The 57,671-nt window shown below is 65.0% G+C and carries 35 protein-coding genes and 1 pseudogene (2 of these 36 running past the window's edge); 14 read left to right on the forward strand and 22 right to left on the reverse strand.

All coding sequences use genetic code 11. From position 1 onward, the window contains the following. The 3 genes in view from ASE90_RS05925 to ASE90_RS05935 are tightly spaced (each overlapping or abutting the next) and all read right to left on the reverse strand, a layout consistent with a single transcriptional unit that may run on beyond the window. Window positions 1-2,244: the 5' portion of an error-prone DNA polymerase gene (locus ASE90_RS05925; protein WP_055997600.1), read on the reverse strand. The gene continues 1,020 nt to the left of window position 1, outside the view; only the first 2,244 of its 3,264 coding nucleotides appear in the window; it begins with the start codon at window positions 2,242-2,244; its stop codon lies off the left edge, out of view. Next, entirely contained in the window at window positions 2,241-4,025 is a 1,785-nt protein-coding gene (locus ASE90_RS05930) for a DNA polymerase Y family protein (protein ID WP_235531684.1), read from the reverse strand. Before ASE90_RS05930 ends, ASE90_RS05925 begins: the two co-directional genes overlap by 4 nt. Next, entirely contained in the window at window positions 3,940-4,701 is a 762-nt protein-coding gene (locus ASE90_RS05935) for an ImuA family protein (protein ID WP_235531685.1), read from the reverse strand. Before ASE90_RS05935 ends, ASE90_RS05930 begins: the two co-directional genes overlap by 86 nt. Window positions 4,702-4,901: 200 nt before the next feature. Here ASE90_RS05935 and ASE90_RS05940 point away from each other — a divergent pair, with 200 nt between their 5' ends. From ASE90_RS05940 to ASE90_RS05975, 8 genes are all read left to right on the forward strand, one after another. Then, window positions 4,902-5,171 carry an HU family DNA-binding protein gene (locus ASE90_RS05940; RefSeq protein WP_055997603.1) on the forward strand — a complete coding sequence of 90 codons (270 nt, stop codon included), beginning with the start codon at window positions 4,902-4,904 and terminating at the stop codon, window positions 5,169-5,171. A gap of 48 nt (window positions 5,172-5,219) precedes the next feature. Beyond that, complete coding sequence (locus tag ASE90_RS05945; RefSeq protein WP_082449595.1) at window positions 5,220-5,831, forward strand: SOS response-associated peptidase; 612 nt, start codon at window positions 5,220-5,222, stop codon at window positions 5,829-5,831. Between the two features lie 321 nt (window positions 5,832-6,152). After that, window positions 6,153-6,632: a hypothetical protein gene (locus tag ASE90_RS05950; protein WP_156361461.1), complete on the forward strand. Its 480-nt coding sequence runs from the start codon at window positions 6,153-6,155 to the stop codon at window positions 6,630-6,632. Window positions 6,633-7,080: 448 nt separating this feature from the next. Continuing rightward, window positions 7,081-9,165 carry a TonB-dependent siderophore receptor gene (locus ASE90_RS05955; protein ID WP_235531686.1) on the forward strand — a complete coding sequence of 695 codons (2,085 nt, stop codon included), beginning with the start codon at window positions 7,081-7,083 and terminating at the stop codon, window positions 9,163-9,165. Further along, entirely contained in the window at window positions 9,162-9,470 is a 309-nt protein-coding gene (locus ASE90_RS05960) for an iron transporter (protein ID WP_156361462.1), read from the forward strand. The genes ASE90_RS05955 and ASE90_RS05960 overlap by 4 nt, the downstream gene beginning before the upstream one ends. Beyond that, window positions 9,467-11,002: a PepSY-associated TM helix domain-containing protein gene (locus tag ASE90_RS05965; RefSeq protein WP_055997615.1), complete on the forward strand. Its 1,536-nt coding sequence runs from the start codon at window positions 9,467-9,469 to the stop codon at window positions 11,000-11,002. Before ASE90_RS05960 ends, ASE90_RS05965 begins: the two co-directional genes overlap by 4 nt. After that, window positions 11,002-11,301: a DUF3325 family protein gene (locus ASE90_RS05970; protein WP_055997619.1), complete on the forward strand. Its 300-nt coding sequence runs from the start codon at window positions 11,002-11,004 to the stop codon at window positions 11,299-11,301. Before ASE90_RS05965 ends, ASE90_RS05970 begins: the two co-directional genes overlap by 1 nt. Before the next feature lie 342 nt (window positions 11,302-11,643). Further along, entirely contained in the window at window positions 11,644-14,703 is a 3,060-nt protein-coding gene (locus ASE90_RS05975; RefSeq protein ID WP_055997622.1) for a type ISP restriction/modification enzyme, read from the forward strand. Between the two features lie 355 nt (window positions 14,704-15,058). On the opposite strand, the gene ASE90_RS05980 is transcribed toward ASE90_RS05975, so the two are convergent. The 3 genes from ASE90_RS05980 to ASE90_RS05990 form a co-directional block, all read right to left on the reverse strand. After that, window positions 15,059-17,164 (reverse strand): family 16 glycosylhydrolase, encoded by a 2,106-nt coding sequence (locus ASE90_RS05980; protein WP_055997625.1) that lies wholly within the window; start codon window positions 17,162-17,164, stop codon window positions 15,059-15,061. Window positions 17,165-17,191: 27 nt separating this feature from the next. Further along, a complete protein-coding gene (locus ASE90_RS05985) occupies window positions 17,192-18,025 on the reverse strand; it encodes a glycosyltransferase family 32 protein (RefSeq protein WP_055997628.1) in 834 nt (277 codons plus the stop codon). 73 nt (window positions 18,026-18,098) lie between these two features. Further along, window positions 18,099-19,706, reverse strand: a complete 1,608-nt coding sequence (locus ASE90_RS05990) for a carbamoyltransferase C-terminal domain-containing protein (RefSeq protein ID WP_055997774.1) — start codon at window positions 19,704-19,706, stop codon at window positions 18,099-18,101. Window positions 19,707-19,955: 249 nt separating this feature from the next. Between ASE90_RS05990 and ASE90_RS05995 the strand changes: the two genes are divergently transcribed. Further along, on the forward strand, window positions 19,956-20,717 hold the full coding sequence (locus ASE90_RS05995) for a hypothetical protein (protein ID WP_055997631.1): 762 nt from the start codon (window positions 19,956-19,958) through the stop codon (window positions 20,715-20,717). Window positions 20,718-20,797: 80 nt separating this feature from the next. Then, a protein-coding gene (locus ASE90_RS06005; protein WP_156361469.1) for an IS3 family transposase occupies window positions 20,798-21,900 on the forward strand; the annotation gives its coding sequence in 2 pieces (ribosomal slippage) (window positions 20,798-21,059 and window positions 21,059-21,900; 1,104 coding nt in all). 358 nt (window positions 21,901-22,258) lie between these two features. On the opposite strand, the gene ASE90_RS06010 is transcribed toward ASE90_RS06005, so the two are convergent. Beyond that, window positions 22,259-25,429 (reverse strand): metallophosphoesterase family protein, encoded by a 3,171-nt coding sequence (locus tag ASE90_RS06010; RefSeq protein ID WP_055997638.1) that lies wholly within the window; start codon window positions 25,427-25,429, stop codon window positions 22,259-22,261. Window positions 25,430-26,321: 892 nt separating this feature from the next. On the opposite strand from ASE90_RS06010, the gene ASE90_RS18995 reads away from it, so the two are divergent. Continuing rightward, the gene (locus tag ASE90_RS18995; protein WP_082449599.1) at window positions 26,322-27,197 is read left to right on the forward strand and encodes a retroviral-like aspartic protease family protein; all 876 of its coding nucleotides are present in this window, start codon (window positions 26,322-26,324) and stop codon (window positions 27,195-27,197) included. Here the strand turns inward: ASE90_RS18995 and ASE90_RS20110 are convergent. Genes ASE90_RS20110 through ASE90_RS06045 form a run of 6 tightly spaced genes read right to left on the reverse strand, consistent with a single transcriptional unit; the run spans window position 27,163 to window position 40,722 of the window. Continuing rightward, window positions 27,163-28,566: a sensor histidine kinase gene (locus ASE90_RS20110; RefSeq protein ID WP_162235056.1), complete on the reverse strand. Its 1,404-nt coding sequence runs from the start codon at window positions 28,564-28,566 to the stop codon at window positions 27,163-27,165. The genes ASE90_RS18995 and ASE90_RS20110 overlap by 35 nt on opposite strands. A 13-nt stretch (window positions 28,567-28,579) precedes the next feature. Beyond that, window positions 28,580-34,096: a hypothetical protein gene (locus ASE90_RS06025; RefSeq protein WP_055997647.1), complete on the reverse strand. Its 5,517-nt coding sequence runs from the start codon at window positions 34,094-34,096 to the stop codon at window positions 28,580-28,582. After that, window positions 34,093-36,552 carry a VWA domain-containing protein gene (locus ASE90_RS06030; RefSeq protein WP_055997650.1) on the reverse strand — a complete coding sequence of 820 codons (2,460 nt, stop codon included), beginning with the start codon at window positions 36,550-36,552 and terminating at the stop codon, window positions 34,093-34,095. The genes ASE90_RS06025 and ASE90_RS06030 overlap by 4 nt, the downstream gene beginning before the upstream one ends. After that, a complete protein-coding gene (locus ASE90_RS06035; protein WP_055997653.1) occupies window positions 36,549-38,219 on the reverse strand; it encodes a hypothetical protein in 1,671 nt (556 codons plus the stop codon). Before ASE90_RS06035 ends, ASE90_RS06030 begins: the two co-directional genes overlap by 4 nt. Further along, window positions 38,213-39,166 (reverse strand): DUF58 domain-containing protein, encoded by a 954-nt coding sequence (locus ASE90_RS06040; protein ID WP_055997657.1) that lies wholly within the window; start codon window positions 39,164-39,166, stop codon window positions 38,213-38,215. Before ASE90_RS06040 ends, ASE90_RS06035 begins: the two co-directional genes overlap by 7 nt. Continuing rightward, window positions 39,163-40,722: a hypothetical protein gene (locus ASE90_RS06045; protein ID WP_162235057.1), complete on the reverse strand. Its 1,560-nt coding sequence runs from the start codon at window positions 40,720-40,722 to the stop codon at window positions 39,163-39,165. Before ASE90_RS06045 ends, ASE90_RS06040 begins: the two co-directional genes overlap by 4 nt. Before the next feature lie 136 nt (window positions 40,723-40,858). Here ASE90_RS06045 and ASE90_RS06050 point away from each other — a divergent pair, with 136 nt between their 5' ends. Both ASE90_RS06050 and ASE90_RS06060 read left to right on the forward strand, forming a co-directional pair. Then, window positions 40,859-43,645, forward strand: coding sequence for a M16 family metallopeptidase (locus tag ASE90_RS06050; protein ID WP_162235058.1), 2,787 nt, complete (start codon window positions 40,859-40,861; stop codon window positions 43,643-43,645). A 226-nt stretch (window positions 43,646-43,871) separates the two neighbouring features. Then, window positions 43,872-45,079, forward strand: a pseudogene (locus ASE90_RS06060) (IS3 family transposase). A gap of 250 nt (window positions 45,080-45,329) precedes the next feature. Here ASE90_RS06060 and ASE90_RS06065 read toward each other — a convergent pair. The 3 genes from ASE90_RS06065 to ASE90_RS06075 all read right to left on the reverse strand — a co-directional run bounded on the left by ASE90_RS06065 (window position 45,330) and on the right by ASE90_RS06075 (window position 50,186). Next, window positions 45,330-46,343, reverse strand: coding sequence for an AAA family ATPase (locus ASE90_RS06065; protein WP_055997669.1), 1,014 nt, complete (start codon window positions 46,341-46,343; stop codon window positions 45,330-45,332). Between the two features lie 71 nt (window positions 46,344-46,414). Beyond that, window positions 46,415-47,086, reverse strand: a complete 672-nt coding sequence (locus ASE90_RS06070; protein ID WP_055997672.1) for a response regulator transcription factor — start codon at window positions 47,084-47,086, stop codon at window positions 46,415-46,417. A gap of 91 nt (window positions 47,087-47,177) precedes the next feature. Next, entirely contained in the window at window positions 47,178-50,186 is a 3,009-nt protein-coding gene (locus ASE90_RS06075; protein WP_082449603.1) for a TonB-dependent receptor domain-containing protein, read from the reverse strand. A gap of 479 nt (window positions 50,187-50,665) precedes the next feature. Between ASE90_RS06075 and ASE90_RS06080 the strand changes: the two genes are divergently transcribed. Continuing rightward, on the forward strand, window positions 50,666-52,882 hold the full coding sequence (locus ASE90_RS06080; protein WP_055997674.1) for a TonB-dependent receptor: 2,217 nt from the start codon (window positions 50,666-50,668) through the stop codon (window positions 52,880-52,882). A gap of 47 nt (window positions 52,883-52,929) precedes the next feature. Here the strand turns inward: ASE90_RS06080 and ASE90_RS06085 are convergent, their stop codons facing one another. From ASE90_RS06085 to ASE90_RS06110, 6 genes are all read right to left on the reverse strand, one after another. Continuing rightward, window positions 52,930-53,307, reverse strand: coding sequence for a hypothetical protein (locus tag ASE90_RS06085; RefSeq protein ID WP_055997677.1), 378 nt, complete (start codon window positions 53,305-53,307; stop codon window positions 52,930-52,932). Between the two features lie 399 nt (window positions 53,308-53,706). Next, window positions 53,707-54,309: a plasmid pRiA4b ORF-3 family protein gene (locus ASE90_RS06090; RefSeq protein WP_055997680.1), complete on the reverse strand. Its 603-nt coding sequence runs from the start codon at window positions 54,307-54,309 to the stop codon at window positions 53,707-53,709. Then, entirely contained in the window at window positions 54,306-55,850 is a 1,545-nt protein-coding gene (gene tnpC / locus ASE90_RS06095; protein ID WP_055997779.1) for an IS66 family transposase, read from the reverse strand. The genes ASE90_RS06090 and tnpC overlap by 4 nt, the downstream gene beginning before the upstream one ends. Window positions 55,851-55,911: 61 nt before the next feature. Next, window positions 55,912-56,259, reverse strand: a complete 348-nt coding sequence (gene tnpB / locus ASE90_RS06100; RefSeq protein ID WP_055997683.1) for an IS66 family insertion sequence element accessory protein TnpB — start codon at window positions 56,257-56,259, stop codon at window positions 55,912-55,914. Continuing rightward, window positions 56,256-56,630: an IS66-like element accessory protein TnpA gene (tnpA, locus tag ASE90_RS06105; RefSeq protein WP_055997686.1), complete on the reverse strand. Its 375-nt coding sequence runs from the start codon at window positions 56,628-56,630 to the stop codon at window positions 56,256-56,258. Before tnpA ends, tnpB begins: the two co-directional genes overlap by 4 nt. Before the next feature lie 255 nt (window positions 56,631-56,885). Continuing rightward, window positions 56,886-57,671: the 3' portion of an AraC family transcriptional regulator gene (locus ASE90_RS06110; RefSeq protein WP_055997689.1), read on the reverse strand. It continues 114 nt past the right edge of the window; 786 of the gene's 900 nt are visible here — the last part of the coding sequence; its start codon lies off the right edge, out of view; the stop codon is at window positions 56,886-56,888.

Here is a 57,671-nt window from a genome sequence, read left to right on the forward strand (position 1 = left end):
CATGAGGGCCGCGCAAAACACGTCGGGATGATGGTGTTTCATCCACGACGAAGCATAGGAGATTTTCGCGAAACTCGCCGCGTGGCTCTCGGGGAAGCCGTAGGAGCCGAAGCCTTCGAGCTGGCGGAAGGTGCGCTCGGCGAACTCGCGCGGATAGCCGCGCTCGACCATGCCCTCGATCAGCTTTCCGCTGAAATGGCTGACCCCGCCGGTAAACTTGAAGGTCGCCATGGCCCGGCGAAGCTGGTCCGCCTCGGCAGGCGTGAACCCGGCACCGACGATGGCGACCTTCATCGCCTGCTCTTGAAAGAGCGGTACGCCGAGTGTCTTTTCCAGCACCGCGCGTAGCTCGGGCCGGGGATATTCCGGCTTCTCCAAGCCTTCGCGCCGGCGAAGGTAGGGATGAACCATGTCGCCTTGGATCGGCCCGGGCCTGACGATCGCGACCTGGATGACGAGATCGTAGAAGCGCCGCGGCTTCATGCGCGGCAGCATGCTCATCTGAGCACGGCTCTCGATCTGGAAGGTGCCGAGCGTGTCCGCCTTCTGGATCATGGCGTACACATCAGGATCGTCGTCCTGCAGGTCCTTCAGCTCGACATGCAGCCCCTTGTCCGCCTCCAGCATGTTGAAGGCGCGGTTCATGCAGCCGAGCATTCCCAGGCCAAGGACGTCGACCTTCATGAACTTCAGGCTGTCGATATCGTCCTTGTCCCATTCGATGATCTGGCGATCTTCCATCGCGGCCGGTTCGATCGGAACGAGGTCATCAAGGCGGTCGTGGGTCAGCACGAACCCGCCAGGGTGTTGTGACATATGCCGTGGCACCCCGATCAGCTTGCGAGCGAGATCGAGCGTGAGGCGCAGTCGGCGATCAGCGATGTCGAGGTTGAGCTCGTCGACCTGCTTCTCGCCGACACCCTCGGCCGACCATCCCCAGACCAAGCCAGCCAGCGACGAGGTCAGGTCTTCCGGCAGGCCCAGTGCCTTGCCTACGTCGCGCACCGCGCCGCGCGCGCGGTACCGGGTCACGACCGCGGTTAGCGCAGAATGGTTGCGTCCGTAGGTCTCGTATATCCACTGGATGATCTCCTCGCGGCGCTCATGCTCGAAGTCGACATCGATGTCGGGCGGCTCGCGCCGCTCGCCCGAGACGAAACGCTCGAAGAGCAACTCGTGCTTGATCGGATCGATGGAGGTGACGCCCAGCACGAAACAGACGCACGAATTGGCCGCCGAGCCGCGCCCTTGGCAGAGGATTCCCCGCCTCCGTGCCTCGCGGACGATCGCGTACACGGTCAGGAAATAGGGTGCGTAGCCGAGCTCGCCGATCAGCCGCATCTCATGTGCGATCTGGTTGGTGTAGGCCTCCGGCACCGTGCCGTCGAACATCCGTTCGACGGCCTCGGTCGCCAGTGTCTCCAACGCCTCCTGCGCGCTCAGTCCTTCGATAAGGCGTTCGTGCGGATACTGGTAAGCCAGTTCGCCGAGATCGAAGGTGCACAGCTTGGCGATGTCGACGCTCGCCTGCAGCGCGTCGGGATAGGCGCGGAAGCGCCGCACCATCTCGTCGGGTGATTTCAGCGCGCGGTCAGCGTTCACTTCGCGCCGGTAGCCTAGCTCGTCGACGGTGCACTTCTCGCGAACGGCGGTGACGACATCCTGCAGCAGCCGCGCCTCAGGTGCGTGATACAGCACGTCGCCGGTCACGACCGCACGCACGCCAGCCCCGCCGGCTTGTCGCGCCAGCGCATCGATGCGTACCGCATCGCCGGGTCGCCGGCGCTGGAACAACGCCATGTAGCCGCGGCGCCCGTACACCGCCTTCAGGTCCTTCAGCGCAGCTGAGTTATCGTCATCCGCCTCGTGTGGCAGCAGGATAGCGATGACGTCCTCGGACCAAGGCCCAAGGTCATGCCAATGGAGAAGGCACCCGCCCTTCCCCGCCCGCTTCTTGCCGACGGTGAGGAGCCGCGTGATCCGCGACCAGGCAGCCCGGTCTGTTGGGTAGAGCAACAGGCGCCTGCCGCAGGACAGATCGACCCGCGTGCCCGCAATCGACCGGATACCGGTCGCCTTCTGCGCCTCCCAGGCGCGGACGACACCACCGACCGTGCCGATGTCGCTCACACCGATCGCAGGATAGCCGAGCAAGGCGGCCGCCGCGAAGAGCTCTTCCGGCGATGATGCGCCGCGCAGCAGCGAGAAATGCGTCAGCACCTGCAGTTCGACATAATGGGTCATCCGAAGACCCCGTGCATCCACCATGACAGATCGCCGGTATCGTCCTCGAAGCCGTCGCCGCGCCTGAAGACCCAGTATCGGCCACCGGCCTCGTCCTCGACGCGGTAATAGTCGCGGACCGCCCAAACCTCGGCGTCGCGCCGCCACCATTCGCCGTGCACACGCTCAGGACCGTCGCCGGCAACGACCTTGTAGGTCTTGCCCCGCCACTCAAAACGTCGGGGTGGCTGGTCCGGCATGAGGGCAATGACGCGCGCCAGCGGCTCAGGCCGTGGGAAGAGACGTATCGGGCGCTTCCACGCCGGCCATGATCCTGGCATTTCCACCGGGTCGGAGCGGGTGACGGCTCGCTCCGGCACATGGCTTTCAACCGGTGCGAGCCGGTAGACAGCATAGGATCCGATCCTTCCCGCAATGACGTCGACCAGGCGGGCAGGGTCTCGCACCAGTGTCTCACCGGCAAGAACTGCGCCCAGATCGATCGCATCCAGCGGCTCGGTGTGCGGAGCGACGAGCCAGAATTGCTCCAGCCCCATGCGGGGATCGATCCTCTCGATCCTCAGCTTTAGCAACCTCAGGAGGTGCGACAGCTCCCGCGTCGGACGTGACGTGCCGACGCCTACCACTTGCTCGGTACCATCGACGCGAAGGGCCGTCAGACGGAGCGTGCGCGCGCCTAGGCCACGTGCTTGCAAAATCCCGGCAAGATCGTTCAGCAAGTCGCCCATGACCTGCTCGATCGCCTCGGCCGTGCCGATCGGCTCCAGCAGCCGGCGCTCGACGATCGGCACCTCCGCGTCTTCTCGCGGAGTGATCGGCTCGGCGACCGCGCCAAGTGCCTGATCCAGCCGCGTAATCGCCGGCAGGCCTAGCCGGCGCGCCAATGGTCCGCGCGCGACCGGGAGGAGATCAGCGACAGTCTCGAACCCGAAGCGCTTTGCCGCACTGATTGTCGATGGTGCTAGGCGTAGTGCGGCGATCGGCAGCGCAGCAATCGCTCTGGTGGTTGCTCCTGGCTCGACGCGGATCAGCTCGCCCCGGCCAAAGCGCGCGAGTGCGTGCGCAGCACCTGCGGTATCCGCAACCGCGACCCTGGCGGTGAAGCCTGCACGCCGGCAGAAGGCCAGCAGCCGTCTGCAGAACTTCTCCTCGCCGCCATGCAGATGAGCGCACCCGGCAAGGTCGATCCACAGGCCGTCGCTAGGGCTCACGGCCGCGATAGGCGACCAGCGCCGCACCGCGAATAGTGCGAGGCGATCCAGCAGCGCTGCATCGGCTTCCGGCTCTGCGGGGCGGAAGTCGAGATTCGAGACCATGGCACGCGCATGGGTCGCAGCCATGCCCGGATGAACGCCAAGCGCGCGTGCACCGTCACAAGCGGCGACCACCTCTTCGCGTCGGCCGACCTTGCCGATCAGCGCCAGCGGCGCGTGATCGAGCGGCGCGCTAGTCGGCGCGTTGACGCGCGGTGCCGGCGTCGACGCCTTGTACGGGTGGCTGGCCGCCTCCGACCGCCGGCCCAGCTCACGCATGTGCGGCTGCGCATGTGTCGGAAGGGTGGCGATCTGCGCCGCGACCTCGCGACGCGAAGGCATACCCTCACGCGCCGAGCGCGCGCCTGGTCGCCACCCGCCGCCCCGCGGCACCGAACAGGCGCCGGGGCCGTCGTCTACCGGCAGCTCGAGAACAGGCCGTTCAGGCTGCCGCGAAGCGGACCGTTCCAACCGTCTCAACCGCTCCACGGCCAAGCTCGGCAGGAACAGCGAGACGACCCGTCTCATCGCTGCCCTCCACAATCAGGGAGAAGCCCTCACCGCCACGCTGGCGAGCGCATTCGACCATCCAACGCTCCCTGCCTACGCCTGCGACATCGAGACGCTCGGAGGGCGCTGCGCCGATCCGCCAGCGTGTCCACGCAGCCGACGGCTCGGCTAGGACGTCCTGGTTAAGGCCGCGAAGGCGGCGCAGCAGGAGAACGGGAATATCGGCGTCGGCGGCAACGAGCTGGAGACGCCGCGTTGCCACCATCGAAACCTTGCTCGCCTCCGCGACGATTGCTGAGGGCGTGCCATCGCGCACTGCGTCCTCGACCACCGCGAGCAGGGCAGCGTCGTCGCGGGGTTGCGCATAGATCACGCTGGCCGACGGTAGTCCGGCTTGCTCGAGTGCGGGCGCGTACAGGTTCGTCCGGCAGCTCGCCCAGAGCACCAGGCCGCCAGTGGCGAGCGCTTCGCGCGCAGCGATGCCTGCCAGGAAAAGCGTGGCGGCGGCATCGTCGACTAGCGATACACTGGAAGAGGCCGCTTCGTGCAGCGCTCCAGCGCGCAAACCCCCTGCCCCAAGCCGGCGATCGATCGCATCGATGCCAAACGGCATCACCCGGTAGTCGGTCGCCGGAGTGGCGATCGTTCGCAGGTGCGCTAAGCCGGGCGCAAAGGTATCGAGGGCGGCGGACATACAGGTTAGACTCTAAATGTTCCCTTTATGTTCCGTAAGCGGGTGCTGATGGTCAAGCTCTGATCGGTTCGGTTCATCGATTCCGGCGTGCCGAAAGCGCACAGCGTCCGCATCGCGCGGCGTTCGCTTCCCCCCAAAGTGTTGCGCCGTCGAGGGTCATCGGTCAGGGTTCCGCCGGTTTCCAACGGAGCACGTATAGTATGAACATCGGCGAATTGGCCAAAGGCGTAGCAACGGCAACTGGCTCGACCGAGGCCGACGCGAAGAAGGCGATCACCGCCGTCTTCGACCAGATCGCAGACGCAGCCGCGAAGGGCGAAGAGGTCTCGATCCCCGGGTTCGGCAAGTTTGCGGTGAAGGATCGGCCGGAGCGTCAGGGTCGCAATCCTGCAACGGGTGAGAGCATGACGATCGCCGCTTCAAAGAAGATCGCGTTCACGGCCGCCAAGGGCCTGAAGGACAAGCTCTAACGAAAGCGCACCAGCGGGCTACATCGCTGGCGTGAACGGGAGGCGCGGATGTGCAGTCGCTATCGATTGACGGCAAAGCAGGCCGAGGTTGCGGCGACGTTCGGCATCCGCGCGCCCTATGAGGTCGATGAGACGTTCCCTGTCGGCGACATCTTCCCAACTGGCAAGAAGACGCCCTTCTACGGTGCAGTCATCGTCCAGGACGGTGGCGATCGTCGCCTTGAGCGCATGGAATGGGGCGTTCCGACGCAGGTGCCTAGCAAGCGCGATCCGGCGGTGAAGCTGACGAATGTCCGCAATCTTAGCTCCAGCTTCTGGCGGTCAATGCTGACCACCCCAACCCGTTGCTGCCTGGTGCCGGTCACGTCGTTCTCGGAATACGCGCTCGCGCCGGGCGAGGATGGCAAAAAGCCGCTCCATTGGTTCGATGTGCTGAGCAGACCCGTGTTTGCCTTCGCGGGCATTTGGCGGCCCACCGAGAGGGGCAACGCCTACGGCTTTTTGACCACAGAGCCCAACGCAGTCGTCGCGCCAATTCATCCGAAAGCCATGCCCGTAATTCTGCATGACGAAGATTATGAGCGTTGGCTGACCCTACCTTGGGACGAGGTGGCGAACCTCGCTAGTCCATATCCTTCGCAGCTGATGGCGGTTTACTGACGGAAGCATCTGAAGCTTAATCAGCAAAACCATTACTATGACATCCGGCACTGTTCAGCAGGTGAAGATCAACGGTTCACTGACAAGCAGGTCCCGCATTCTTCCGCTGACAGCCGCAAAATTCAGGGTGAGAACGAGACCCATTGGCGGTCATTCAAAGCCCCCTGCCCTCTTCCCAGCTCCTGCCATTCGTTCATCAAGTTCTGGCTGGCAGCCTTTTCGTTTAGGGAGAAGCGAGCGGGGGATGTCCTCAATCTGATCGAGCGCCTCCGCAGGGTGTAACCGTTCACCCCGAGAACGATTCAGGTCGACTCATCTCGATTGATCGAGTGGATTGCCAACGGCACGTTATCCGACATGGAACAGCGGATCGTACATGCCTGCGGCCACGAGCAGGTTCACGTCATCTACGGCTTCGATGCGCAGATTGCGCACAAAGCGCGCTGGTTGCGCACCACCCAATGTCGCACCTGCTTCATCGCCGACAAACAGGCTGAACAGGCGAAAGAGGCTACACGGAATGAAGCAGCCATTGCCCATCTCGACTTGCCCGAACTAGCCGGTAGCGAGCGGCAAATCGAATGGGCGACTTCCATCCGCGCCAGTCGGCTTGCCGCGCTGACATTCGATCCGATCAAAACGGCCGACGCCGACTGCGCACTATGCTTGCAGATCAGTGATGCCAAATGGTGGATCGACCACCGCGCCCTGCCCGCTGGCGAGTTCATCGACAAAGCACGTGCAGTCTGCGCCACTGCACACGCGATGCCGATCATGTCTGATCGGGTACAATCCGCATGACGACGGAGGATCGACTGCTACGCCGGTGCGCCACAATCTGGCGTAGGAACACAAGACTGAGGCGGACACCGATTAGCTGACCAGCACTATGCCGCCGATCACTGCGGCCGATATCTCCAGAACGGTCGGCCGGCGCAACCAAGGCTGCGATCGCATCTGCGCCTAGCCGACCCCCCTAACTTTTTGAACACACGGTGCCGTATAGCTTAATGCAAACCTTTCGCAAATACGGAGTTGATAATGCGACTCTATCGCATTACTCGAGCCGGAAAGGGGAATGATGATGATTAACTGCGCAACCGGCACAGCCTCGATAATGGCCATAGCGATCGCTACCGGCGCGTCTGCTCAAACGCGTAACGAACCTGATCGGACAAATGACGAGATTGTCGTTGTTGCTACTGCACAATCGCGAGCCAGTTCGTCGACCAAGACCGACACGCCAGTGGTGGAATCGCCGCAGTCGATCTCGATCGTGAGCCGCGAGGAACTCGACCTGCGCGCTTCGCCTACGATCGCCGACGCGCTGAGCTACACGGCGGGCGTCTATATTGAACCCTATGGCGCTGACAATCGCACCGACGAAGTGGTCGTGCGGGGCTTTGGCGCGGGTGGTTTCTCGTCGAACAACAATTTCGTCGATGGCCTGCGCCTCCCTTCAGGAGGCCAATGGACCCGTCCCGGTTTCGACCCGTTCGCACTCCAACAAATCGAGGTGCTGAAAGGACCATCGGGCGCGTTGTACGGGCAGACTGCGCCAGGCGGCGTCGTCAACATCGTGTCGAAGCGGCCAAGCTTCACGCCGCATGGCGAAGTGCTGCTTCAAGGTGTCGGCTACAACGATCTCGGCAGGTGGAGCTATCAGGGTGCCGGCGACGTCGGTGGTCCGCTGACCAATACGATTGCTGCGCGGGTCGTGGGGCTCGCCCGCTATGGAGAGACGTCAGTCAGGGATACCGCCAACGCCCGCCAATATCTGTCTGCGGCGGTGACATGGCAGGCGACGCCGCAAACGAGTTGGACGCTGCTCGGCCAATATCAGCGCGACGAAGGTAATTCGACCTTCCAGTTCCTGCCGAGCATCGGCGCTTTAACATCCATCAATGGCCGCTACATCGCGAACGACGACAATTTGGGAGAGCGCGACTGGAACCGGTTCGATCGCAACCAGTATCTCGTTGCCAGCTTCTTCGAACATCGCTTCGGCGATCGGCTCGCGATCCGCAACAACAGTCGCTATACCCGCCTAGAGACGTTGTATCGCGGTGTGCTGTTGTCGGGGGGCACGCTGGCGAGCTGCCCTACGACCGTGGTAGGCTGCATCCCCGGACGGACCGTTCAACGTCGTGCGGTTCAGGGGATTGGCGACAGTGACGGCTTCGCCACCGACACGCAGGTCGAGGCGAAGCTGACTACAGGCCCGATCGAACATGTGCTGCTCGCCGGGTTCGATTATTTCCATACCGAATGGCAGCATGATCGCGACGGTGTGGCGGCGGCGCGGGTGCTGCCAATCCTCGACGTGTTGAACCCGGTGTCGCGCGGTGCCATCGGCTACGCTACCAGCCTCACTCCCGTCGGCTACCTACAAAGCGTGACCAAACAGCGCGGCTTCTATGCGCAGGACCAGATCGAGGCCGGACGACTGCGCGTCACTGCTGGCGTGCGGCACGACAAGGCAGAAGACGTTAGCATCAACCGCACGAACCCGGCGGCGATCGGCAGCTACCTCATCGATTCCGATGCTTTCACCTGGCGCGCTGGCGCGGTCTATCTGTTCGACAATGGTTTGGTCCCCTATGCCAGCTATGCGGAAAGCTTTCAGCCGCAGGTCAGTGACCCCGCTTCCGCACTGAACGCGGTACCCTTTGTGCCGACGACCGGTCAGCAGATCGAAGCCGGGCTACGCTTCCAGCGCGGCCGCAGCATCTATGTGACGCTGGGCGGCTATCAGATCACGCAGCAGAACATCACCACACCTGATCCGGGCGGCGCTCTGTGCGGACTGGCGGTGTGTCTGGTCCAGACCGGCGAGGGGCGCGTCCGCGGTGTCGAGCTGGAAGGCAAGGCCAGCCTGCCGTGGGGCACCGCCATCATCCTGACCGGTACGCGATCGGATGCGGAAATCACCAAGTCGAACGCGACGCTGCCGCCGCTTGTGACCGGCGGGCCACGCCGTTCGCAGGTAGGGTTGACGCTGCCGCAGGTTCCCGAATGCCTCGCGTCGGCGTTCGTCGATCATCGATTTCAGAACGGTGCGCTTGCAGGGCTCGGACTGGGCGGTGGTGTACGCTATACCGGGAAGAGTTGGGGCGACACCAACAACACGCTGCGCATCCCCGACTACACCCTGTTCGATCTGTTCGTCCGCTACGACCTTGGCAAGGCGAACCCGGCGCTGCGAGGGATGCTGGTGTCACTCAACGCGCGCAATCTGTCAGACGAACGCTTCGTCGCGACCTGCAATAGTGTCGCCGCCTGCTATTACGGACAAGGCCGCAGCCTGACCGCGCGCGTGCAGTTCCGGTGGTGACGGTCGCCGGCGCTTCGCCCTTCCGCACGACGGCGACGATCGTCCTGCGGGTTGGCGCGGCACTGCCCGGCAACTATGCCGCTATCGATGCGACGGGTTCGCTGCTGGCGATCCTGCTCGCGGCGGCAGGCATGGCGCGGTCGGACGCGGTCGTGCTGGCGTCGATCGTCGCAATCCTTGCCTTTCTAGTCGTGCTGCTCTGGGCGTTCCACACGCCGCGCCTGCTGCGCTTCTGGGTCGGGCTGCTCATTGTTACCGGCATCGCCACCGCGCTATGCCGCGTGCTCGCACCCGTTCTGCCATGAGCGAACGGTTCCGCCAGTCGATGCACTGGCTGCACACATGGGCCGGCCTTGTGCTTGGTGCGCTGCTGTTCGCCATCTTCTGGATGGGGACGCTCGCGGTGTTCGATCGGGAGATCGACCGCTGGATGATGCCGAAGACCCGCGTCGCCATGGCCGAGACCGTGTCGCTCGACGCGATTGCGCGCACGATGCACCCTCTGGCAGTCGCGGCCGAAGCGCGACGCTGGGCCATCCAGATGCCGAGCGAGCGGCAACCAACGGCGCGTGCCTATTTTGATACCAAAACCGAGCGAAAGGTGCTTCATCTCGATCCTGCGACCGGTCGCGTCCTTGCAGAGGAACGGACGTTGGGCGCGACAGGCTTCTTCTATCCCTTCCACTTCAGCTTGTTCATCCACCACTGGGATCTGGGGGAATGGCTGGCCGGGTTGGCCGCGCTGACGATGATGACGACGTGTGTGTCGGGCGTGGTAATCCATCGCAGGATCTTCGCCGACTTCTTTACGCTGCGCATCGTCCGCAAGCCGCAGCGGACCACGCTAGACCTGCATAACGTCACCGGCGTCCTGGGACTGCCGTTCAATTTCCTGATCGCCTTTACCGGGCTGGTAATCTTCATGTCCGTGTACCTGCCCGGCATCCGTGCAGTGCTATATCCCAACGGCCCGGCTGCCTTCGCGGTCGAGGCGTATGGGACGCCCCGCGTCGCCCCTACCGGCGAGAAGGCGAACCTGGCATCACTTGATGCAATGGTCGCCGAAGCCCGGCGGCGCTGGGGGGGCGGCGTGCCCGCTACAATCCTTGTCTTCAATCCGGGCGACAAGGCAGCGTCGGTTTTCGTAAATCAGGACACGTCGTCCCGCGTGACAATGGATGCCAATACGGTCGTCTTCGACGGCTCCACCGGTCGCATCGTGGCCGGACCGCACCGCTACAGCCCGGTCATGCGGACATTCGGCTATCTGTCGGGCATGCATTACGCATGGTTTCGCCATGCGGCGCTGCGTTGGCTGTATTTCCTCAGCGGCCTTGCCGGTTGCGTCCTGATCGCGACCGGCTTTCTGTTCTGGGTCCAGTCACGCGCCAAGCGGCACGAGCGGCACGGCGTGCGTGGTATGGCGCTGGTACGGGGCCTGTCGGTGGGTACGACGAACGGCATCATCTTTGCCTCGCTGATGTTTTTGGTTGCCAACCGGGTGTTGCCCGATCAGCCTTTCGTGATGGGCGTGCCGCGGCAATGGCTCGAAGTCCGCATCTTTTGCGCGGCCTGGCTCTTTTGCTTCGTCCACGCGTGGTTGTGCCCGCGTACCGCTTGGCGTGATCAGACGCTGGCAATTGCTATCGGTTCCGTCGTTGCGGTAGCCCTGAACGCAGTCACGACCGGCAATGCCGTGCCGCTTAGTCTGCTGTCGGGTCCGTGGGGCGTCGCGGGGGTCGATCTGGTTCTGCTGCTGACGGCGGCGATCTGTTTCGGCGCGGCACGGAAATTGTCGCGGACAGGCAGCGCGCAGAAAGTTGGGGGGGTTCGGTAATGATCTTAGCGGCCTGGCTGCTCGCCTTCCTCGGTGTCGCCACGATCGCGATGTCCAATCAAGCCTCGTCCCGTATCGTTACCGGCCTGGCCGTCCCCACAAAGCGTCGCCACCGAAGCACGATATGGGGATCAGCGACGCTGCTGCTGTCCCTCTCCGTAACGATCGCAAATGACGGACTGGGGCTGGGCCTACTGCTAAGCCCGCTGTTGATCGCATCCGCGACAGCGGCAGTGATCGTCTTGCTGATGATTTCGCCCAGGCATCTCCGCCCGATCGCACAATTACTCGATCGGTAGGAGGCATCATTGATCCTATCGTTTGGACCCACAACACGACATTAAGCGGTCGTTTCGCGCTCCCCAACTTCGGACATTCATTCATGTTCGCCCGGCGCCTCAACCAGCGATGGCGGAAATGGTGAGAAGTGGGACATTGCGGTCATTCCCAGGCCGGCGTCGGGAGGGCAGCTTTCAGTCGGACACCGGACATTTGGAATGACAGCATGCAGCGGCAGGGAGCGGGCAAGGCTGGCCGATTGCGGAATGTCCGGTTCTGATCGGATGCATTGCGTTGGCTGACATAGATATTTCCACCTGCTAACTACATTTCGCGGCCATCCGGTTGCGTAGGGGGATGGCTTGAGCCGACAGCTTATCAACGAATATCGCGCTGATCTCGATCGGTTGCGTACCGTATCTGGCAGCCGCCGCGAAAGCGTGCTTCGCGAGGCGTTTAAGGATCTGCTCAAACGCTGGGGTCGCACCCACGATCTGCTGTTCGTGCCCGAACACACCATCACCACGCCGCAGAAGAACCGCATCTATCTCGACGGTGCCTTGCTCCACGCGCTGCGTGTGCCGTTCGGCTATTGGGAAGCCAAGGACGCGGACGACAATCTCGATGCGGAGATCGCGGCCAAGACGCGCAAGGGCTATCCTCGCGATAACATCATCTATTCCGACGATCACACCGCCATCCTGATCCAGGACGGGCACGAGGTCGCGCGGGTCGCGATGGACGATACCGAGGCGTTGCACCTGCTGCTGGTCCGCTTCTTCGCGCATGAACGGCAGGAGATCGCCGATTTCAACACCGCCGTCCGCCAGTTCAGCCACGATCTGCCGGCCGTACTGGGGGCGCTGCGCGACCGCATCGCGAAGAAGCGCAAAGCGTCCAAGCTCTTCGTCGCCGCCGAAAAGGCCTTCCTCGCCCATGCGCAGGAAGCGATTAATCCGGTGGTGACGCAGGATGATGTGCAGGAAATGCTGATCCAGCACATCCTCACCGAAGACATTTTCGCCAAGGTGTTCGATAACCCCGATTTCCACCGCCAGAACAACGTCGCCTCGGAACTCTACAAGCTTGAGGACAAGCTGTTCGCGCGTGGCGAAAAATCGACGCTGCTGCGCGCGCTTTCACCCTATTATTCGGGCATCGCGCGCACCGCCGCCGTCATCCAGAGCCATTCGGAAAAGCAGGGCTTCCTGAAAGGCCTCTACGAGAATTTCTACAAGGTTTATAACGCCAAGGCCGCCGACCGATTGGGCGTGGTCTATACGCCGGGCGAGATCGTCCGCTTCATGATCCGCTCGACCGACTGGTTGTGCGAAAAGCATTTCGGCAAAAACCTGGTCGATCGCGGCGTCGAGATTCTCGATCCCGCCACCGGCACCGGCACGTTCATCGTCGAACTGCTAGAACATTTTCGCGGCCATCACGAGAAATTGCGCCACAAATACAAGGAAGAGCTGCACGCCAACGAAGTCGCGATCCTGCCTTATTACGTCGCCAATCTGAACATTGAGGCGACCTATCAGGCGATCACCGGCCAGTTTGCCGAGTTCGAAAATCTGTGTTTCGTCGACACGCTCGACAATGTCGATGCGCTCGGCATCCATGCCGGCCACCAGTTCGATCTGCTCGGCAGCCTGACCGACGAGAATATCGAGCGTATCAAGAAGCAGAACCGGCGCAAGATCAGCGTCATCATCGGCAACCCGCCCTACAACGCCAACCAGCAGAACGAGAACGACAACAATAAAAACCGGGCTTACGCGCACATCGATAAGCGCATCAAGGATACGTACATCAAGGCAAGTACGGCGCAGAAAACCAAGCTGTACGACATGTACGCGCGCTTCTATCGTTGGGCGAGCGACCGGCTGGGGGATGAGGGGGTGCTGGCGTTCGTCACGAACCGGAGTTTTATCGACAGTCGGACCTTTGATGGCTTTCGAAGACTTGTAGCCAAAGATTTTCAAGAGATTTGGCTCGTAGATCTCGGCGGGGATATTCGGACAAATCCGAACCTCTCGGGAACTAAGCATAACATCTTTGGAATCCAAACCGGCGTTGCGATTGCGTTGTTTGTGCGAAAGCCCAGATTGGCGGGATGCAAAATTCGATACATTCGCCGTCCCGAAGATGAAACTGCCGACGACAAGCGCTCTTGGCTATCCAGCGCAGAGCTTCGCAATCTGCCTCTTACAACGCTTCGCCCGAACGTTGACGGGCGTTGGCTTCAGACCGAAGAAGCGGTTGGCTGGTCGGCGATGCTACCCCTCGCCACTGACAAAGCGAAACACGCAAAAACTTCGCGCGACCAGCAGGCGATTTTCAAACTATTTTCAGCGGGTCTAAAGACTAATCGAGACGAATGGGTTTTTGATAGAAGCGAAGAAATTCTTCATCAGAAAATCTCTTACTTCATCAGCGTTTTAAACGACAAAACGGCAAAAAGCGTTTTGGACCTTGCGGATCGCATCAAAATTAGCAGTTCTCTACGGCTGCCGCGTACTGCAAAGCGTGTCGAGAGGTCACGGATAGTGACTGTGGCGTCAAGGCCGTTCGATCGGAAGCTGTATTACTCAGATAGCGACCTCTCGGATCGTATGACAAAGAATCATGTGGAAATGTGGGGGCTGAACATTGACGAGCTAAACCCCACTGTCGCCTTTCGATGTGTGTATTCGAGCGATCCGCTCGCGGCGTTGGCTGTCCGCGGAGCTTTCGATTACGGCCTAGTCAAAACAGGCAATGGCGGCACCGAAGGTGTCGCCCGCTACCGCTACACCAAATCCGGTGAGCGGATCGACAACATCACCGACTGGGCGTTCAACAAGTTCGTCAAGGAATATGGCCGGAAGGGCGTCACCAAAGATGCGATTTTCCGCTACGTCTATGCCGTCCTCCACGATCCGGTCTACCGCGAGACCTATGCGCTGAACCTCAAGCGCGAATTCCCGCGCATCCCCTTCTACCCCGATTTCGCGCGATGGGCAGCGTGGGGCGAAACGCTGATGGCGCTGCACATCGGCTATGAGGAGGTCGCGCCGTGGCCGGTCGAGCGGATCGAGACGCCCGCGAAGCGCGCCGCCGGCACCACGCCCAAGCCGATCCTCAAGTCGCAGCCCGAAGCGGGCGTGGTGGTGGTTGATGCCGACACGCAGATCGCTGGCATCCCGCCCGAGGCGTGGCGCTACCGCCTCGGTAACCGCTCAGCGATCGAATGGGTGCTCGACCAGCATAAGGAAAAGAAGCCGCGCGACCCGACCATTGCCGCCAAGTTCAACACCTATCGGTTCGCCAATTACAAAGAGAGCATGATCGCGCTGCTCGCCAAGGTGGTGCGCGTGAGCGTCGGGACCGTTGCCGTCACAACAGCAATGAAAGAGATTGATCGCAGCACTTGGGCATAAACTGATTTTCCGACGACCGCTTTCGGAACAAACAGTGGCTTACGTGGATAACCGAGATGGGCGCGTACCCGCCGGACCGCTGTTTGGCCGTAAGATGACCGGTTACGGCGTGTGCTGACATTCCTAGGGCCTCGCCGGAAGGGCGTGAGTTGGTCGTCAGTTGACTGTCCGCTTGCGCCTTTGCAACCGCCGGAAGCTGACGACATTGCAATTCAATGATCCAGGGCCTGAAACTGGTTCGGTTGCGAGCAGGCCGCTCTTCGCCAAAATGTGCGAGCGTTGGATATTTCAGGTGGCAATCCGCGGGATTTGGGAAGGCATGCCGCCGTCGTCGGTTCGTGTCCCACCCCACGCTTCAGGTCCAGATCGAGAGGTTGCGGAAGCCTGCAGTCGACGGCAGGTCGCAATCGTCGATCCGCCCGGCGAGCTCGTTCGAGCGCGGCGCCCAGAGGTTGCCATAGAGGCGCATGGGAAGGTGGGGGACTGGCGTAGGCTCCCAACTCCGCCGTTGATGGACGAGCACGTCGTCGACCGACCAACTGATACAGCCCGGCTGCCAGTCTATCGTGTAGAGGTGGAAGTCCTCGGCGGCATCGAAACCGAGCTCAATGCGGCACGGCGACCCACGATAGCCGTAGCTCAACCCAGCTCCCTCGTCACCCGGATTGAAATAGACGTTTGTCAGCATGCGGCTCGGATCATCACCGGTTAGCTCTATGTCTATCTCTTGGCGCGGGCCGTGACGGTGCAGGAAGAATCCCGTGACGAGACCGCGACCGCGCGCAGCGCGTATCTCGACCTGGAAGCGTCCATGCGTAAAGGACCGCGCGCTTGCGAATGCCCCTGAGCGATAAGGCCGTCCACCGTCTTCGGATGCGCTGAGCATCAGCTCGGCGCCATCTGGCCCGTGGACGAACCGGTCGCGGGTGAAAGTCGCCAAATTGCCGGGGAAGCTGCCAGCCTCGGCCACGATGAGCGGCGTCGCCGACGTCATCGGGGCGGTCGCCAGGGGGGATACAGTCGGTGGGAGTCTTCGTTTACAACACGGCGCAGCCGGCCAGTCGCCGCTCGGTGGAACGACCCAGGGGGAATCGTCGATCGCGACGCCCGATCCCGCGGGGAGCCTGCCCCCACGGGCCTCCGCACTCCGGTCGTCGCGGAAGGTGCGCCACGCCCGCAGCGGCCCACGGGGAAAGCTCTCGGCAGGTTCGTCTACGCCGAGGAGGTTGCATAGCGGCCGCCAGCTGGCGCCGTCCCAATGTGAGCCCGTCAGCACGTTGGGATCGGAGGTACGGCCGCCCAGCGCTCGCCATCCAGCCTCTCCGGAAGCCTCCGGTTCGAACAGGACCCTGACGCGGCCATACCTGCGGATGCGATCCCAAGCCGGCCGTGATAGCGGAGGGTCGACGAGCGCGTCCCACGTCTCCAGGAGGGTTTGCAGTTCGTCCACCTCTATCAGCGGCTCGTCGCCAGCGAAGGCGCGAACGCGAAATCCGAGTATCGACAGGGCCATCGCCAGACCGTCGCGTTCACCGCCCGCCGTCCAGGCGAGCACTCCGCCCGTCGCGCCGCGACGTGGCGCTTCCACGGCATCCGCGTCAATGATCCCAGCGCGCGCCAGATAAGGAAGCACCGAGTAGCTATTATCCGACGCGCCATCGGGGCGCTGGCCGATGGCAGGGGCCGACAGGGCGAGGGCGCCAAGCTCCCCGAAGCGGTAATTAATCCACAAGTCGACCGGACCGTTCACTGGCATAGCGCGCAGCAGCAGCCGCGCGCCCCGCCGCGACAGGACGTAGCCGGACAGGAACCAAAGGCCGCGCTCGGGGCGGAACAGCTCCTCGCAGATGTCCATACGCGTGGCGGTGCCGCCCGCATCGCTGTAGGAGAGGTAGAGGAGGTCCGGCCCCCCGGCGTCGCAGCGTTGCCACGCCGCCTTCCAGCCGGCGTCGATCGCGGCAGCCGCGCCCGGCATCAGCCAGATGTCGTCCTCGACGATCAGCACATGCTCGTCACTGCCCTCCGCGATACACTTCCAAGACTCGATGTGCGATCTGGCGACGGCAACCTCCTGCCGGGTCATGGTGACCGGCTCGTTGGGGCCGAAGCAGTCCGCGAGGGCCGCGTCGGGCTGAACGAACATCTGATCGCCGAGCCGGTAGAGCGGATCCACGTCGGCGGTCGCGGCGACGTCCCGTCCGTTGCGCGCGTCGATCGCCCGCATACGGCGCGCGAGCGAGGCGAGCGGCTTGCCGTCGTGCGTCCGGAACCGCCGGAGCTCGCGCATCGTCCTGCGGAGGCGCCGCGGCTGGCGGTCCAGATTCACTACCAGGATGGCCCCGATCCTCCCGGGCTCGTCCCCGAACGCACCGATCCTGCCGCCGGGAACGGCGCGGATCGCGGCCCGTGCCACGCGGAAAGCCAGCGCACGGAGCAGCCCCCTCGCCTCCTTAAGGTTCATCTCGCGAGACCGAAGAACATGATCCCCTCAGCAGCCGTAGACATTGCGCCAGTTGCGCTCGTCCGCGCGATAGGACAGCGCCCAGCGCATCTCAGCGATCGCATCCCAATCCCTCAGGAACCGGAAGTCGAACGGGGCACCGGAAAGCTGCAACTCCCTGGCGTGCACTGCAAGCGCGGACGTGAGGTTGCCTGGTCCCGTGGTCGACTGGATCTCCGGCGCTGGACCGCCGTTAAGCAGCTTGTCGGTCGCGTTCTCGAGCGCGCGCCTTATCACTGGATGGCCGGGCGGCGCGACCAGCGGGTCGTTGTTGACGTAAAAGACGCGGCCCGCCCCCGGCAGGTCCGCCTGCCAGATATCCGCCGTCGGCAGCATTTCGCCGGCCGGGATGTCGTAGCACAGCGGCTGCAGCTTCAACGTATCGTCGGCGAACAGGTCGCGCCAGCTGTCACCGATCAGTACGTCGTCGGCGTCGACGTAGAAGCCCCCCTCCTTGAATATGAAACACAGCCGGAGGTAGTCGCAGCGCATTGCGGGGTGGCCGCAGCGGGAGAATGCCGCCGCCCCCCGTTCCCCATGGACCGCCGCAACGTACGCCGCGGCGCTCGCGTCGCCGAACATGTGCAGCTCGAAGCCTTCGTCGGCGAGCCGGTTCCAGCTCGAAAGGCAATCCCCCACGTCGTCGGGCAGGGCCTCAAGGTCGTGCCAATAGCGCACGAGCTTCCTCGGTATTGCGCCCGTCGCGCACGACGGCGCGGCGAACGGCCCATCGTCGGCCTCCATCTGCTGCAGCGTGAGCTGCCTTATGAACCTAGAGCGCGTTTCCTCGTGCTCTTCAAAACCTGGCGGGTAGGTGTCCATAGTCGAGAGCGCCTTTCCGTCGTCATCGCGTGAGGGTGGTCCGCATCTGTGGCTCGCCGCCGCCGCGGGTTGGTCAGCGGCCGCCCGTCAGATAGGCCCGATACTGAGGGGAGGCCCGCGCCAGATAGGCGCGTCCCTCGACGACGAAGCCGTCGAGCCCGTGCTCGTCGACGTAGGCGGCGAGGTCGGTGATGTTGTTGATGAATCCCTTCGTCTTGAAGTTGAGCGAGGTGTTGCACAGGACACCGAAGCCAGTGCGCGCCTTGAACGCCTCGAGCAGCGCGTGGAGGTCTGGATTGGATACCGGCGTCACCGTCTGCAGCCGGGCGGTGCCGTTCACGTGAGTCACCGCCTTTAGCGCGTCAGTGGTTGCCCGGTAGGTGAACAGCATGTGAGGACTGTCGACCCTGCACTCAAACCACTCCGCGGCGTCCTCGGCCAAGCATACCGGGGCGATCGGCCTGAACTGCTCACGCTGCTTGATCTCATTCAGTCGCACCCGGGTCTCGTCCCGGAACGGGGCGGCAAGGATCGACCGGTTCCCGAGCGCGCGCGGACCGATCTCGTAGCGCCCGTGGGCCCAGCCGAGGATTAGGTCCTTGGCTAACATCCCAGCGATGCGGCAATCGTCCCTCTCGTAGATATCGTAGCCATCGAGCTCATCGGGTTCCGTCGTCCGGAACGGGAGGCCGGCGTAGACGTCCCACTCGATCTTAGGGTTCCCCGTGTAGCGGAACTGCGCGTCGATGGCGGTGCCAATCGCCGAGCCAGAATCGTTCGCGACGGGTGGCACGAACACGTCGGAGAACAGGCCCGTCTCCCTCCATTTCGAATTCCAGTCACAGTTCAGGCCGCAGCCCCCCGCGATGAGTAGCGGTCGCCCTCGTTGGAGATGAGCACACGCGAAGTCTTGGAAGCGCTCGAAGATCGCGTCGCTGTATATGCCGGCGAAATTGCGGAACTCGGGGTCGTCCAGGCCAGCGTCGAGGTGCGGAGCCTGATCCAGCCGATCGTATTCGCTAAGCTTTCGATAGGGACCGTCGAGCAGGAAGGTGAGCAGGTCACGCTCCTCGGTGGTAGGGGAGGAACGAGTTGAAAACGAGGCGATGGCCATCAGTTTGCCGGCGTCGGACGAGCGCGGATACGGCCCATCCTTCGGAAAGGTCGGATCGGCCAGACCGTATAGCAGCCCGTACCTGTTGCCAGGCTGCGTCAGGACGTCGGAGATCAACGTGATGTTTAGGTCGGCGTCGATCTCATAGAAGCCGCCCATCTCCCCTTCCCAGATCAGCGCGTAGCAGGGGGTACCCTTCGGAAAGGGGGACATCCCAAAGGCGCAGAGGATGTGAGACCGCTCGTGCGTCGACGAGAAATAGTCCGCCTTCCCTTTGAACATGCGCCCCTTGTCGATGATCGCGGCGCCTGACGCGACGCCGCGGTAGCCGCCATTGCGACTTGAGCCGTGCAGGAACTCGTGGTGGTCGAGCGGCCACCAGCCACTCATGCAGACGACGTCGGGCAATGCGTCGAGCTCGCCAACCGCGTCCAAGACCTGGGCGACGGATATAGCGGAATAGCGGTAGTTCGAGTCCTTCTCGGCTTCGAGCGAAAAGCGTAGCTTGCCATCCTCGATGAATGAGACGGCGCCGTCATGACCTGGGTTGTAGGATAGTATTTTCATGTCGGGCCTCACCATTGCCGACCTCTAACACCGGAAAGTCGCTCCCGTCAGCGCTATTCGGTTATCGGTAGTCGCAAGAAGCGTTCTAATCGGATGTTTCCCTAACCACGCGTGACGCATTGACACTGTTCCCGAATACGCGACACGGCTATCTTGACGGCAGCCTCTCGCGGTTCGCGTCGTCAGGCCAGCCACTAACCGATCAGCGTAGGTCGGCTAAACGTGCCGGGATTCAGCAAGGAGAGAGGCGTGTCGAAGGTCATTCGGGTGGTGGTCCCCCTGGACCCTATGGAAGAGCAGTCGTGGCATCTGGCCGCCGCCTACGCCGTCAAAATCGCGTGCGAGGGCACCCCCCGGGCAACGGACGTCATCCTGCTAACGCATACGAAGGACCAACTCAGGAACACGTCGCTAGCGGGCCATCTGGGCATTAACGCAGCCAAGGCCTTGGGCAGCGGCGCCCGACTGGACCTTAAAGCCGGGGCGACGCTCCGGCACGCGACGCTGAGGACGCTCGGACATTCCGCGCGCAATGCCGTGATCATCGCCTTTTACGCGGAGGACAGGATGCTCGAGGCCCTCGATGGCCTAGCCGGCGTTCTTGGGATCGTCGCCGTACCCGACCTCGCCGGACAGGCCGATGGATGGATTAAGCGGTGGGGGCCGGTCGTCCACGGGTCGCCGCGGGCGGCACCGGAGAAGTTGATCGACGATCCGGTCGTCGAGCGCGCCCTCGAGGCGATCACAACCCTGAGCAACATCGCCTACGATGTCATGCACACCCGCGACAAGCAGCATGCCGACGAGATCTTCCGCATCCTGCGAGCGAAGGGTCACACCCTTGATCCGACTAAAATCAAGTCTTGGGCGATCCGCCGTGGCTGGAAGCCGGGTTGCGCAGAGGAGCTCGCGAAGGTGGCGGCGAAGGTCATGAAGCTGGCGAGGAAGCCGAGCTTGGCGGGGTTTCACGAGCCACATGATCGGTACGCCTGGTGGAAGGGCGGGCATTAAGCTCCCGCGTCTTGAAAAGGTGAGCTGCTGCCGGTTCCGTGGACACCGAGATAAGGTGTTTTTGGAACCGGAGGATGGAGATGCAACGACGGAAGTTCAGCCGCGAGTTCAAGCTCGAAGCGGTGAAGCTGGTGCGGGAACGGGGGGTATCGGTATCGCAGGCGGCGCGCGATCTGGACCTGCACGAGAACGTGCTGCGCAAGTGGGTGCGCGAACAGGCGGCTGACCCGGGATCGGCGTTTCCCGGACACGGCGTGCTGAAGCCCGAGCAGCAGGAGATTGAGCGGCTGCGCCGCGAGTTGGCTAGAATGAAGGCCGAGCGCGACATCCTAAAAAAAGCGGCGGCCTACTTCGCCAGGGACTCGATATGAGGTTCGAGTTCATCGCGAAGCACCGAGGGATCTGGCCGGTGTCGTGGATCTGCGAAGCGCCCAGCAAGCGCGCCCGTAGCGATAAGGAGTTCGGCGCCAGAGTCCGCGCGAGCTTCATCTCCAGCTATCGCACCTACGGCGCGCGGCGCGTCTGGCACGACCTTCTGGCCGAAGGCCTTTCATGTGGTCTGCATCGCATCGAACGGCTGATGCGTGTTCATGGCCTGAGGGCCCGTCCGCGACGACGTGGCTTGCCCAAGGACGACGGCCTGCGGTCGGTCATTGCCGACAACATCCTCGACCGCCAGTTCACCGCCGAGGCGCCCAACCAGAGGTGGATCGCCGACTTCACCTACATCTGGACGGCCGAAGGGTGGCTTTACGTCGCTGTCGTCATCGACCTGTTCTCGCGCCGCATGGTCGGATGGTCGATGAGCGACACCATGACCGCTCAGCTCGTGACCGATGCGCTGATGATGGCGATCTGGCGACGCGGAAAGCCTGACGCCCTGCTGCATCACTCGGATCAGGGCAGCCAATACACGAGCGAGCAGTTCCAGCGGTTGATGGCCGACAATGGCGTCACCTGCTCGATGAGCCGGTCGGGCAACGTCTGGGACAACGCGGCAATGGAGAGCTTCTTCTCGTCGATGAAGACCGAACGGATCGGCCGGAAGACATATCGAACGCGCAATCACGCGAAGGCGGACGTGTTCGATTATATCGAGCGCTTCTACAACCCGACACGCCGGCACTCGACGCTGGGCTATCTCAGCCCCATGGACTTCGAGCGGCAAGCGCATGTAGCCTAACTTCGTGTCCATGAGACCGGCAGCAGCTCAAGGCGCCGACATTCGCGGTCAAGATATTTTGAACTTACAGGGCCCGTTGCGGCGGTCCGTGCACGGTTGAACTTAACCAAGAACCGCTTTCAGGTTGGGCGAAAACCGCCAAGAATGACTGATAATCCGGCCTAAAGCGGTCACTGTCTGACTAATGAACGGTCCACCGCTTGTGAGGTGTTGGCGCCCGAATGCGGACAGGTCGTTCTCTGACACCGACGGGCGTGAAAGTGCCCTGCCCTCCCGACTGAACGAACGGTAGCTTACCGCAACGATGCCGGAACGCCTAGTTCGCGATCAATCTGAATTCGGAGCCTCGCCAAGCTCCTCAATCTCCATCTGTCTGTCGACGGACCCGCAGAACCAGCCCTTCAGTCCGCATCCGCTTCAGCTGCCGACGCTTCTCGTCTCCACGTACCTGGCGACTGCCGCCTTTACGATCAGCGATGGCTTGCGCCATCGTCCCCGAAATGGCTTCCAGATGCGCTTCCGATATCCTGTTCATGCGCCGAAGGTTGGCGATCTTCCATTGGAGCGCCTCCTGCAGGTAAGGGCTGTCGCGGAGCGTCACCAAAGCCGTCTTTAACGTGCCCGGTGTTGCGGACAGCTTGAGATCGGCCACCAGGGCCGCGCGAATGAGCTCATACACGAGTGGCTGATGCGCGGCGTCGAGTTGTGGTTCAGTAAGCTGACGCTCCAGCTTCTCCGTCCCCAACGTCCCGCTGATCATTCGAGAAATCCCGGTAGGCATGTTCAGGGAGATGATCCTCGTCAACTCACCGTCCGACATGCCGAAGGGGGCATTCAGTTCGTAAAGCACACCGTTGATTCGAAAGCGGCGATGACGTGCAATCTCAGGCACTATTATCAGGGAGAGCTGCATGAATATGCTCCAGCCTCGCCATAGCGATGTTAGGTGGCGACGCTTCTCCGCATCGTCGATGAGCTCCATGTTCTTAACTGTGCCGCTGTATAGGAAGAGCGCCACCAACAGGCGCTGGCCAGGATTCTCGATCTTGGGTCGAAAAACCTCCTGCCGATTCTCCACATCCTTGGGGATGTCCCCTTCCAGCTCGGCGTCTCTTTCCTCCTCCGATAGAGGTGTGGCCAACTGCCGCGACAGAAGATCATCCGTTACGTCAGCGTCCTTTGACGGCAGCGTCAGCTTTGCAATCTGATGAAGATCGAAGACGCCGTTCTCGGCCTCGAGCTGATTGACGATCGCCTGAAACCGCCGGCCGATTTCATCCACGAGCGCAGCGTCGTTCCGCAGCCGTCCGGCATAGTATTGGATCTCATTGCCGAACTGGAGGTAGCGGTCGTCCTCCATGACCCACGCCTTGAACGAGGGGTCCAACCCCATCTGCATGGCAATGAAGTATTCCAGGACGGCTCGATACCTGAAGCTGAGCCGATCCTCCGGCTTCCGCACGAAGATGCGGGCGGCAAAGAACTCAGCGACCAAATCGTCCAGAGGAGCGATCAGCCCCAGCTTGTCTACGTAGCCCTTCATAACAGTGCGAACGGCCTCAGACGACGGCACATACTCGTCTTCGGATGCCATCCACGCCGCTATATGAGCGAGTAGGGCGGTCTTGTTGGCGTAGTCGAACGTCTCGCGCCTGCTCTGTTCGATCGCAGCCTTCCGCAGCGTGGTGTCGATGAACTGCTCGATCAAAACCGACCGATTGATCGGCCTAAACCCGCTCTGCTCCTCGTAGATCGACATGAGGATCGTGCCGTTCGCCGCAGTGAACGGCAGGTTGATTTCTTGAAATTCCTCCTGCAGCCGATCTAGCACTGCGTCCACGTCGGTACACCCGTTGAACTTCACGACCAGCATTCGCATGTCCCGCCGTCTAAGGACGCACAGTTCCACGAAATCAAAATGCACCGGCATCTCGGGGTTTACGTGCGATCCGTATTGAGAGGTGGATGCCTTCGCACTCGAGAAGACATATCGGGCTTTGGGAAAGTTGGTCACGAACTCTCTCAGGATTCCCATCCGTCGTGTGTCCCCGAACACCACGTCGTCAAACATGACGCAGGCGTGCCCCAGCTTCAGCAGAGATTCCACGGTCACGCCGTCGGGCAGTTCTGGGGCTCTGCCACGGACCACCTTCGTCAGGTTTCCCAAGTTGTGCTTGATGTCCCCGAAATCCACCATGATCGGCAGGCGAGGGAAGCGCGTCGTCCCCGCGTCGGCAAACATCCGGAAGGCCATCTCCTTCAGCACCGTAGTTCGGCCATATTCTGCCGCAGCGTAGATGATCACATTCGCATCATCCCCTGCGACCTCTTCGAACGCCACTGGGGTTTCGACGACCCCTTTGCTCTCATCCCCGACGGCCGGTTGCACGAACGTGCGCTTCATGGGAGGCGGGACGAACTTCTCGTGCACGTCGCGGTCAGCGAAAACGCTGTCGAGATCCGCGACCCACGCTGTAAGACATGGTCCCGCCAAATGGGCTCGGAATTTCGCGTCATCGACCGGCGTCGCGATCGTCCGCCAGAATTGCCGCGCTTCGTGCGACGAGTAGAAACACCCGTTCTCGACGACGTCCCGTGCCTCGTCGAACGCCTTCCGGTCATCAAAATATGTACGCAGATGCGTTTTGTAGAGGCTATTCGAGCGCTCAACCGAGATGAGCGAATAGCCGATGTAGGATCCGCGCCAAGTAAATACGGCACCTGCCTGATCAGAGAAGAGCTGCCCTTTGAAGCCGACGATGTTCCGCGCTTGAGGATCATGCATGTGTCCGAAAAGATGAACGTTTGCGTTCTCCTCGATCAGGCTACGCAGGCTTCTGGCGGCGCTCTCGCTCAGCATGCCGAAAGGATGATGCGTGGTGAAGACGCGGAACGAGCCGAGGGTAAGCGACTGGAGAGCGTCCAGCAGCGCATGCTCCGGCACAGCTAGCAATCCCTCGTCGGCTTCAAACTCTTCATGCCCACCAACCGACAGCATGGAGGTGTTAATCACGACTACGTCTATGTTCAGGGTCTCGATGTGATGAACCGTAACGAACTGATTGCGATGCCGTAGCGTCCCATCGCTGAGATAGCGTTCAAGATCCCCATAGGCAGCGAGTTTCCGTTTGCCGACATCACTAAACGCATCCTCAGCATACAAAGCGTTCAGGGCCGTCATGTCGCCCGCCTTTGCGCGCCATTCTCGATGCAGGTCGGCCGTATCGCCAATTACGGACCTAGACACGTCGTGGTTGCCGGGAACGATAAACATGCGGTCATCGCTGCAGCCGGTCGCTGCGGCGACACGCATCAGCAGGAAATCGTAGGCTTCGTCATGACGGTCCACCCCGCCTGCGTTGACCAGATCACCCGTGAACATGACTAGATCGGGCCTGCGGTGTCCGATGCAGAGGGTCTCCAGATCTCGCACAAGCGCATCAACCACTACACGCTGGTCGCGTAACTTGCGCTTCGTGAAGTGAAAGTCGCTGATGTGCAGGATCGAAAGCAACGAAGCGTCGGGCATCACGGCTCCTTGTGAGTGCGCCTACCATACGGAACATGATTGGAACGGACAACGCCATACGTTGGTCGACGAACCCGGAGTGATGATAATAGAGGCAATCAGCAGCAAGCGGCAGGTCGACTATCCCTATGGCATCTCGCTCAACGTCGGACGTAACCTCCGCTGACCGATCGAGATCTGCGAAGCTGGACTTTCATTAGGCGATAAGCGCCCCTACGTCATCCGCGTAGCAGACCCTTACGACCGCGCCAGCAACCTCACGGCCGCTCGTTCAGCGATCATGGTGCAATCCTGCGCAGAGGCGTCAAGCACTCAGGCACGCAGGAGGTTCGCTTACGATCGGTAGCAGCTTCCGATCACTGTCGGTCCAAGACTTATGAACGTAGGGCCGCTTAAGCTAAGTGTGCGCCTTAAGCGGCGGTTCCACTTTGCCCATTTCAGCACAGCCTACACGCCTGAACGAACGGCGGCGTTTGGGATCAATCACCGGATCGGCGAACGACCAAGATGGGGCGCGAAGCTGCTGTTGAGCACCAGATTAACAAACGTCCGCTTCCGCTTCGGCTCGGCCGAAATCGGACGGGCAGCTCTCCCACCAGAATGTACTGCAACAGTGCGACATGCAGTTATTTATCATAGCGCGTAAATTAACACTCTTGAGTAGTTAATTCTCTGGATGCCAGGAAATTTAACGGTTATTTGTTGCACTGGATAAATTAATCCAATGGATAAGTTTACTATGGGCTGATTGCGCAACCAACCATGCCGCTTATGGTCAAATTCATTCATCGGCCTTCTTCGGGTGGACCTCTGAGACAGGTTGGGGTCAGCTTCTTAAGGTAGCGGCCTCGACGTGCCGCCGACGGTTGGCAGCGTCTCAGAGGGCAAAACGATGAAGCTCATCCTTACTCTGCTTGCGTTTGCAAACGGCTTACAGGCACCGGCTTCGGCACCTTTGGAGTTAGATATGAAGCGGCGACCTATGACCGCTGTACAAATTAACGAAGGAATGATGGTCGACATGCTGGTTGATACAGGCGCACAATCCAGCCTGCTGACGACTACACTCTCACAATCGCTGGCTCTACCGCACACGGGGGAGACAGTGACGGTCAACGGAGCGGCCGGAAGCACGCTCGCCCCGGTCGTAGCGATACGCCGGATGACGACACCCCTGTTCGATCTGCGCGACGCTACATTAATCGTTCTGCCACGCCTCGGCGTCACGCAGGCGCAAGGCATCGTCGGCATGGACCTGTTTTCCGGGCGTAAACTTACGTTCGACCTAGTTTCCCGAAAAATGTCGGTGGCAAATTCGGGGCCCGCCCCTGATGGCTACGCTACGGTCAAGGGTGCGGTTCAAGGGAACGGCCTACTGCACGTGCCGCTCACGGTCGATGGCGTGGTCATCGACGCGCTCGTCGATACCGGTGCGGAGGGCAGTGTCGCCAACGATGCCGTGTTGCGGGCCTTGGGATGGAAGGACGATGATCCCCGATTGAAGGCGAACGGTACGATGTCGGGCGCAACGGCCGGCAGCGCAGCGGTGCGGCGTGGCACCGTCGGCATGGTATCGCTGGGTCCGGTGAATTTCCGCAACGTGCCGCTGACCTTTACTGGGGCGACCGACACGACGCCGCGGATCATCCTCGGAATCGATATGCTCGGTCTGCTTCAGCGTTTCGCGCTCGACCTGCCGCGTGCGGAATTGCAGATATATGTTCCGCCGCGTCCTACCGCTTCGGCAACGCCACGAACCGGATCGTGAAACTCGTGCCTCCGCCTACGGCGGCATCGACGGCGATTTCGGCACCATGCAGGTCGACGACTGCCCTGACGATAGCAAGGCCCAGGCCATAGCCGCTATGGCGATTGGACAACCGCACGAAGGGTTCGAAAATCTCCGGTACCCGCTCCGCCGCGATCCCCGGCCCTTCGTCGCGAACCGACAACGCACCGGAAGGTGTCACAGACAACGATACCACGCCGCCCGGCGGCGTAACGGCAATTGCGTTGCCCAGCAGATTGGCGACCGCCGTCTCGATCAAACTGGCGTCGCCCAGTATTTCGGCCTCGCCCCGCCCCCGCATGCGTAAGGTCACGCCCTGCCGCATCGCTACCGGGTCCATTCCCTCGACTGCCCGGCGGCAGGCGCTGAACAGTCGCAACGGGACAAGCAGCGGCGGCCGCTCACCGATCCGGGTCAGCGTCAGCAGGTCGTTGACCAATGTCGACAGGCGCCGGACGTCGGCGATCAGCTTCGTACGATCCTCGCTGTCCTCCAGCATCTCCAGCCGGGTTCGCAGCACCGTCAGCGGGGTCCGCATTTCATGAGCTGCAGCGGACAGGAAGAAGCGCCGCCGGCGCTCGCCTGCCGCACCGTCGGCAATCATGCGATTGATCGCTCGGACCAGCGGCAGCAATTCGGATGGCAGCCCGCGCTCAGACAACGTGCGGGTAAGCGCATCCTCCTCGGACGGACCGACGAGCCGCGCGATCCGCCGGATGCGCACGGTGTGGAACAGCACGATCGCGACGCAGATCGCGAGCACGCCAATCGCGGACAAGACGAGCCCGCCCCTGTCCGACCATGCCTTGCGGATATACGCCGCGGCGGCATTCGGCGGCGCCATGTCGGCCGGTGCAACGATCCCGCGCAGTTCGTAGTAAAGCGGCCGGCCGCAATCAACGAACCCGACGTGATCTATCCCCCCCGGCCAACGGAACGTCCGTTCCCATTGGACGCAGATGCCCGGCGCCCGCGCGGCGCGTCGCGCAGCGATCATACCCGCAACGCCGCTGCGGTCGAGGTAGCGCGGCCCGGCGGTCCCGATCCGTACGGGGCCGTTCATGGCGAAATATTGAAAACCGGCGTTGCGCTGCCGCGCCTGCTGGATCAGCGGGTTGTCGTCGATCCGCGCCGCCAACTGCGCCGGATCTCCACCGCCGCGTACCGCATCCGCCATCGCGCCGTTCAGCGCCGACAGGCTGCCGACGCGCGGATCGGCCGACCGTGCGCCGGACAAATCGGACAACGGTCTCGCAGCCAGGATGTATACGCCAACCATGAGGAACACCATCGACAGCAGGACCATCTGGCCGAGCATTGAGCGCAGTGTACGGAGGAGCCAGGTCATCGTCCGGCCGCCGCTATGACGCCGGGACCAGCGGCGGCAACGGGCCGGGTATGTCGTCGGGCGGCATAATCGTCCGTTCCTTGTCGATCCTTGCTGCCAGCGCGGCATGGGCTGCGATGGCCGCCGTCCGGTCGCTCCAGGTCCTGAGCGAGTCGACGACTGTGTCGAACGTCGCCAGCCTTGATCCGCCTGCCAGATCGGCGCTGTCGACATAGAGGATTTGCAGCACTGCCGCCTCCAGCCATTGCCGCGCCGCCTCCGCCTGCCCGCTGCGGGCAAGGACTTGCGACCACAGGATGCGTTCGCGCGCGCTCATCGTCGGCATTCGTTCGACCGCACCGCGAAGCGCGGTGATCTGCGCGGCGTCCAGAATCCGCCCACTCCGGACCGTGAGCGTCGCCAGCAATTGCAGTCCGTGCGAGTCGATACCGCCAGCGGCAAGCGCCGCGAACAGCTCGTCGATCCGCCGATCCGCCGTCCCCTGCCGAAGCGCACCCGCCGCGATCAGGTCGTAGAGCGGCTGTTGCTGCTGCCGCACGACGGGATCGATCAGATGCGTCTCCTCTTCCAGTTCGCCGACGATCGCGGGCGTCGCGGTCAATGCAGCGGCAAAGGCATTGCCGTCCGGCTTGCCCGGCGGCACCACGGACAGGCCGACATCGGTCAATCGTTCGAGCAACAGGCCGCGCTTTGCTTCGGCCGTGTCTTCGGGCTTGTCCGGATCGGCGGCGCTGCGCCGCCATACACCGCGCATGGTCGCGGGCAGGTTCGCCGGATCGGCGGCGGCACGCACGACGGGGTCCAACAGATCGGCCGCAACCGCCGCCGGTGCGCCGGGGTCGACGCGATTGCGGGCGGCGATCGCCGCGACGCCGCGCAGGTTCGGCTTTTCCTGCGTCGCCGTGTCATAGGCATAGCCGAACAGCATCAGGAACGAGGGCGCCGGGGCGCCGTTTCCGGCACTTGCGCTGTCGCGCGCGGCCTGCATCCTGGTCACGAGATCGGCGAGCGTGTCGGGGTCGTTCACATCGATGCGCGATCGGGCGGCGACCGCTGCCGCCGCTGCGTCCTGCCCGGCCAGCAGCTGCGCCATCTGCAACAGGACGGCGGCGTCCAGGTCGTCGGGATGCGCCGCGACGAAGGGCGCGAGGCGCGCGATGACCGCACCGCGATCGCCTGCGCTCCACAGGCGGGAGAGCAGTTGCGCGAGATAGACGCCATTATCGGGTTCGAGCGATACCAGCCGTTCGATATAGGTACGGGCATCGGCATCGGTGCCGCCGAAACCGGTCGGGTTCGCCTGGACATAGCGACGGTAGAATTGCGCGCGCGCCTGGGTGCCGGGGTTCGGCAGCGCCACGAACGTCGCACCCTGCCGTCGATAGTCGTCGGCCAGCAGCCTTGCGATCGCGGCGGGCGCATAGTCGCCGCCGTCGGGTGTCTCGCCGGCGGCCAGCAACACCTCGAGCGCGGTCGTCCGATCGGCGCGAAACAGCGCCTCGATCGCGTCGGACACGGTGCGATCCTGCGGCGATCGCTCGGCCAGCGCCCGTGCGCCCGCGACGACGACCGGGCGGTTCGCCACTGGCACGTCGGTCAGCGCGAACAGCCGTTCGGCGCGCCCGGCAACCGGCAGATCGAGGCTCATCACCTGCCGGATCGCATCGATCATCCGCGCCTGCTGCACGGTCGACAGCGTCTGTCGCAGCACCTGCCGCTCCAGCGGAGCGACGAGGATCGGCTCGGCACCGGTCCGCTGTCCGTCCTCCGCCAGCCCCGCATACAGCGCGACCTGCTGGTCGAACGACAATCGTCCGATCATCGCGGCATAGGCATCCGGCGGCGGCGTGCTGCGGCGGCGCAGCGATACACGGCGCGGCGACGGACTGTTGAAGCGCGTCCGGATCAGCGTCGCCAACCGTTCCGCCGACAGGAGCGGCCCGCCCGCCACCCGTTCCATCAATGCCAGCCGGTCGGGCGCGGTACGAAACAGGTCGAACAGCGCGGTCTCGCGATTGCCGACCTTGTCGAGCGGTTCCAGCACCACCGTCCGCAGCCGCGCGGCCGGAAGCTGTCCCGCGATCATCATCAGCATCGCGTTGAGCGGCGATTCATACACGAAGTCGGTCGGCCCCAGGGCCTCGCGCTTCGCCACCTCGGCCCGTGCGGCCTGTTCGAACAGCGTCGCCAGTTCGCCATCGTCGCCGCGATCGAGGGCGAGAGAAAGGCGCAGCTCGGGATTCCTACCGCCCTGCGCCTGCATCGCCAGCGCCGCTGTGCCCCAGTCGCCATCGGACGGCGCAGCGGCAACCGCCATCGCGGCCGGTTCCCCGGTCAGGTTGCGGAAGGCCACGCGGTCGCGCACGAACCCGGCATCGCCGGCAAAGCGCGCCGCGACCAGCGGATCGATCGCTGCCAGCACGGCCGGATCGCGCCCGCTTGCCGCCAGTTGCCGGGCGATCGTCAGCAGTCGCTGCGCACGCACCGCGCCGGACCACGTCGCCGTCGCCGCACCATCGGTCGCCTCGCGCGTCATCGCCTCCAGCGCGGCACGGAGCGGCTCCCGCTTCACGGGGTCGCCGGGCCAGGTGAACAACAGCCCCTCCAGCATGCTGTCGGCAAAGGGCGACGCTACGGGACCCTGACCCGCCGCCGCGACGACCGGCAGGCGCTGGACCGTATCGCGCAACGACTGCCAGTACAGGGCGCGTGCGACATCGCGGTCGCCGACCTGCTCCTGCAGGATCGCGGTCTTCAGGATCAGTCCGGCATCGCCCCGATCGCGCAGCAGCGCGCGACTATATCCCGCCAGCGCACGCGGCAGATAGCCGGACGCGAGATAGGCATCGGCGCGCAACGCATCGACATTCACCAGCCCCGGGATATCCTCGATCAGCGCGAACGCCCGCTCGGCCCCGGCCAGGTCGCGCTGCATGAGCATCGCCGCCGCCAGTTCGGCATAGACGTCCGCCGGATAGGCTTGGCGCAGCGCGGTCAGGCGCCGCCCGTAGCGCGCCTTGGCATCGTCGTTACCCGCCCCCGCGCTAGACAGGGCAATGAGTTGGCGCAGCGTCGCCGCGCGCTGCGTTCCCTCGACAGCCAGCGACGCCTCGCGTGCGCGGCGCTGCATCCGCGCATCGCCGATCTGTTCGGACAAGTCCGCCAGCTGGTCGTACAGCCCCGCGTCGTCGTCCCCCCGTGCAAGCCGCCACGTCAGCCGACGCCGTGCCCAGAGCAGGCGGACGGCGGCATATTGCGGCGACTGCTCCGCCTCGCCGCTGCGCGACGTCGCCGCCAGCACCCCTGCCAGCGCGTCGAGCGCCTGCGCCTGATCGGCCGGAGTGGCCGCGAATTCGGCACGATATTGCAACAGCGCGATCGCCTGGCCCCGCGCGCCGTTGGCGTTCAGCAGGTTGACCAGCCCCAGCACCGCATCCCGGTCCGTCGGCGACATTGCCCCCGCCTCGCGGTACAGCCGGACCGCCCGCTCGACCTGCCCCGCCCCGCCGTAGACACCCGCCGCAAAACGCCGCGCCTCCGCCGGATCGGAACGGCGCGCCGCCGCCAGCCGGGCCAGCAGGGCATCCAGTTCGGCAGATGGCAACGCCGCGTCGCTTCCTCGCGAAGGGATCGCGACGTCGCGCACGAGTTGCTGGAGATACGTGGCTGCATTCGCCGGATCGGCGGCGACCAGCTGCGTCAGGGTCGCGCGGTAGCGCGCGTTGTCGTTCAGCCGCCGGTACAGCGCGGCCACCCGCTGCAACCGCACCGGTGATCCAGCGGCGCTGCGCGCGAACGCCTCTGTCGCCGCCCGTGCGCCCGCCGGATCGTTGCGGGCGATGCGCAGCACGACGAACAGTTCGACGCCCCGGTCGTCCCCACTCGCGATGCGCGCGCGCACCTGGTCCGACACGGCGTCGATCCGGTCGACGCGTCGCGCGACCTCGACGATCTGCGCTTCGACGAAGCCCCGTTGTGCCGGTAGCTTCGTCGCGAACCACAGGTCGAGCAGACGCGCCAGCGCCGCCACGTTCTGCGCTGCGTCACGCTGCAACCGAACGACATGCAATTGATCGTCGAAGCCGAAGACGTGCCCGGTCTTCTCCAGCGCGAGCAGTACGCGGAGCGCGTCGCCATCGCGCCCGAGCCGTTCGTATCCGTCGGCGAGCGCAATCCGCTGTGGATCGCGCGCGGGCAGGCTTTGTTCAAGGCCGGCCAGCGTCGCGACAGCGGCCTCGGTCCGGCCCTGCGCCGCCTCGCTCTCGAACTGGAACAGGCGGATCGCCGTGCTGCGCCCCGCACCGCTGCCGCCCAGCAGCGTCAGCCCATCATCGGTCAGCCCCATCGCGATCATGCGTCGCGCGGCATCGGTCAGCAGCGCGGTATCGCCCGGATTGGCGGCGAACAGCCGGCGGAACACGCCGGTCGCGCCGTCGCGGTCGCCGGTGCTGAGCAACAGGACGGCCAGCGCATCATACCAGCGCAGCGCCGCCGGCTCGCGCGCGATCCGGCGCTCATATTCGGTGATCAGCGCCTCGCGCTGACCGGCGAGGTCGAGCAGGCCCGGCAATTGCGCACGCAGCCCGGGATCGGCGGTGGCACGCAACACGGCCAGCGCCTCGTCCAGCCGGCCCAGTTCGACCAGCGTGTCGATCCGCAATTGCGTGATGTCAGGGTCGGCAGGCTTGTCGCGCAGGAACGTCAGCAGCGCGTTCAGGTCGCGGGCATCGCGAAATGCCTCCGCCAGCAGCGCAAGGGCGTAGCGCCGGTCGGCGGGCGTCTTGCCCACCCGGCTCGCAGCCCATGCCGCATCGGTCGCGGCGGCGCGGTCCTTTGCGGCGATCGCCCATTGCGCCATGCGGATCTGCGCCGAAAACGGCGGCGCACCGGTGATGGCGGGGCGATAAGCCGCCAGCGCGCCGGCCGGGTCGCCGAACAACCCCAGCAACACCGCGATTCCCCGCCGCTCGCGGGGGGCCGCCGCTGCGATCGACGGGGTCACCGCCTTGGGATCGTCGTCGGCGGCGGCGATGGCGGCGCGCAGCCGCAGCGCGGCGCGATCCTCGGCGCTCGACGCCGCCTGCGCGGCCGCAATGTAGAAGGGAATCGCCTGGGCGGGACGGCCGGTCGCATCGAACAACCGCGCGCGAAGCAGTTGCGCGTCATAGCCGGGATCGATCGCCAGCGCAGACTCGGCCGCCGTCATGGCGTCATCGATCCGCCCGTCCTGCCACGTCAGCAATGCGCCGACCAGTAACGCACGGGCACGCTGCGCGGGCGGGGCATCCGTGCGGCGCGCGGCCGTGACTATTTCCGCCTCCAGCGCGGAAAGACCGCCTTGCAACACCGCCCGCCGGTACAGCATATCGATGCCGGCGGGATCGAGGCGCGGCGCGGCAAGCAGCCGGGCGAGCGACGGCGCATCGACGCTACGTCCCGCCACGCCGGCCTGCCCCTGCGCCCATGCGGACGGACTGGCGGTCGCCAGCGCCACCGCCAATGCCGTCATCGCCACCCCGTCGCGCATCATCGTACCATCTCTCGCAATTCCACGCTCCGGCGCGGCGGCCGGCGGCGATAGGCGATCTCGATCAGGTAGCACAGCAACGCCGCCAATGCCGCCCATCCCCACAGGGGGATCGCAACCCGGTCACCGGGGCCGGTCGGCCCGGTCATCGCCGCACCGTCCGCCGTGCCGATGGACGCGATCCCGCCGGTGATGCGCGACAGATCGGCGAGCGGCAGCGCGGCCAGAACCGAGAACGGACGCCCCCCCGCATCGTCCGAATGCGCCCGGTCGGCGGCACGGACCAGCGTGTCGCCATCGCGCACGACGACCAGCGCGGCATCGCCCGGCGATACGGCGACCGTCCCGAAGAAGAGCCCCGGCGCGCGTTCGACCAGCGGGATCGTTGCACCCCGTTCCAGCCGCGCCTCGGGCATCGCATTGCTGACGCCAGCGGTCCGCTGGACGGTCACCGCCACCTCGCCACCGCGACGCTCCAGCGCCACGCTCAGCGGCGTATCGGCGGCGGCGGTGCGGTCGACCACCCGGGCCAGCCACTCGCCATAGCGCGGCCAGCCCGCCCAGCCCTGCGTCCCTTGGCCCAGCGGCTCGGTCGTCATCGCGGTGACCCGCCCCCGGCCGTAGAGCCAGCTGGCGAGCAGCGGCGTTCCCGCCTCGACGATCGCGTCCGCCTCGCTGCGCAGGTCGACCCGCACCAGTCCGGCGACCGGCGGCGGCACCGGCGAACCGATGTCGCGCCACCAATCTTGTCCGGTCACGCGCGGCGCGGCGGGGGCCGGACGATAGCTCGGCAACGCGGTGGTGCCGGGAACCGACAGGTCGATCTGCACCAGGCTGGCGTCGTCGGGCACATAGTAGAAGCGGCCGAGGCCCCAGCGCGCCCATTGAGTCATGTTGTCGATGCCGCGCTCGCCCGCGACCGGAACGACCGTGGACACGTTGACGCGGTCGGCCGCCATGTGGCGGATCAGCTGTTCGAACGCCCCGTCGCTGACGTCGCCGTCGGAAATGACCAGCACATGCTTGTAGCGCGTCGGCGCGTTCTTGACCCCGTAATAGGCCTCCTGCAACGCCGGGAACAGCACGCTGCTGCCCTGCGCCTGCATCCGCCCGATCGCCCGTTCGATCGCCGCGCCATCCCGCACCGGCTGCATCGGCACGGCCCATTGCTTCGCGCCATAGAATTCCACGACGCCGAACTGGTCCTGCGGCGTCAGGTTCCGCACCGCAAGGCGCGCGACATATTTCGCCAGCTCCAGCGGCTGGCCCTGCATCGACCCGGAACTGTCGATCACCACCGCCACCGCGACGCTGGGCTTTTCCGCGCGTTCCTCCTGCCGGAACGTCACCGGCAATGCGGCGGCCAGCGGCGACTGCTGATAGCCGCCGTCGCCGAACGCGGCCTCGCCACCGGCATAGAGCAGCCCGGTGCCTCGTTCTTCGATTGCACGCAGCAATTGCCGCTGCGTCGCCGCCGACAGGCGTCGGGCCGGCACGTCGTCGACCATGACCAGCGGCCATGCGCCGAAATCGGCAACGGCGGCGGTATCGGCCGGGGTCTCGACCCGGAAGCCGCCGCCCAGCAACCGTTGCAGCCGTGCCGCGCCGCCGCGCTGCCGGTCGCCCAGGTAGAGCACGCGCAGCGGCGGCTGGATCGCCGCCACCGCATCGAACCGCGCCGCATCGCTGCGGCGGCCACCGCGCAACACCGCGCCGATCGGCAGGAAGCCGGGTGCCGGCGCGGTGAAGCGCAGCGGCACCTGCGCCACGCCGTCGACCCGGATCGCGGGCGACGTGGCGAGCAGTCGCGTTCCCGAATAGAGCGCGACCGCCACATCCTCGCCGTGCCCCTCGACCGTCGCCACCGCCTCGACGGTTTCGCCGGTCCGGGCCGGGGCGGCCCGCAGATCGCTGACGAACGGCGCAGGGCGCGGGGTTTCCAGCGCGACGGTATCGACCGGGATGCCGCGCCGTACCAGTCCCGCGACCGCGCGCGCCCAGCGCCGGTCGTTCGACAACCCGTCGGTGATGAGCGTGACCGTCGCGCCCGCGCCCGGCGGCACGGCCGCGACCGCCCGCGCCAAGGCCTCGGACAGCGACGCCGGCTCGCCCAGCCGGATGCGTCGGTCGACACGCGACGCTAGTGGTGTGCCGCCGATCTGGACCAGTGTTACCGGATCGTTGGCGGGCAGGCGCGCGAGCCGGCCGGCCAGCACCGCACGCGCCTTCTCCCGCGCCGCCGCCGTCAGTGCCGCCTTCTGGTCGACGATGAAGACATGCTGCCGCCGCCCGGTGGCGACCAGCAGGCTCGGCTGCATCAGCGCAACGACGATCGCGGCGAACGCCGCGGCGCGCAGCGCGATCTGCGTGCGGTCGACACCGGAACGGACCCGCCACGCCAACAGCGGCAACGCCAGCAGCAACCAGCCCCAATGCGGATGAAGGAACGCGACACTCATGGCATCCAGCCCCGCTGGAACAGCCGCCATTCACAGGCCAGCAGCACGGCGGCGAACAGCAGCAACACAGGGAACAGCAGGTCGGGAACGGACCCGCCCGCCCCATCCACCGGCGACGCCGCGGCCGGGCGCGCGGACGCCAGCCGGCTGGTCTCGCGGTCGGCCAGCGCCACCTGTACGTCGCGCCCGGCGACCTTGGCCGGTCCCGCCGACGATAGATAAACGCCATCGCCAAGGCTTTGCGAGCGCAGGGCAGGATCGCCGGCCAGCCCATAGAGCGCGGATTGGTCGGGCAGGCGTGCGCCCGCCTTCGCATAGGGCACCCACGGGGTCGGTGCGGCCAGCCACCGCAGCGTCTGCGACACGAACAGCGGCAATGCGGGCGACCGGGCGAAACCGGTCTGTTCGGCGAACAGCGTCCGCCACGCCGCGACCGACCGCGCCGCCGCCGGCACCCCCTCGCGCAGCGCGACCGGCCGGCCGAGATCGTCGGCCACCCCCGCCGCATCGATGCCGCGCAGACCCAGCGCGTCGAGCCGGTCGGCGAGCGCGACGTCGCCCTCGCCCGGCGGGGTCGTGACGACGAACGTCGCCGCCTCGCGCGCCGGGTCGGTCAGCACCAATGACGGCAGCGCCGGCGCGGACGCGTCGGCGGTGCGGATGACGACCTGCGCGGCGCCTAGCGCGACGATGCGGAATGCCGGATCGATCCGCACCGCCCGCGCGATGGTGGCGGGCACGCCCGCGCCGATCGCGACCCGGACCGGTCGGCGATCGGGAATCAGGATCGACGCCCGGTCGTCGGCAGCAAACCCGTCGCCCTGCCGCAGCGCGACCGTCAGCGTCTGCCCGGTCGCCGGCACGTCCCGCACGACAAAGCGCCCGCCGCCCAGCGCATCGACCCGTCCCGGCATGCGCAAGGCATCGGCCCCGAGCGCCGCGTCGGACAGCGTCACCAGCACGTCCGCCCGGTCCCACGCCCCCGACGCCGCCGGCGACACGCCCAGTTCGACGATCCCGCGATTGTTCGCCACCGGATCGGCGAGGAACCCCGGCACCACCCGCACATCACCACCGGGACGAACCGCGGCGTCGAACACCGCCCGGTGGCCGAAATAGTGCACGGTGACCGGTGCGCCACGGTCGCGCGTCGCTAGCCACCGCGCGAATGTGGACGGATACAGCCCGGGCCGCACGTCGCCCAGCCGCGCGGGCAGCAAGGCGCCATCCTCGCCGGGAGCCAGCAGGAGCGTGCCATCGGCATCGCCCAGATACACCGTGCGCGCGCGCGCCGGGACGGCGGCCGCTTCGCGCGTCAGGGCGGCGCGTGCCTGTGCGAAGCTGCCCCCGCCGGTCATCAGCGCCGACGGGTCGAGGTAGAACAGATGCACACCGGCGGCAGGGGCGCCCACCGGTTCGGGTCGCGATGCCGCCAGCCACAGCGCCAGCGCGATCGCCAGCGCGAGCAGAAAGGCGAGGGGGCGCCGGAACGGTCCACCCAGCACGCGCGGCGGCGCGGCGCGCGCGGCCTGCAACCACAATGGCGCGGCGGCGAGCGCGACGCGGCGGCGATGCACCCGCAACCGCTGAAGGGCGTAGAGCAGCGCGGCGATCGCCAGCGCGCCGACGACGACAACCGGTACCGACCACGCGGCGAAGCTCACCATGGCATCCGCCCGCCGGCGAAGAAATCGGTCATCTGTTCCAGAACATCGCCATCGGCATCGATCGACATCAATCCGACGGCATTGCTTTCGGCGAAATCGGTCAAGTGCCGGTTGAAACTGCGCCAGGTACGGCGATACGCGTCGGTCAGTTCGGGCGTGATCGTCAATGGCACGCCGCCGTCGACCTCGCCATCGTCCAGCATTACGTCGCCGCCTAGCAACGGGTCGGCATCATGCGCTTTCTTCAGTTGCACCAGCAGCAGCCGGTGGCGAAGACCGCGCATTGCCGAAATCGTTTCGCCGATGCCGTCGTCGTCGAAAAAATCCGATACGATCACCAGCAACCCCCGCCGCATCCGGGTGGCGGCCAGCCGGCCGATCGCCGCCGTCAGCCCCGTACGCCCGCCGGGACGCAGCGTCGCCAGCGCATGGGCGATCCGCGCGATATTGGCCTTGCCGCTGACCGGGCGTTGCGCCGGCACCGCTTCGCCGTCGGAAAACGGCAGCAGCGTCACCGCGTCCTGCTGGCGCAGCGCGAGCGCGGACAGCCCGAATGCGATCCGCCGCGCCGCGCGGATGCGGGGCGGCGTTTCGATGTACATGCTGCGCGACACGTCGATCAGCAGGTAGACGGGCAGGTCCTGCCGCTCTTCGAAGACCCGGACGAACAGCTTGCCCAGCCGGCGATACAGGTTCCAGTCGATGGTGCGCAGGTCGTCGCCCGCCGCATAGGCCCGGAAATCGGCGAAGTCCGCGCCCTGCCCGCGCGCGGGCGTCCGCTGGTCGGCCAGTCGCCCGCCCTTCTGCGCCTCGGCGACGCGCAGGCTGAACCGGTCCAGTGCGGCGAGGAACGCGGGGTCGAACAGATCGTCCTGCGCATTCGCCAGATCCGTCGGCGCGGCGGGTGCCGTTGCCGTGCCCCGTCGTCGCGACCACCCCCCGATCATCGCCGCTCCCCACCGCCGCGGTTGAAATAGTCGCGAACCAGCCGCGCTTCATGCGGCGTCGCCGGGCGCTGCGCCACGATGCCGGCATCGCCGCCCTGCACGCCCCTGTCGCCCGCCAGCGCCGCACCGGCTTCGCGCGCCTCGGGCGACACCCGGCGCAGCGTCGATCGCGACGGGCCGGCGTCGGGGGTTCCGGCCAGCCGATCGACCGTCGGGACGGCCAGCAGCAGCGACGACAGGCCCCGCGACCGTTTGAGCGATTCCTGCGCGGTTCCGGGGCTGTTGCTGCCCTGTCCGGGCTTGTTGCCCTGTGACTGCTCCTGTCCTTCGCTGCGCTCGCCCGGACGGCCGGGAGCCGGCCGCTGCCCATCCCCCTGATCGGCCTGCGGCGGGGAGGTGGAACGGCGCGTGTCGGCAGGATTGGCGCTGCCCGGCGCGTTGGGCGATGCCTGACCCGGTTCGGCGCCCGGCGGTCGCGGCCGTTCGGCGCGCCGTGACGCGGCGTCCGTCCGGACCTCGCCGGGCGCCGGTGCCGGCGTCTCGGTCCCGCTCTCACCGTTCCGCTGACGCGCCATGCCCGCGGTCGATTCGGTCCGCTCGCTGATCGATGCCTGCTCGCCGCCGGGCGCGCTGCCGCCGCCGTCCCGACCGGCCGCGCCCTCGCCGGCGCCACCGGCACCGCCGCCACGCCCGGCAGCGCCCTGTCCGCCGCCGGCGGATGCCGCCGCGCCGGCATTCGCCGCGCCCGTCGCATCGCCGGCGGCGGCGCCCGGCCTGGGCCGCTCGGCACCGGATGCGGCATCGCCCGACGGCGGCATGTCGCCTCCCCCGTCCGCCCGCCCGTGCAGGGCATCGACCAGCCCCAGCCGGTCCCCGAACATGGCGGCGATCGCGGTGGCCACCGTCGCCCCCCGCAGGTCGGACCGGACCGCGCCGGGATCGCCACCCGCCTGCCCCCGGTTCGAAGCCGCCTCGCCCCGCATCTCTACGGGGCTTTGCGAATCTGATCCGACCGGCCGCCCCAGCAGGATCGCCAGCACCAGCACGACAGCGGCACCAGTCGGATAGCCCGCCCGCTTCCGCAGCGTGCTCCGGATAACCTGCCGCACCTCCGGATGCGCCAGCGGTACGTCAAGCGCGCGGGTAATCCACGGCGCGGCCTCCGCGACCGCCGCTGCATGGAAACCGCCGGCATCGGTCCGGTCAAGAAATTCGTCGCTGACCGCCACGCGGTCCTTGAACCCCGGTCCTCGATCGAACAGCGCAAGCGCCGTATCGCGGTCGACGACGATACGTCGCCCGAGGGCGAAAGCACCGACACCAGACAGCAACGGCACGCCAATGGTGGCGGCGATCAGCACCGCAACCGGCACTGGCCACACGAACGCCAGGAACAGCCCGAGCAGCGGCATGATAACGCTTATCCGGGCCGCAGCCGATGTCGCAGTAGCCAGCGCATCGCGCCGCCCGAGCGCGGCGAGATACGACCGGCCACGCGCTTCCAGCATATCCAGCCGGGCTCGTAGTGCGGCACCGGTTTCTATCGTCACGAACATGGCTCGCTTATCATATCCTCCGCCTATCGATGCAGGCTTGCACCAACCTGACGCAACCGGTCAGCAAGGCTGGTGCAAGCTTCCCGTGATTGATCGCGCTTCTGCCCCGTTCCCGAAGGGGCGCCGGAGAACGATCGTGCCACTTTCCCGCCACTGCCTTGCGCTGCTGCTAGCCACTGCCACGCCGCTGCCCGCCATCGCGCAGCACGCCGTGGCCGTCGCGCACCCGATCCGCTTCGACGTCGAGCGCTTCACGCTCCCCAACGGGCTTACTGTCCTTGTCCACAGCAACCGGCGCAACCCCAACATCTTCGTCGGCGTCTATTACCGGGTCGGCGCAAAGGACGAACCCCGCGGGCGCAGCGGCTTCGCGCACCTGTTCGAACATCTGATGTTCCAGCCGACCGCGAACCGCACAGGCGACTATCTGGTGCCGATGACCACCGCTGGCGCCCGCGACGTCAACGCCAGCACGCTCGCCGACTATACCGAGTATCATCAGACGGTGCCGACCAACGCGCTCGATCTGGCGCTCTGGCTTGAATCGGACCGGATGGCGCATCTGACCGGCGGCCTCACCCAGCGCGTCCTCGACGAACAGCGCGCGGTGATAAAGAACGAAGCCAGCCAGACGCCGACGCAGGTATCGCGCCCCGAACAGCGGTTCCAGCGCGATTTCTATACGCCCGGCCACCCCTATACCCGCCCGGTGATCGGCACGACCGAGGATCTTGAGGCGGCGACGCTCGACGAAGTGAAGGCGTGGCACCGGACCTATTACGGGGCCGGGAATGCGATCCTGGTACTGTCGGGCGACATCGACGTCGCGACCGCACGGGCCAGGGTCGGCCGCTATTTCGCCGACGTGCCGCGTGGCCCGGTGCCGCCACGCATCGCTGCCCCCGTGCCGACGCTGACCGCGACCCGACGGGTCGTCTATCACGAGCCGGTCGCGACACCAGTCATCACCCGCGTCTGGTCGATCGATCCACGAGCTGCGCGCGACATGACGCTGCTGCAACTGGCCGGACAGACGATGACCCTCCCCGGCCCGCGCTCCCTGCAATCGGCGCTTGTCGGCGAAGGCAAGCCTGCGGTGCATCTGTCGGCCCAGCTGGACCCAGGACAGCTCAGCACCGTCTTTTCGCTGTCGATGACGGTGCGCCCGAACGTGTCGGTCGCGACCGCCGAGGCGGCGCTGGATGCAGCGATCGCCCGCTATCTGGCACAGGGACCCGAACAGCGGCAGCTGTCGGCCATTGCCGCGCTGACCGATCAGAGCCTGTTGCGCGACATGCAGGACAACGTGAATGTCGGCTTGCAGATGGCAGTCGGCGCGCTGTATATGGACGACCCCGCCACGCTTCTGCGCCAGCGCGACTGGACCGCCGGCGCGACGAGCGCACAACTGCGCGAGGTGGCAGGCCGCTGGCTGTCGCGCCCCTTCTACCAGCAGACCATCCTGCCGGGCGAACCCGAACCGCTGCCACCCGCCGCGCCTGCCCCGGACGCGACGTTGTCGACCGCCACGCCGACAACGGCCGACCCGACACCCGTCGTCGACCGCAGCCGGATGCCCGAAATCGGCCCGTTCAAGGACAAGGTACCGTTTCCGAAGATCATCCGTACCCGGCTGGCGAACGGCATGACGCTGATCGTCGCCGAACGGCACGACCTGCCGATCGTCGATGTCGACGTGCGATTCCCTGTCGGGACGCAGGCCAACCATCGCTACGCACCCGGCGCCGTGCAGCAGGCGTTCGGATGGATGAGCGCTGGCACCACCCATGCGGACGAAGCCCGCCTGACCTCGGAGCGTGAACGCAGCGCCATCGTGCTCGACGCCCATATCGGCGCGACCACCAGCGACTTCACCTGGTCGACATTAACCCGCAACGTCGATGCCGGTTTCGCGCTCGCCGCCGACATGCTGCGCAACCCGGTCTATCCGCAATCACGAATCGACGCCTATAATCAGGGGGCGTCCGCGCGCCTCGCAGCCTATGCCGCGCAGCCGCAGGGAGCCGCCGGGCTCCTGCTTGCGAACGCGCTGTGGGGCGACGGGCCGGGAGGAAAACTGCCCGACCCCGGTGGGCTCCGGCCGCTGACGCGCACGATGCTGACCGATTTCCACCGCCGCGAACTCGGCGGGGACGGGGCGACGCTGCTGGTGATGGGGGACATCACGCCTGCCGAAGCGCACCGCCTGGCGGAGCGGCATTTCGGCGACTGGCGACGCAACGCTCCCGCCGCCGTCCCCGTCATGCCAGCTCCCGCCGCCGCTCCCCGCATCATCCTGGTAGACGCGCCGGGCGCGCCGCAGAGCCAGATCACGATCGGCCAGCTTGTCCCGCCCCATGCGATCGACCGGCGCCCGGCGGAGGTCATCGCCGACATGACGCTGGCGGGCGAGTTCGACAGCCGCATCAACGCGAACCTGCGACAAGGCAAGAGCTGGACCTATGGCTTCGAAGGGAGCATCGCCGATACCGCCCATGGTCCGCGCGCCTTCAGCGCGACCGGCGCGATCGAAACCGACCGCACCGCCGACGCCATGCGCGAAATTCAGCGCGAACTGACCGCGTTCGTTACTACCCGGCCGATCACCGCGACCGAACTCAAGGCCCGGCGCAGTGCCGCAATCCGTGCGGTACCCGCGGGACTGAACGGCGACGCAGCGGTGATGCAGGCGATTCTGCGCGCCAACGATCACGGCCGGCCGCTCGACGACGCCGGCCGAGCTGGCGATGCCCTTGCGAAAGTAACGCTGGAGACGGTCAACCGCGTTGCGCGCGAGACGTTTCGGCCCGGCGCGATGACCTGGATCGTCGTCGGCGATCTCGCGACGATCGAGGCTAGCATTCGCGGCCTGAACCTTGCCCCGGTCGAGGTTCGCGACGTGTACGGCAGGCGGTTACGGTGATCCGTACCCGCAGGCGGCTTATCTTTACGCCGTTTCGACAAACTCGGTGGCTATCCACGACGAACGGTTCAACACACACGATCCTGCTACAAATATCGTACTGTCTTCGCATATTGCAAAGGAGCGACAATGAGGATTGCAATTACCGGGTGAACTGGCCCCCATTTCGACCGGACAGATTTAAGCCTAAGAAGGAGGCTTGGGGCTATCCCCTGAGCATAGGCTTATGTCCGTGTCAGAGATCATCACCGACGGCGGTCGTCGCCGTCACTGGGGTGCCACCGAGAAGCTGAGGATCGTCGAGGAGACGCTCGACGGGCGTGAGAGCATCTCGGTCGTTGCCAGGCGCAACGGCGTCGCGCCCAATCTGCTGTATCGCTGGCGCCGTCTGATGCTGGACGGCGGGAGCGTCGCGGTCGCTGGCGACGATGACGTGACCAGCAACTGCCAGGTCCGCGAGATGGACAACCGCATCCGCGAACTGGAGCGCCAGCTCGGCCGCAAGACGCTGGAGGTCGAGATCCTGAAGGAAGCGCTGGAGCGCTCGCGCCCAAAAAAAGCGACCTTGCTTATGCACTCGTCGCTGCCGGAGACTATCCGGTGAGCCTGGTCGCCAGCACGCTGGGCGTCGGACGCTCGACGGTGTACGACCGCCTGACCGGCAGCACCACGACGCGCGGGTCTTACACCAAGGCCGGCGACGCGGATCTGCTCCCCCGTATCCGCCAGATCGCCGCGCAGCGGCCCACATACGGCTACCGCCGCATCGCGGCGGTCCTCAATCGACAGCTCCGCGTCGAAGGGCTGGCGCTGGCCAACCACAAACGGGTCTATCGCATCATGGCGGCGGACCGCCTGCTGCTGGCGCGGCGCTATACCGAGCGGCCCGACTACGGGCATGACGGCGTCGTGGTGGCGATCCGCTCCAACCTGCGCTGGTGCTCGGACGGCTTCGAGTTCACCTGCTGGAACGGCGAGATCGTGCGCGGCGCTTTCATCATCGACGCGCACGACCGCGAGATCATCGCCTTTGCCGCCGTCGCCAACACCGGCATCAGCGGCTCGCACATACGCGACATCATGCTGGAGGCCGTGGAAATCCGCTTCGGCGGCATGCGTGCAGCCACGCCGGTCGAGATGCTGTCGGACAACGGTTCGGCCCATACCGCTCGCGAGACACGAACCTTTGCCCGGCAGCTGGGTCTGAAACCCTGTTTCACACCTGTCCGCAGTCCGCAGTCCAACGGCATCTCGGAGGCTTTCGTGCACACTCTCAAACGCGATTATGTCCGCGTCTCACCGCTGCCCGATGCGCCCGCCGCGTTGACATCACTTGCCGGATAGATCGAGGACTACAACAACCACCACCCACATTCGGGACTCAAAATGCGTTCGCCGCGCGAGCATCGCGCACTGGGTTCCGCAACCGCTTAAGTCCGTCCGGCGAAACGGGGGCCAGATCACCGGGTTCGCGTTCGGCGCAGTCCTTGGCTATCTTGTTTTCCCATCGGTAGTAAATGTCATCTTGGTGGCGATAGGCACGGCCGTGGGTTCGGTCGGCATCGCACGTGTGTGCGCCTGGTTACGCCGCAGTTCGTAACGTAGCTTCACTCGCTATCGGCTCGCTCGGCGAGGCAACTGCCGGGGCACGTCGCCACCCTCGACCACGTCGCCAAACGGCTCCTCAGTCGTCGGACGGCCGGTCGATGGCGGCCAAGACCTCCTCGACCAGCGTGTCGGTGCTTACGCTGCCGGCCTGTGCATGAAAATTGGGGACGATCCGGTGGCGCAGCGCGGGCAACGCCACGGCGGCAATATCGTCGGTGCAGACCGCGAACCGGCCATCGAGCAGCGCCTGTACCTTGGCGGCGAGCATCAACGCCTGCACACCACGCGGGGAAGCACCCAGCGTGACGTTGCGCGTCACCAGGTCGGGCGCATAGTCGCTACCCGGCTGCGTCGCCATGACGAGGCGGATCGCATAGCTCTTGGCAACATGCGCCACCGGCACCGCGCGCACCACGTCGCGCATCCGCACCAGCGTCGCGGCATCGCTGACGGGCGCGATCTTCACCGATTGCGCGCTGGTGGTGCGGTCGATGATCGCGTGATAGTCGCTCTCTTCGGGATAGCCGACCGTCAGCTTGAATAGGAACCGGTCCAGCTGCGCCTCGGGTAGCGGATAGGTGCCTTCCTGATCGACCGGATTCTGCGTCGCCATGACGCAGAACGGATCGGGCATTCGGATGGTGCGCCGCCCGACCGTCACCTGCTTCTCCTGCATGGCTTCGAGCAGCGCCGACTGGGTCCGCGGCGTTGCGCGGTTGATCTCGTCGGCCAGCACCAGGTTGGACACGATCGGCCCTTCCTGAAAGCTCAGTTCGTGGCGGCCGCCCTCGACCTCGCTCAGCATCGACGTACCGATGATGTCGGCGGGCATCATGTCCGGCGTGAACTGGATGCGCGAGAACGGCACCGACACGGCCTGGCTGACGGCGGACACCAGCGCGGTCTTGCCAAGCCCCGGAACGCCCTCCAGCAGCACATGTCCGCCCGCCATCAGCGCCGTCAGCACGCCGTCGATCACCTCGTGCTGCCCGACGATCATCCGTCCCACTTCGGCGCGGATGCGACGGAAGGTGTCGGCGAATTCGGCCGCACTGGCACGGGTCTGGGCAATCTCATCGGTCGGTTGCATTGTTTCTCGATCGAAAAAAGAGGCGGGGTCAAGGGCGGAGCATGGACCGGCTGGCTTGCACCAGTCTGGCATCAGCTCTCGCTCAGGCAATAGCCAACGCCGCGTACGGTCTGGATCTTCACCCGGTCGGTCCTGCCCGCAAGGTTGCGGCGCAGGCGCGATATCTGCGATTCCAGCGAGTTGGCGTTGACGAACCGGTCATATCCATAGACCCGCGCCTCCAGCGTCTCGCGCGGGACCATCGCGCCGGGCCGGGCGATCAGCGCGGCAAGAACCAGCGATTCCGTACGACGCAGAACGAAGGGTTCGTCGTCGATGGTGAAGCTGTTGCTGTCGGCATCGTAGCTCAGCGGTCCGAAACACTTCGGCTCGTGCCGTACGTTCAACTCCCGCCGCAGCGCGTTGCGGATACGGGCGAGCAGTTCGCGCGGCTCGAACGGCTTGACGACATAATCGATCGCGCCGGCCTCCAGCGCGGCGACGGTGTCCTCCACTCCGCTCATCGCAGTCAGCATCAGGAAACGCTGCGGCCGCAACCCCGCCTTGGCACCAAGCACTAGTTCCATGCCATCGCCATCGGGCAGTGTGCGGTCGACGATCACCAGATCGAACTGCCCCGACAGCAGCGCCTCTTGCGCCGTACCGAGCGACCCTGCCCCATCAACGACATAGCCCTGACGACGCAGAAACGCCGCCAGCGTCTCCGCCACGCCCGTATCGTCCTCGACCATCAGCAAGCGCATGTGGGATTCCTGCCAGCTTGCCCCGCCCGGCACAATGCGTGCCGGACGGGTGCGTCCCGAACGAACCGTTCGCGGTTGAGGCAAAAAACGGTCAGAAGTTGTATTCCATCTGGATCATCCCCGTTCGGCCGGCGGCGTTGTACCGCGCCGTGTCATACGGACGGTTCTGGACCAGTGCGAAGGGCGGCTTGGGATTGAACAGGTTGCGGATCGCGAAATTGAACCGGACCTTATGGTTCGTGTTCCACGATCCGGTCAGGTCGAACGTGGTATAGCTGTCGACCTTGCGCAGATTCGGCGTCACGTTCCGAATACCGGCGTTGATGGAGGCATCATAGTCGTTGAGATACGACGGAGTGTGATATGCCCAAAGTGTCAGGGTCACGTGATCCCGGAAGTAACCGAGCGAACCAACCACCCTATAATCGTCCGGTCCCTGGATCGTGCCGACCCTCGATAGAGGCTGGGTAGTCGGCAACACCTGCCGCTCCGCCTTCAGGTTGTCGACCACCACCACGCGCGGTTCGAAATTGCCGATATCGGTCATCAGCGAGTAGGCGACCTCGTAGGTCATCGACGAATACGTCGATGCAACAAGGTTGAAGACGCTCGCATTGACTTGCGTCACCTTGCCGTTCGCGTTGCGCGGATAGAATTGCGACAGAGAATAGGCTTCCGTACGGGTCAGCAACTGGTTGATGTCGTCGAGACGGCCGAATTCGTTGCGGATCACCGTCCGGTTGAACGTCGCGTCGATCGACAGGTTGTCCAGGAACCCAGTCGGGCGCCACGATGCGGTGAAGCTTTCCTGCCGCGAGGTCTGCGGGCGCAGGTTGACGTTGGGTGCAGTCACGAGTGGCACAAGATACCCGCGGGCGGGATCGTTGCGGAGGCAGTCGCGGTTTGCCGCGCAGTTGTAATAGGGATCGCCGATGATCGTAGCGAACGACTGCTCCGTACCGGCGGGGTTGAACAACTGGGTATAGGGCGGCGGCTGAAATCCGCGACCCCATTTGGCGAGGAAGGTCAGCTGGCCCACTGGTTGATACCGCACACCGAACGACGGGGTCACACGATTGAACGTGTTCTCGCCGAACACCAGTTCGCCACCTTGTGCGACGGGTACGTTGTTCACCGTCCCGATCGCGCCGCTGGTCTTGAAGGTATCGCGCCGTGCCGCGAGGTTGAAGGTCAGCGTCCGCATCAGCGGCAGGTCATATCCCTTACCCAGGATTGGCAGACTAAGTTCACCGAACGCGGCATAACGATCGCGGCTGCCAGCGGTGCCGGTGACCAGGTTGATTTCCGAACTGTCCGCGCCGTCTGTGATGTATTCGCCGCCGACCGCATAGGTCAGCTTGCCGGCCGGCAGCGTCAGCAACGACCCGGTTAGCCGCGCCTCATATTGCGACAGCCGCGACGAGCGGTCCTCGCGCGCGTCGTTGTAGAGGAAATCGCTGATGCCGCCGCCCGGAGCGTTCACGTCGCTCCGGAACGGGTTGAACGCCACCGCCGGATCTGCGCTGGTCAGCGCCCGGCACTGCCGGTCGAAGACCGGCTGCAAGACCGCGCGCCGCGCGGCACTGATCTGCGACCGCGACAGTTCGTCGTTGACACACCCCCGCGTTCCGTCGGGGAGCGTCGTGAAGTCGACGACTGATCCCATCCGCACGCCTGATCCCGTGCTGGTGGACTGCGAGGTGGTGTAGATCAGGCTTAGTCGGGTATCCTTATTGACATCGTAGGTAGCGCCGGCGTTCACGCTCCAGCTGGTCGCGGTGTTGCGCAACACGCGCGGCGTGATGATTCCGGCTGCGACCTCGGCGGCGGGATAATAGCTGACGAAGGTTTCGTCGGTCCCCCCCGTGCCGAACGCGGGAAACGGGTTATACGCTTGGCCGACGCCGAGGCGCACCGTCAGCCCTTGCCCGATATCGCCTTCCAGCCGGTTCTTCGCCCGCGAATACAGCCCCTGCACATAGACCGAGAGGCGATCAGTGATTTTCTGGTCGATATTGCCGGTGAAGCTGACCGTCTCCGATTGCGGTCCGGCAAGGCGGGGGATAAAGTCGCGCAGCGCTTCACGACCGACCGTCACGAAATCCGCCTGGGTCGGAGGACGGCTCAGCCCTGGCCGGACAGTCAATCCCTGACGAATGACCGTGGTGTTGCTGGTGACCGGATCGAAAATAAATTGCGTCTGCTCGATCACCCCGGGCTGTAAGCCACTCTGAAACGAACGAAAGTCGTACTGCGGATCACCGTCGAAATAGGACGAATAATCGTCGGTGACATAGCCGGTCCGGCTGTTCACAATCGGGTAGATTTTCTGATAGTCGGCCGTAGCCGAAATCCGGCCGCTGCCCCATGAATAGGCACCGTAGGCGTTGAATCGGGCATTGTCGGCCCCGGCGCTCGACTTCAGCGCCTGACTGCCGAGCGTCAGCCCCTTGGCATCCTTGCGCAGGATGAAATTGATGACGCCGCTCAGCGCATCGGCGCCGTAGATCGCGGCCGATCCGCTGGGCAGGATCTCGACCCGTTCGATCGCGCTCAGCGGAATGCCGTTCAGATTGACGAACCCGTCCTCGATTCCCGCCGCACCCGCCATGCGACGACCGTTGATGAGGACCAGTGTGTTCCCTGCGCCGGTTCCGCCCAAGTTAGCGGCGGACACGCCGAGCGTGCCGAGTTCCGAAACGCTCGCCCCCCTGGGGCGCAGCGACAGCGGCCCGCGGGTACGCTCGTTGGTGATCGCGCCGATCGTGTTGACGTTCTGCGGCAGGGTGCGGATCAGGTCCTCGACCGAGGTCACGCCACGCGCCTTGATCTGCGCCCGGTCGATGATGATCTTCTGCGCGGTAACGTCGCCATCTGACAGGCGGCTCCCGGTGACTTCGATGTCGGCCTGATCTCCGGACGGCGCTTCCTTGAGCGCCTTGGCGCGCTCCGCCGCGATCTGCTCAGGGTCCCCAGAAATAGTCGTCTGCGTCGATCCGTCGGCATCGTCGTCCGGGTGACTGTCGGCAGACTGGCCGTCAATCGACGGCGTATCCTGCGTCGGTTGAGCGGTCTGTGCCGACGCGACACCCTGGATCATAGGAAGGACCGTTGCCGCAAGCAGCAAGGATTTGCACGAAAGGCGCATGTAATGATTCCCCCGGTTTTGCCGATATCCTCGGCGACTACCTTCCTCCTGCGGCCAACCGGCATCCTGTATTGTCTGACGACTGGACGCTCTGGCTTGCCGTCCACGATGCTATGGCGACAAGCTTACCTGAACCTGATCCTGTTCGCCGTGGAACCGGTCCCGATGTTCTCTTCCATCCGGCGTGCCCGATCTGACTTAACCGACTCTTGAGAAAGTTTTGGCGAAAACGCGTCATTTATCATGAACCCACGCGATTTGCCCTTCGCGCAGGCTTGAAGCATCGGACATGCCCGCGTATGCGTCCATCCGACATCCGCAAGGACTGCGAAGTGCTTGCGGAGGCAATAACTTGCTTGTCGATCCTATAGGCACGTCTTGCGAAGCTGGTCGCAGTTCGGCACGATAGCTCTTGCTCGGACTTCACGTCGTTGATCTCCTTCCTCATCTTTACGCTACCGGCCCATGTCGTATCGCAGGATGCGGTGCTACCGCCCGCGGTGGCGACGTCGCCGCGCGAACGACAGCCCCGATCCGAACCGACCGTCACCGCCCCCGACAAGGAAATCGTCGTCATCGGGCGGCGGCGTCCCAAACCACTGGACGATGCGACTCCCACCCAGCAATTGTCCGAAGACGAAGTGTCGACCTATGGTGCGCTGTCGGTCGGCGACCTGATCCAGAAGCTGCGGGACGAACAGGGCGGTCGCCCCTTCTCGATCATCGTCAACGGGCGGCGCGTCTCGTCGGTCGCCAACATCAACGAACTCCCGGCCGAGGCGCTGGACTCGATCCAACTTTACGCCCCGACCGAAGGCGGCAAGTTCGGCTTCGCCCCGACCGACCGGTTGCTGAACATCACCCTGAAGAAACGCTTTCGCTCGCTCTCGGTCGACGTCAACGGCGACGGGTCGACCGATGGTGAGGCGGAGTCGATCCGGCTATCCCCGCGCGCGGCCAATATCGCGGGCGACGATCGGCAGAATGGCGCGTTCAACGTGCGGACCGGTCAGGGGCTGCTGGCGCGACAGCGGCCGCGCCTGCCGGGTGATCCGCCCGCCGATCCAGAACGCAGCCTCCTGCCCCGCTCGCGGACGGTCGACGCCGTCCTCGGCACGTCGCGACCGTTGGGCGGCGGCTCGCTCGACCTCGGCGTTTCGGGCAATGTCGCGCGCACCGCGTCGCAACGGAACGGCGCGATCCGCCAGCAGGACGACGGCCGAACCGCCGGCTTGTCCACCGGGTACAACCTGTCGACCGGCGGCCTGTTCGGCTTCGCGTCCGTCAACCTGAACGCCGGCAACAGCCGCTCGCGGATCACCGGACTCTGCCCGGGGGGCGGGCGATCCTGCACGCTGCAGGACCTCGAAACCGCCACGCTCAGCGCAGGATTTACCGGCTCGCTGACCGGGAAGGTCGTGCCGCTGCCGGCCGGCGACCTGCGCTTCGACTTGACGCTGCAGCGCAACGCCACACAGACGCAGGTTCGCGACTGGCTGGAAACCGGGCCGCGGCGTCTCTCGGGCTATGCGGCCACCAACGGTCGGGTCGCCATTACCGTCCCGCTCGTACCGCAGGACTCGGCGCTGGGCTTCCTCGGCAAGCTGGAGATCACGCCGGCGCTCAGCTATGATGCGATCGATGGCGGCGGCGGCGCGTTGGGGACCAATCTCGGCGCGAACTGGCTGCCGTCCTCCGACTGGCAATTCGACGCTTCGCTTGGCCGTCGTGCGTCGCTGCCGACCAACGACCAGCTTAACGCGCCGGTCCGCACCATCGGCGGCATCACGGTCTATGATTACCGGGCGCAGGCACTGGTGCCGGTCGAACAGATCATCGGCGGCAGCCCGCTTGACCGTCAATCGTCCCGCGATCTGCAACTCAACGCCAATTACAATGGATCGATCGGCAAGACACGGTTCAACGCCAATACCAGTTATTCCGCGACGACCACACAGCGTCCGCCCTTCTCGTTGACCGAGCCGTCACTTTTCTTCGAACGGATCTTCCCCGACCGTTTTGTCCGCGACGCGGCCGGTACGTTGATCCGGGTTGATACGCGCCCGATCAATGCGGTGCGGCAATCCAGCGCCACCCTGTCGGGGTCGGTGAACGTGTCGGGAAGCTGGGGCGGCACGGGACCGCGTCGCGCCGGCGGAATCCAGTGGAGCGCCAATGTCGGCGGGCAGCGGCAGCTTCGCCAATCGCTGCTCCTCGCGCCCGGCATCGCGGCAATCGATACGATCGAGACGCCGCTCAGTGTGTCGACCGGCGCGCGGGGGCGGCAGCAATGGAACGCGAACCTGCGCGTCAACACCAGCCAATGGGGGGCCACCCTGTCGGGCAACCTCGTCTCGGGTCTTCGCTCGACCGCCTTCGGCGACACGTCGAACGGGGTGCGTGTCGCGTCGCTGGCGCGCGCTGACGCCAGCGTCTTTATCCTGTGGCCGAAACCCGGGGCGTCGCAGACCGCAGGGCAACGGTCTACCAGCATGGGCGGAGGTGCCCGGCTCGATCTTGCGATACGCAACGTATTTAACGCACGACCGCAAATCGAAACATTTACTGAGGGGACGAACGTCCGGCTCAACCCGTGGTTGCTCGATCCGCTGGGTCGGGTGATGATGCTGACGTTGCGACTGAGTTAGGTCGTGAACCCATAAACAAGAATGACGGGGTCAAGTGGGGAGCGGCCTCAATCCCCTATTTCCCACCAGGGCACATAGTCTTGCTCCGATGCAAGGATGCGCGCCTGTCCCGATTCCGGTTCTCCTGCCTCGACCGATTGAAGGCGGTAGCTACGTTCTGATGCGATAAGGCGGAGTTGGCTTATTGCCTCATGAATCGCCCGCTCGCTGATGGTAACGAGCTTTGATGCAAAAACCTCGCACTGCTGGACGTCGCTTATCGAGAAACCCTGCGCCTTGAGGTAGAAGTACATCGCATCGTCCTCGCTTTCGTCATTGCACACAAAGCGACCGCCGATTGGGATCGTTCGTGATGCTTCATCGCGGACCAGCGAAGCGATCCGGTCGCGGTGTTCAAACCAATCGCGGCGGTACTTGCCGGGCATGGTCCAAATGTGGATTATGCCGCAAATGACCGCAATGGGTCACTAGCCGACTGACCGCTTTCCTATTGTGCCAAACCCTGATTCAGGGTCGGCATGAGCCGATATGACCTGACCGACTTCGAGTGGTGCGTGATCGAGCCGTTTTCCGCTTGGAAGTACAATCGTTCTAAGAGACCATGTGTGCACACGTGCGGCTGTGCATAGCCGCACACATGCTATCGTTTGTGGCGGAGACGTCTTCGTCATGACCCACTTTCGGTCGTTCAGCGCCCGCAAGGTGGCACCCGAAACCGGCCACCCGTTCATACGAGTAGGACGGCCGCTCCGACGAGTTCGGGTCGGCGCTCGGAACGGCTTGGATTGGGGACATTGCGTAAGCGTGGCCGGGAGGCCGCCTTGTTATTGAGCGCGGCTTTTCTGGTAGGCGAGTTTGCCGGCGTGGCGGCGGATGGCGATGGCGGCGACAGCGCGGCGGGTGAAGCGTTCATCGATGTCGTCGGCGTTGTAGGGGCCGCCATACCATTCGCGCAGGTGGTCGTGTTCTTCGTGGTTGGGGTCGGCCATGGCATCGAGGAACATCTCAAAGCCGGGCAAGCCGCCGACATCCTCGGGCGGACAGCGCCGTTCGCCATCGATGAAGCGTGGATATTTGACGTCGGGTTCGCCGGGGCCAACGGTCTCGATGGTGATGGTGTGCCGCCAGTCGTCGCCCATGTCGTAGGTGTAGGCGAGCTCCCGCACGCCCCGGTCGATGAGCGTCGCGAGCTTCACGTTCCTGGCAGCGGTCATGCCGCTCTCCGGCCACATCGGGTCCGGGATGCCGTAGCGCCGGTCGCCGGCCTCGAAATGCCACAGATGGCAATTCTCCCAGCCCATTGCGGCCTGGACGATGTCATGGAGCATCTTGAGGCTGGCGGTGACCGGAACGTCGACCCGGCGCCAGATGGCGGGTTCGATGTCGTCGAGGACGATGTGCAGACGGGCGATGGTCTCGGCGCTCATGCCGCCAGTCTGGCAGGTTCGGCGGACCAGTTCCACGGCATGAGTTCGTCCCATCGACTGGCAGGCCAGTCGCCCGCGATCCTGGCGATGACGTCGGTGATATAGGCCTGCGGGTCGACGCCGTTCACCTTGCATGTCTGGATGACGGTGTAGATGGCGGCGGCACGCTCGCCGCCTGCGCGCGAGCCGGCGAACAGCCAGTTACGGCGTCCGACGGCAACGCCGCGCAGCGCACGCTCTGCGATGTTGTTGTCGATCTCCAGACGACCATCGTCGAGGAAGCGCGACAGAGCCGGCCAGCGCTTCGTGCCATAGGCGATGGCCTTCGCCATGTCGGACCTGGGCGACAGACGGCGCAGGGCTGCGTCGAGCACCGCGCGCAGTTCATCGACCAGCGGCTGGCTGTTCTCCTGACGGGTCCGGTATCGCCCATCGGGTGGTTGGCCGCGAACCTCGGCCTCGACGACGTAAAGTTGGCCGATCCGCTCAAGGATGTCGGTGGTCAGCGGCGTGGGCGACCGCTCATGCAGGTCGAAGACCTTGCGCCGGAAATGGGCCCAGCAGGCGACCTCGGCGACGCCGCTGCGGTAGAGCCCGTCATAGCCGGCATAGGCATCGGCCTGGAGAAAGCCGCGGAAGCCGGCGAGATGGGACGTTGGGTGTGCAGCGGTGCGGTCGGGCGTGAAGCGGTACCAAATCGCGCGCGGCGCCGTGCCGCCGGATGCCCGGTCGTCGACGGCATAGACCCACAGCCGCCCGGTCGCGGTCTTGCCCCGGCCGGGGTCGAGCACCGGCACCGGCGTGTCGTCGGCATGGATCTTGTCGGCCTTGACGACCTCGTCGCGGATGCGGCTGACGATGGGGCCGAGAAGTGCCGCGGCCTGTCCGGTCCAGCCCGCCAGCGTCGAGCGGTCGATGTCGACCCCTTGCGCCGCCATCATCTCGGCCTGGCGGTAGAGTGGCAGATGGTGGTCGAACTTCGAGACGACGACATGCGCCAGCGTCGCGAAGGTGGCCTTGCCACGCGCCACGGCGCTGACCGGGGCGGGAGCCTGGACGATCTTGTCACAGGACCGGCAGCTGTATTTTGGGCGAATGTTGCGCATGACCTGCCAGCGCACCGGCACGATGTCGAGCATCTCGTGCGCATCGGACCCAAGCGGACGCAGCGCACCGCCACAGTCCGGGCAGGTGCAGGCACCCGATGCCGGTTCGTGAACGACCTCCTCGCGCGGCAGGTGTCCGGGCAGGCTGCGGACGGGCACCGGTCGAACCGCCGCGCCGGGGTCGGCCGCCTCGGGCCCAGGCGCGTCGCGCTCCGTCTCCAGTTCCTCCAGCGCCAGTTCGAGTTGCTCGATCTCACGGCCGAGCTTCTCGGACGACGCGCCGAACTGCATCCGCCGCAGCCGCGCGATCTGCCCACGCAGGGTATCGATGAGCAGGTCGCGGGCGGCGAGCGCGGCATTGGCCCGGGCGAGCGAAGCCTCCAGCGCGGCGATCCGCGCGGTCGCATCAGCAGGGGAAACAAGCGCTTCCGACACCGGGATTCCATAGCAGATCGCACGCGGACGGGCGAGCAAAACCGCCACAAAACCGCCGTTCCTACCCCGCCAGCGTCGGCGTGAACGTCCGTTCCGGCCGGCGCCAGTCGATGCCTTCCAGCAGCATCGACAATTGCGCCGGGGTCAGCGTCACGGCGCCGGTCGCGGTCACCGGCCAGACGAAACGGCCCCGGTCGAGCCGCTTGGAAAACAGGCATAGGCCCTGGCCATCAAACCACAACAGCTTGACCAGATGCCCGCGCTTGCCGCGAAACGCGAACAGCGCACCCGAATGCGGATTCTGCGCCAGAATCTGTTGCACCAGCACCGCCAGGCCGTCGAACCCCTTGCGCATGTCGGTCACGCCGCACGCCAGGAACACCCGCGTCGGCAATGGCACCGGGCTCACCGCAGCACCGACAACACCCGTGCCAGCGCGCCCGCATCCACGTGTCCGTCGACGCTCACCCGCACGCCACCCGGCAGTTCGATCCGAATGAGCCCCGGGTAACATGCCGCCGTCTGCGGTGCTGGCGGGGGTGGCTTGGCAATCTGCACCTCGGCGAACACCGGCAACGAAGGCACGACGCCCGCCAGCTTGCCTTCGCGCAACTGCTTGCGCCACGTGTAGATCAGGCTGCTCGACACCTCGCGCCGGGCGATAACGTCGCAGACTCGCACACCCGGCCGGAACGCCTCGGCCAGGATATCCAGCTTCTCCGCATCCGACCATCGGCGCCGGCCCGACACCCGACCCACCACCTCCATCCGACCAGTCATACGAGTGCTCGTATGACCTGTCGCAGAACCGTTAACTTCCCGCACCACCCGCGCCCTCGTCAAAGGCGACAAGCATCCCGGCTACCGAAGATGCCGCAAGGCGGCCTGCTGACCACGCTTACGACATTGCTGCCGTTCCAGTAGTATCGGATGAACGACTGGTTCCCACAGAAGCGGACGTAGTAAACGTGCTACGCGAGCTCGGCCGGTTCCCCCGCCGCGCCCAAACCGCGATCCCGACCTACCGTCGCCGGATTAGTTAATTCCTGAAACACCGATGGATTGCCGGAACAACCGCACGTCGCGGACCGGGGGAGCGCCGAACTGACGGAGATATTCGCGGCTAAATTGGGAAGCGCTTTCATAGCCTACTGAAAAGGCTACGTCCGATGCGCTGTGATCGCCCGCAAGCAGCAACTGCCGCGCCGCCTGTAGCCGGATCTGCTTCTGATACTGGATCGGGCTAAGCCCGGTAAGTGCCACGAAGTGGCGATGCAGGCTGGCGCGGCTCATCCCGCTCACATCGCACAATGCCTCGATCCGCAGCCGCATGTCGTGATGGTCTCGAATCCACTCGACTGCGCGGCGGATCTTCCCCAGCGCGCCTTCGGGGCGGGCGATCTGGCGCAGCAGCCGCCCCTGAGGACCTTGGAGGAGACGATAGAGTAATTCACGTTCCGCCATGGGAGCGAGCACGGGAATATCGGCAGGTGTGTCGAGCATAGCCAACAGCCGCAGCAGCGCATCGCGCACCGGCGGCGTCATCGCATTGATGGCGATCGAGCTGCCCGGCATTTCATCCTCCCGCAGCGACGCCATGGTAGACGCTATATCGGCGAGGAGCGCCGGGTCCAGGACGAGCGACACCGCTACATATGGGCTGCCATCCGCGCCATCGTGGATCTGCCCGCTCAGCGGCAGGTCGAGCGCGCTGACAAGATAGTGCGCCGAGTCGTAACGAAGCAGGTCGTCCCGCAGGGCGACCTGCTTCGAGCCCTGGAGGATGAAGCAGATCATGGACCGATAGAGGCAAGGCGACGT

It is taken from the genome of Sphingomonas sp. Leaf67 (assembly GCF_001421965.1).
Classification (GTDB): Bacteria; Pseudomonadota; Alphaproteobacteria; order Sphingomonadales; family Sphingomonadaceae; genus Sphingomonas.

Excerpts from the sequence above, each read along its gene's own strand:
- ASE90_RS06085 (WP_055997677.1), bottom strand. The coding sequence starts at position 53,307 with ATGCCCGGCAAGTACCGCCGCGATTGGTTTGAACACCGCGACCGGATC.
- ASE90_RS05940 (WP_055997603.1), top strand. The coding sequence starts at position 4,902 with ATGAACATCGGCGAATTGGCCAAAGGCGTAGCAACGGCAACTGGCTCG.
- ASE90_RS06030 (WP_055997650.1), bottom strand. The coding sequence starts at position 36,552 with ATGAGTGTCGCGTTCCTTCATCCGCATTGGGGCTGGTTGCTGCTGGCG.
- tnpA (WP_055997686.1), bottom strand. The coding sequence starts at position 56,630 with ATGACTGGTCGGATGGAGGTGGTGGGTCGGGTGTCGGGCCGGCGCCGA.
- ASE90_RS06075 (WP_082449603.1), bottom strand. The coding sequence starts at position 50,186 with ATGATCCAGGGTGTCGCGTCGGCACAGACCGCTCAACCGACGCAGGAT.
- ASE90_RS06070 (WP_055997672.1), bottom strand. The coding sequence starts at position 47,086 with ATGCGCTTGCTGATGGTCGAGGACGATACGGGCGTGGCGGAGACGCTG.
- ASE90_RS05985 (WP_055997628.1), bottom strand. The coding sequence starts at position 18,025 with ATGGACACCTACCCGCCAGGTTTTGAAGAGCACGAGGAAACGCGCTCT.
- ASE90_RS06025 (WP_055997647.1), bottom strand. The coding sequence starts at position 34,096 with ATGATGCGCGACGGGGTGGCGATGACGGCATTGGCGGTGGCGCTGGCG.
- ASE90_RS05980 (WP_055997625.1), bottom strand. The coding sequence starts at position 17,164 with ATGAACCTTAAGGAGGCGAGGGGGCTGCTCCGTGCGCTGGCTTTCCGC.
- ASE90_RS05945 (WP_082449595.1), top strand. The coding sequence starts at position 5,220 with ATGTGCAGTCGCTATCGATTGACGGCAAAGCAGGCCGAGGTTGCGGCG.
- ASE90_RS06010 (WP_055997638.1), bottom strand. The coding sequence starts at position 25,429 with ATGCCCGACGCTTCGTTGCTTTCGATCCTGCACATCAGCGACTTTCAC.
- ASE90_RS06065 (WP_055997669.1), bottom strand. The coding sequence starts at position 46,343 with ATGCAACCGACCGATGAGATTGCCCAGACCCGTGCCAGTGCGGCCGAA.
- ASE90_RS06035 (WP_055997653.1), bottom strand. The coding sequence starts at position 38,219 with ATGGTGAGCTTCGCCGCGTGGTCGGTACCGGTTGTCGTCGTCGGCGCG.
- ASE90_RS05965 (WP_055997615.1), top strand. The coding sequence starts at position 9,467 with ATGAGCGAACGGTTCCGCCAGTCGATGCACTGGCTGCACACATGGGCC.
- ASE90_RS05935 (WP_235531685.1), bottom strand. The coding sequence starts at position 4,701 with ATGTCCGCCGCCCTCGATACCTTTGCGCCCGGCTTAGCGCACCTGCGA.
- ASE90_RS05990 (WP_055997774.1), bottom strand. The coding sequence starts at position 19,706 with ATGAAAATACTATCCTACAACCCAGGTCATGACGGCGCCGTCTCATTC.
- ASE90_RS05970 (WP_055997619.1), top strand. The coding sequence starts at position 11,002 with ATGATCTTAGCGGCCTGGCTGCTCGCCTTCCTCGGTGTCGCCACGATC.
- ASE90_RS06090 (WP_055997680.1), bottom strand. The coding sequence starts at position 54,309 with ATGAGCGCCGAGACCATCGCCCGTCTGCACATCGTCCTCGACGACATC.
- ASE90_RS06045 (WP_162235057.1), bottom strand. The coding sequence starts at position 40,722 with ATGTTCGTGACGATAGAAACCGGTGCCGCACTACGAGCCCGGCTGGAT.
- ASE90_RS06040 (WP_055997657.1), bottom strand. The coding sequence starts at position 39,166 with ATGATCGGGGGGTGGTCGCGACGACGGGGCACGGCAACGGCACCCGCC.
- ASE90_RS18995 (WP_082449599.1), top strand. The coding sequence starts at position 26,322 with ATGAAGCTCATCCTTACTCTGCTTGCGTTTGCAAACGGCTTACAGGCA.
- ASE90_RS20110 (WP_162235056.1), bottom strand. The coding sequence starts at position 28,566 with ATGACCTGGCTCCTCCGTACACTGCGCTCAATGCTCGGCCAGATGGTC.
- ASE90_RS05930 (WP_235531684.1), bottom strand. The coding sequence starts at position 4,025 with ATGAGACGGGTCGTCTCGCTGTTCCTGCCGAGCTTGGCCGTGGAGCGG.